General features: G+C 56.8%; 49 protein-coding genes and 5 tRNA genes (1 of these 54 running past the window's edge). 18 read left to right on the top strand and 36 right to left on the bottom strand.

Annotated features, from left to right (window positions below; all coding sequences use genetic code 11):
- The 11 genes in view from nuoG to R2A130_RS00995 are tightly spaced (at most 49 nt apart) and all read right to left on the bottom strand, a layout consistent with a single transcriptional unit that may run on beyond the window.
- A protein-coding gene (gene nuoG, locus R2A130_RS01045; RefSeq protein WP_009462958.1) for an NADH-quinone oxidoreductase subunit NuoG crosses the window boundary here: on the bottom strand, positions 1-333 show its start. The gene continues 1,740 nt to the left of window position 1, outside the view; 333 of the gene's 2,073 nt are visible here — the first part of the coding sequence; the start codon lies at positions 331-333; the stop codon falls past the left edge of the window.
- Positions 334-351: 18 nt separating this feature from the next.
- Positions 352-813 carry a DUF3291 domain-containing protein gene (locus R2A130_RS01040; RefSeq protein ID WP_009462957.1) on the bottom strand — a complete coding sequence of 154 codons (462 nt, stop codon included), beginning with the start codon at positions 811-813 and terminating at the stop codon, positions 352-354.
- Positions 814-817: 4 nt separating this feature from the next.
- Entirely contained in the window at positions 818-1,447 is a 630-nt protein-coding gene (locus R2A130_RS01035) for a hypothetical protein (protein WP_156798350.1), read from the bottom strand.
- The gene (gene nuoF, locus R2A130_RS01030) at positions 1,444-2,748 is read right to left on the bottom strand and encodes an NADH-quinone oxidoreductase subunit NuoF (protein ID WP_009462955.1); all 1,305 of its coding nucleotides are present in this window, start codon (positions 2,746-2,748) and stop codon (positions 1,444-1,446) included. Before nuoF ends, R2A130_RS01035 begins: the two co-directional genes overlap by 4 nt.
- Complete coding sequence (locus R2A130_RS01025) at positions 2,748-4,016, bottom strand: NADH-quinone oxidoreductase subunit E (RefSeq protein ID WP_009462954.1); 1,269 nt, start codon at positions 4,014-4,016, stop codon at positions 2,748-2,750. Before R2A130_RS01025 ends, nuoF begins: the two co-directional genes overlap by 1 nt.
- A 24-nt stretch (positions 4,017-4,040) precedes the next feature.
- Positions 4,041-5,003, bottom strand: a complete 963-nt coding sequence (locus R2A130_RS01020; RefSeq protein ID WP_009462953.1) for an FkbM family methyltransferase — start codon at positions 5,001-5,003, stop codon at positions 4,041-4,043.
- 49 nt (positions 5,004-5,052) lie between these two features.
- Entirely contained in the window at positions 5,053-6,243 is a 1,191-nt protein-coding gene (locus R2A130_RS01015; protein WP_009462952.1) for an NADH-quinone oxidoreductase subunit D, read from the bottom strand.
- Positions 6,236-6,667, bottom strand: coding sequence for a GFA family protein (locus R2A130_RS01010; protein ID WP_009462951.1), 432 nt, complete (start codon positions 6,665-6,667; stop codon positions 6,236-6,238). The genes R2A130_RS01015 and R2A130_RS01010 overlap by 8 nt, the downstream gene beginning before the upstream one ends.
- Positions 6,667-7,281, bottom strand: a complete 615-nt coding sequence (locus tag R2A130_RS01005) for an NADH-quinone oxidoreductase subunit C (protein ID WP_009462950.1) — start codon at positions 7,279-7,281, stop codon at positions 6,667-6,669. Before R2A130_RS01005 ends, R2A130_RS01010 begins: the two co-directional genes overlap by 1 nt.
- Before the next feature lie 3 nt (positions 7,282-7,284).
- Positions 7,285-7,860: an NADH-quinone oxidoreductase subunit B family protein gene (locus R2A130_RS01000; RefSeq protein ID WP_009462949.1), complete on the bottom strand. Its 576-nt coding sequence runs from the start codon at positions 7,858-7,860 to the stop codon at positions 7,285-7,287.
- Between the two features lie 45 nt (positions 7,861-7,905).
- Positions 7,906-8,271, bottom strand: coding sequence for an NADH-quinone oxidoreductase subunit A (locus R2A130_RS00995; protein ID WP_009462948.1), 366 nt, complete (start codon positions 8,269-8,271; stop codon positions 7,906-7,908).
- Between the two features lie 241 nt (positions 8,272-8,512).
- Between R2A130_RS00995 and R2A130_RS00990 the strand changes: the two genes are divergently transcribed.
- Together R2A130_RS00990 and R2A130_RS00985 are read left to right on the top strand one after the other, a co-directional pair.
- Positions 8,513-8,589, top strand: a tRNA-Asp gene (locus R2A130_RS00990).
- 47 nt (positions 8,590-8,636) lie between these two features.
- Positions 8,637-8,712: transfer RNA gene (locus tag R2A130_RS00985), tRNA-Val, on the top strand.
- Positions 8,713-9,046: 334 nt separating this feature from the next.
- Here the strand turns inward: R2A130_RS00985 and R2A130_RS00980 are convergent.
- From R2A130_RS00980 to R2A130_RS00925, 12 genes are all read right to left on the bottom strand, one after another.
- On the bottom strand, positions 9,047-10,039 hold the full coding sequence (locus R2A130_RS00980; protein WP_009462947.1) for a 3-hydroxyacyl-CoA dehydrogenase NAD-binding domain-containing protein: 993 nt from the start codon (positions 10,037-10,039) through the stop codon (positions 9,047-9,049).
- 107 nt (positions 10,040-10,146) lie between these two features.
- Positions 10,147-10,710 carry an HD family hydrolase gene (locus R2A130_RS00975; protein WP_211098021.1) on the bottom strand — a complete coding sequence of 188 codons (564 nt, stop codon included), beginning with the start codon at positions 10,708-10,710 and terminating at the stop codon, positions 10,147-10,149.
- 104 nt (positions 10,711-10,814) lie between these two features.
- Positions 10,815-11,090: an HU family DNA-binding protein gene (locus R2A130_RS00970; protein ID WP_009462945.1), complete on the bottom strand. Its 276-nt coding sequence runs from the start codon at positions 11,088-11,090 to the stop codon at positions 10,815-10,817.
- Between the two features lie 200 nt (positions 11,091-11,290).
- Entirely contained in the window at positions 11,291-13,819 is a 2,529-nt protein-coding gene (lon, locus tag R2A130_RS00965; protein ID WP_009462943.1) for an endopeptidase La, read from the bottom strand.
- 279 nt (positions 13,820-14,098) lie between these two features.
- Positions 14,099-15,382, bottom strand: coding sequence for an ATP-dependent Clp protease ATP-binding subunit ClpX (gene clpX / locus R2A130_RS00960; protein ID WP_009462942.1), 1,284 nt, complete (start codon positions 15,380-15,382; stop codon positions 14,099-14,101).
- 180 nt (positions 15,383-15,562) lie between these two features.
- Entirely contained in the window at positions 15,563-16,201 is a 639-nt protein-coding gene (locus R2A130_RS00955) for an ATP-dependent Clp protease proteolytic subunit (protein WP_009462941.1), read from the bottom strand.
- A gap of 311 nt (positions 16,202-16,512) precedes the next feature.
- On the bottom strand, positions 16,513-17,922 hold the full coding sequence (locus tag R2A130_RS00950; protein WP_009462940.1) for a membrane protein involved in aromatic hydrocarbon degradation: 1,410 nt from the start codon (positions 17,920-17,922) through the stop codon (positions 16,513-16,515).
- 185 nt (positions 17,923-18,107) lie between these two features.
- The gene (locus R2A130_RS00945; protein WP_009462938.1) at positions 18,108-21,260 is read right to left on the bottom strand and encodes a valine--tRNA ligase; all 3,153 of its coding nucleotides are present in this window, start codon (positions 21,258-21,260) and stop codon (positions 18,108-18,110) included.
- 214 nt (positions 21,261-21,474) lie between these two features.
- On the bottom strand, positions 21,475-22,311 hold the full coding sequence (locus tag R2A130_RS00940) for a DUF2497 domain-containing protein (protein ID WP_009462937.1): 837 nt from the start codon (positions 22,309-22,311) through the stop codon (positions 21,475-21,477).
- 156 nt (positions 22,312-22,467) lie between these two features.
- On the bottom strand, positions 22,468-23,784 hold the full coding sequence (locus tag R2A130_RS00935) for a TolC family outer membrane protein (RefSeq protein ID WP_040304468.1): 1,317 nt from the start codon (positions 23,782-23,784) through the stop codon (positions 22,468-22,470).
- Between the two features lie 252 nt (positions 23,785-24,036).
- Complete coding sequence (locus tag R2A130_RS00930) at positions 24,037-24,675, bottom strand: protein-L-isoaspartate O-methyltransferase (RefSeq protein WP_040304681.1); 639 nt, start codon at positions 24,673-24,675, stop codon at positions 24,037-24,039.
- A gap of 105 nt (positions 24,676-24,780) precedes the next feature.
- Positions 24,781-24,854: transfer RNA gene (locus tag R2A130_RS00925), tRNA-Cys, on the bottom strand.
- A 523-nt stretch (positions 24,855-25,377) separates the two neighbouring features.
- On the opposite strand from R2A130_RS00925, the gene R2A130_RS00920 reads away from it, so the two are divergent.
- Positions 25,378-25,452: transfer RNA gene (locus tag R2A130_RS00920), tRNA-Asn, on the top strand.
- A 73-nt stretch (positions 25,453-25,525) separates the two neighbouring features.
- Here the strand turns inward: R2A130_RS00920 and R2A130_RS00915 are convergent.
- Positions 25,526-26,185, bottom strand: coding sequence for an OmpA family protein (locus R2A130_RS00915; protein ID WP_009462933.1), 660 nt, complete (start codon positions 26,183-26,185; stop codon positions 25,526-25,528).
- A 210-nt stretch (positions 26,186-26,395) separates the two neighbouring features.
- Here R2A130_RS00915 and R2A130_RS00910 point away from each other — a divergent pair, with 210 nt between their 5' ends.
- The 6 genes from R2A130_RS00910 (at position 26,396) to sseA (ending at position 33,288) form a co-directional block, all read left to right on the top strand.
- Positions 26,396-27,838 carry a deoxyribodipyrimidine photo-lyase gene (locus R2A130_RS00910; protein WP_009462932.1) on the top strand — a complete coding sequence of 481 codons (1,443 nt, stop codon included), beginning with the start codon at positions 26,396-26,398 and terminating at the stop codon, positions 27,836-27,838.
- Between the two features lie 123 nt (positions 27,839-27,961).
- Entirely contained in the window at positions 27,962-29,224 is a 1,263-nt protein-coding gene (locus R2A130_RS00905) for a cyclopropane-fatty-acyl-phospholipid synthase family protein (RefSeq protein ID WP_009462931.1), read from the top strand.
- 3 nt (positions 29,225-29,227) lie between these two features.
- Complete coding sequence (locus R2A130_RS00900) at positions 29,228-30,556, top strand: MFS transporter (protein WP_009462930.1); 1,329 nt, start codon at positions 29,228-29,230, stop codon at positions 30,554-30,556.
- A gap of 101 nt (positions 30,557-30,657) precedes the next feature.
- On the top strand, positions 30,658-31,698 hold the full coding sequence (locus tag R2A130_RS00895; RefSeq protein WP_040304678.1) for a cysteine synthase A: 1,041 nt from the start codon (positions 30,658-30,660) through the stop codon (positions 31,696-31,698).
- Positions 31,698-32,426 (top strand): alanyl-tRNA editing protein, encoded by a 729-nt coding sequence (locus tag R2A130_RS00890; RefSeq protein WP_009462928.1) that lies wholly within the window; start codon positions 31,698-31,700, stop codon positions 32,424-32,426. The genes R2A130_RS00895 and R2A130_RS00890 overlap by 1 nt, the downstream gene beginning before the upstream one ends.
- A gap of 13 nt (positions 32,427-32,439) precedes the next feature.
- The gene (gene sseA, locus R2A130_RS00885) at positions 32,440-33,288 is read left to right on the top strand and encodes a 3-mercaptopyruvate sulfurtransferase (protein ID WP_009462927.1); all 849 of its coding nucleotides are present in this window, start codon (positions 32,440-32,442) and stop codon (positions 33,286-33,288) included.
- A gap of 42 nt (positions 33,289-33,330) precedes the next feature.
- Here sseA and R2A130_RS00880 read toward each other — a convergent pair whose 3' ends face one another.
- From R2A130_RS00880 to rpoB, 3 genes are all read right to left on the bottom strand, one after another.
- Positions 33,331-34,116 (bottom strand): L,D-transpeptidase, encoded by a 786-nt coding sequence (locus R2A130_RS00880; RefSeq protein WP_009462926.1) that lies wholly within the window; start codon positions 34,114-34,116, stop codon positions 33,331-33,333.
- Between the two features lie 209 nt (positions 34,117-34,325).
- Complete coding sequence (rpoC, locus tag R2A130_RS00875) at positions 34,326-38,528, bottom strand: DNA-directed RNA polymerase subunit beta' (RefSeq protein ID WP_009462925.1); 4,203 nt, start codon at positions 38,526-38,528, stop codon at positions 34,326-34,328.
- A gap of 105 nt (positions 38,529-38,633) precedes the next feature.
- Positions 38,634-42,851, bottom strand: a complete 4,218-nt coding sequence (rpoB, locus tag R2A130_RS00870; protein WP_009462923.1) for a DNA-directed RNA polymerase subunit beta — start codon at positions 42,849-42,851, stop codon at positions 38,634-38,636.
- Between the two features lie 397 nt (positions 42,852-43,248).
- Here rpoB and R2A130_RS00865 point away from each other — a divergent pair, with 397 nt between their 5' ends.
- From R2A130_RS00865 to R2A130_RS00845, 5 genes are all read left to right on the top strand, one after another.
- A complete protein-coding gene (locus R2A130_RS00865; protein ID WP_009462921.1) occupies positions 43,249-44,316 on the top strand; it encodes a pyridoxal-phosphate dependent enzyme in 1,068 nt (355 codons plus the stop codon).
- Positions 44,316-45,464 carry a Xaa-Pro peptidase family protein gene (locus tag R2A130_RS00860; RefSeq protein ID WP_009462920.1) on the top strand — a complete coding sequence of 383 codons (1,149 nt, stop codon included), beginning with the start codon at positions 44,316-44,318 and terminating at the stop codon, positions 45,462-45,464. Before R2A130_RS00865 ends, R2A130_RS00860 begins: the two co-directional genes overlap by 1 nt.
- Before the next feature lie 3 nt (positions 45,465-45,467).
- Positions 45,468-46,163, top strand: coding sequence for an Asp/Glu racemase (locus tag R2A130_RS00855; protein WP_009462919.1), 696 nt, complete (start codon positions 45,468-45,470; stop codon positions 46,161-46,163).
- A 188-nt stretch (positions 46,164-46,351) separates the two neighbouring features.
- Complete coding sequence (locus R2A130_RS00850) at positions 46,352-46,927, top strand: hypothetical protein (RefSeq protein WP_009462918.1); 576 nt, start codon at positions 46,352-46,354, stop codon at positions 46,925-46,927.
- A 780-nt stretch (positions 46,928-47,707) separates the two neighbouring features.
- The gene (locus R2A130_RS00845) at positions 47,708-48,388 is read left to right on the top strand and encodes a cupin domain-containing protein (protein WP_009462917.1); all 681 of its coding nucleotides are present in this window, start codon (positions 47,708-47,710) and stop codon (positions 48,386-48,388) included.
- An 81-nt stretch (positions 48,389-48,469) separates the two neighbouring features.
- On the opposite strand, the gene rplL is transcribed toward R2A130_RS00845, so the two are convergent.
- On the bottom strand, positions 48,470-48,838 hold the full coding sequence (gene rplL, locus R2A130_RS00840; RefSeq protein WP_009462916.1) for a 50S ribosomal protein L7/L12: 369 nt from the start codon (positions 48,836-48,838) through the stop codon (positions 48,470-48,472).
- 84 nt (positions 48,839-48,922) lie between these two features.
- On the bottom strand, positions 48,923-49,438 hold the full coding sequence (rplJ, locus tag R2A130_RS00835; protein WP_009462915.1) for a 50S ribosomal protein L10: 516 nt from the start codon (positions 49,436-49,438) through the stop codon (positions 48,923-48,925).
- A gap of 556 nt (positions 49,439-49,994) precedes the next feature.
- On the opposite strand from rplJ, the gene R2A130_RS17315 reads away from it, so the two are divergent.
- Together R2A130_RS17315 and R2A130_RS00825 are read left to right on the top strand one after the other, a co-directional pair.
- The gene (locus tag R2A130_RS17315; protein WP_009462913.1) at positions 49,995-50,588 is read left to right on the top strand and encodes a Panacea domain-containing protein; all 594 of its coding nucleotides are present in this window, start codon (positions 49,995-49,997) and stop codon (positions 50,586-50,588) included.
- Entirely contained in the window at positions 50,589-50,960 is a 372-nt protein-coding gene (locus R2A130_RS00825; protein WP_040304465.1) for a hypothetical protein, read from the top strand.
- 140 nt (positions 50,961-51,100) lie between these two features.
- Here the strand turns inward: R2A130_RS00825 and rplA are convergent, their stop codons facing one another.
- From rplA to R2A130_RS00800, 5 genes are all read right to left on the bottom strand, one after another.
- Positions 51,101-51,802 (bottom strand): 50S ribosomal protein L1, encoded by a 702-nt coding sequence (gene rplA / locus R2A130_RS00820; RefSeq protein ID WP_009462912.1) that lies wholly within the window; start codon positions 51,800-51,802, stop codon positions 51,101-51,103.
- Between the two features lie 4 nt (positions 51,803-51,806).
- On the bottom strand, positions 51,807-52,235 hold the full coding sequence (rplK, locus tag R2A130_RS00815; RefSeq protein WP_009462911.1) for a 50S ribosomal protein L11: 429 nt from the start codon (positions 52,233-52,235) through the stop codon (positions 51,807-51,809).
- A gap of 247 nt (positions 52,236-52,482) precedes the next feature.
- Entirely contained in the window at positions 52,483-53,013 is a 531-nt protein-coding gene (gene nusG / locus R2A130_RS00810; RefSeq protein WP_009462909.1) for a transcription termination/antitermination protein NusG, read from the bottom strand.
- A gap of 41 nt (positions 53,014-53,054) precedes the next feature.
- Entirely contained in the window at positions 53,055-53,246 is a 192-nt protein-coding gene (gene secE, locus R2A130_RS00805) for a preprotein translocase subunit SecE (protein WP_009462908.1), read from the bottom strand.
- A gap of 334 nt (positions 53,247-53,580) precedes the next feature.
- Positions 53,581-53,772, bottom strand: coding sequence for a hypothetical protein (locus tag R2A130_RS00800; RefSeq protein WP_156798349.1), 192 nt, complete (start codon positions 53,770-53,772; stop codon positions 53,581-53,583).
- A gap of 506 nt (positions 53,773-54,278) precedes the next feature.
- Here R2A130_RS00800 and R2A130_RS00795 point away from each other — a divergent pair.
- On the top strand, positions 54,279-56,369 hold the full coding sequence (locus tag R2A130_RS00795; protein WP_009462905.1) for a BTAD domain-containing putative transcriptional regulator: 2,091 nt from the start codon (positions 54,279-54,281) through the stop codon (positions 56,367-56,369).
- A gap of 89 nt (positions 56,370-56,458) precedes the next feature.
- A tRNA-Arg gene (locus R2A130_RS00790) sits at positions 56,459-56,535 on the top strand.
- 29 nt (positions 56,536-56,564) lie between these two features.
- Here R2A130_RS00790 and R2A130_RS00785 read toward each other — a convergent pair.
- On the bottom strand, positions 56,565-57,242 hold the full coding sequence (locus R2A130_RS00785) for a hypothetical protein (protein ID WP_040304457.1): 678 nt from the start codon (positions 57,240-57,242) through the stop codon (positions 56,565-56,567).
- Between the two features lie 60 nt (positions 57,243-57,302).
- Positions 57,303-57,608 (bottom strand): ETC complex I subunit, encoded by a 306-nt coding sequence (locus tag R2A130_RS00780; protein ID WP_009462903.1) that lies wholly within the window; start codon positions 57,606-57,608, stop codon positions 57,303-57,305.
- Positions 57,609-57,671 lie beyond the last annotated feature (63 nt).

The raw sequence follows: 57,671 nt of genomic DNA, 5'->3' as shown, positions 1-57,671 counted from the left end.
ATCGCAAATCGGGCAATCGAGCGGGTGGTTGATGAGCAGGAACTCCATCACCCCTTCGCGGGCCTTTTTGACCATTGGCGTGTTGGTGAAAATCTCCGGCGCTTGGCCTTCCGGACCGGGGCGTAAATCTTTCACGCCCATGGCGCAGGATGCGGCGGGCTTTGGCGGACCGCCCTTCACTTCGACAAGGCACATGCGGCAGTTGCCGGCGACCGACAGCCGCTCGTGAAAACAGAAACGCGGAATTTCAGCGCCCGCAGCCTCAGCCGCCTGGAGCAGCGTGTAGTGATCGGGAACCTCGACTTCGGTGCCGTCGACTTTGATTATTGCCATCGTTTTATCCTTCGCCCCTCACCCGCATTGCTTCTGTTGCCAGAGCTTTACGTGGGGCAGATGCGACCAGCCGAATGCGTGGTCGCTGTTGCCGTGGGCATTCAAATGATCGAGCCGATCCTTGGCTTCGTGTAGCGTAGGGCGGTGCCCCACTTCTACCCACCACATGACGAAATGATTGCTTTTCATTTCATCGAACCATTCGGCCTTCCGGTTGTAGAATTTCTTATGCACCGTGTTCCAGACAAAATGCTCCAACGCCTTGGCGCTTTCCCAGACAGTCAGGTTTGCAGCCTCATCCGGCCAAGGCGTTGGCAGATCCATCGCGTGGCCGGAATCATCCGCATTGATCCATACAAAACCGGGCATGGAAGCGCCCAGATTGTTGATACGGTTCAGGTTATCCATGAAACCCGCAAAACGCGGATCATCATTGGCGTAGCGCGGCTTAGCGATGTTGAGCTGGGCGATAAACGACAAGAGATTACTTATCCTTCCGCTCGCTCTTCATTTTTTCGACTTCCTCGAAAAAATCCCCCAATATGCTTCTGATATTTCCATTTACGTTCAATGGATGACCATTAGTATTCCTAATTTCATCCATTCTTTTCTTTTCTTGTTGAATCGCTATATTTATTCCCAAACTTTCTTCGTTTACGATATCTGGATTGAAAATCCAATTCGGGCCTTTTTCATCAATTGATCCGACAAGATCCGATTGTTTCTCTTGAATGTAAAATTTCAATACACGTTGTAGAGTGCCTGCCATCTCAATACTTGCGGGAAATTCATTTGTAAAAGCATGAATTTCATTGTTGTTGATGCGACAAACAAGCCAGTCGAGAAATTCATATTGAGCTTGATAACTGCTTGAAAATTTCCCGTCACGAAAATATGAGGGTTGTCCAAGGGAGAAAATGTAGACCGCGGTGCTGAGTGCACACTTCGGGTGCCTACATACCTCTTTCAAAAATTTCGTTGGATCGAAATCCCAGTTAAAATTCCGGCCGAGAAAGTTGATTTGCTCTCCGGAAGCCTGCGCCATGGCGCTTCTCGCCTCTTCGGTGAAACCCGTTTCCCATGTTAGTTCGTGAAATTTGTCGCTATCCATCACTCCGCAGCCTCCAACACCTGATTGTCCTTGTCTGAACGATACGTGTACTCGTCGATCCGCTTTTCCATCTCCGGGCGGAAGTGAGTGATCAGGCCCTGAATTGGCCAAGCCGCAGCATCGCCCAGCGCACAAATGGTGTGGCCTTCGATCTGTTTGGTCACGTCGAACAGCATGTCGATTTCGCGCTTTTGGGCGCGGCCCTCGACCATGCGTTCCATCACGCGCCACATCCAGCCGGTGCCTTCGCGGCACGGCGTGCACTGGCCGCAGGATTCGTGTTTGTAGAACGCCGCCAGGCGCGCGATGGCGCGGATGATATCGGTTTCCTTGTCCATCACGATGACGGCTGCGGTGCCGAGGCCGGATTTCAACTTCGACAGCGAATCGAAATCCATCGGCGTATCGATCATCTGCTCGGCAGGCACCATGCGGACGGATGAACCGCCGGGAATGACGGCCAGCAGATTGTCCCAGCCGCCGCGAATGCCACCGCAATGCTTTTCGATCAACTCGCGGAAGGGAATGCTCATAGCCTCTTCCACCGTGCAAGGGCGCTCAACGTGGCCGGAGATGCAGAACAGTTTCGTGCCGCGATTGTTTTCAGCACCAAAGCCCGCGAACCATTCCGGCCCGCGACGTAGTATGGTTGGCACAACGGCGACGGACTCCACGTTGTTCACCGTGGTGGGGCAACCGTAGAGACCGACGTTCGCAGGAAAGGGTGGCTTCAGGCGCGGCTGGCCTTTTTTGCCTTCCAGCGATTCCAGCAGTGCGGTTTCTTCGCCGCAGATGTAAGCACCGGCACCGTGGGTGACGTAGATGTCGTAGTCCCAACCATTCTTGTTGTTTTTACCGAGAAGACCGGCTTCGTAGCACTCGTCGATGGCCGCCTCTAGCGCCTCGCGCTCGCGCATGTATTCGCCGCGCACATAGATGTAGCAAGTGTGGGCGCCCATGGCGAAACCGGCCAGCACGCAGCCTTCGATCAGCGTGTGCGGATCGTGGCGCATGATGTCGCGATCTTTGCAGGTGCCGGGCTCGGATTCGTCCGCATTGATGACAAGATAATGCGGGCGCTCGCTCTCTTCTTTCGGCATGAACGACCATTTCAGGCCTGTCGGGAACCCTGCCCCACCGCGGCCACGCAGGCCGGAAGCCTTCGTCTGGTTGATGACCCAATCGCGGCCATTGGCGATGAACTGTTTCGTTTCCGACCAATGCCCACGGGACATTGCGCCCTTCAGCGACTTGTCGTGAAGGCCGTAGATATTGGTGAAAATGCGGTCTTTATCTTGCAGCATTAGCGAGGCTCCTTACCGAATACGCGCACATATTCATCACGGCCACCCTTGGCGAGTGCCTTGGCCTGTTTGACCCAGTCTTCCCGCTCGATGCGGCCCTTGAAGGCGAGGTAACCGTTCACCCAATCGCGCTCGGCTTTTTTCCAATTGGCCACCTGCGCGAAGGTCCAAACGCCAAGTTCGTTCAACTGGCCTTCGATTTTTGGACCGATGCCGGACACCATTTTCAGATCATCCGGTGTCTTGGGCTTGCGAACCTTAGCGGGGGCGTTGCCTGTTCCCGCGTTTGCAGCTGGTTTCGCTTTGGTCTTTGCAGTCGCGGTGCCAGCGCCGACGAGACTGGAAGATTTCGGTGCTATCTTCTTCGCCTGTGCCTTTTTAATTTCTGACGGCTTCGGCTGACGCAGATCAGCGGGTTCAACCTCGCCTTTCACATTTTCAGCGAGCTTCTTGGCGCGGGTTTTGGGCGACGGGGTGCCTGCCTTCTTGCGTGCCTCTTTCATGTCTTCCGCAGCCGCTTTAGCGGTTGACGGTTTCATGTTCGACTTGATGGCCGCGCCGTTATGGCTGGCATGGCTTGCAGGACGCCCAGCGTTTGTTGCGGCCTGCTTCTCGGCTTTCTTGCCTTTGCCGGTTTTGCGCGCGCCCTTCAGCGTCGGGTCTTCGGTCAGCGACGTGAGGCCACCGATGGGCGCGGAATAGATGCGGTCGATCTGTGGGCCCGGGGGGATGCTGTCGCCGTTGCCTGCGTCGAACGCGTCGATGATTTCTTCCATCCGCTCTGCGGTCAGGTCTTCGTAGCTGTCCTTGAACACCATCACCATGGGGGCGTTCACACAGGCACCCTGGCACTCCACCTCTTCCCAGGACAGGTTGCCATCTTCGGAAAGCTCGAACGGTTTCGGCGCAATACGCTTCTTGCACACGTCCATAATTTCGCCAGCGCCGCGCAACATGCACGGTGTCGTGCCACACACCTGAACGTGCGCGCGTTTGCCCACAGGAGCGAGTTGGAACTGCGTATAGAAGGTGGCAACTTCCAGAACACGAATGAGCGGCATGCCGAGCATCTCAGCGATGTGCTCAATAGCGGCTTTTGTTACCCAGCCTTCCTGCTCCTGCGCGCGCATGAGCAGCGGGATGACGGCGGATGCCTGTCGACCCTTCGGATAATCTTTGATCTTTTTCTTCGCCCAAGCGCCATTGGCCTTCGAAAACTTGAAGGCATCCGGCTGGACGGTTTCATCTGCTAGGCGGCGAACGGACATGAATCTCGGCTTCTCAGCTGGGTGCTATAGGGCAGCACCGGCGGGGGTGACTTGGGTTTGGGCGATCTGCTCCAGACGTTCAATCCACAAATCGTCTCGTGTGGCGAACATGTCGTAGCCATCGCTCGTGTTGGTCTTCATCGCGGCGATCTCAGCGTCAGACGTGATTTCGCGAAGGTTATTGCCTTCTTTGCCGCCACGCCACAGGCGCATGCCCATCTCGTCGCGCAGATAGGCGGAAACTTCGTGGGTCGGGTCGTTGCCGTGCTCTTCATAGACCACCATCGTGGGGTGGTCGAGCAATGCACCAGCACCTTTCATGGCATCGATTTCAACGCCTTCGACATCCAGCTTGAGGATGACCGGTTGGTTTTTCTTCAGCTTGAGGCGTTCGACAAGATCGCCAAGGGCCAGCGTTTCGACGTCGGCACCGTCATGGTCGCCCAGAATAGTGCGGGCCTCGTGCTTGCCGCCGCCGATGCGAACTGTGTTGCCGCTGGTGTGAAACACAGCGTTGTGCAGCACTTCAAAACGGTTGCCATTCAGCTCCGCATTGCGGCGGGACAGTTCTGCGCTAACCGGGTGGGCTTCGATGGCGACGGTGCGCTTGTTGCCCACAGTTTTGGAGGTAGAAACGACCGACATGTAACCGTAGTTCGCACCACAATCGATGAACACGTAATCGATATCCGCGATCAGCGGCATATAGGGTTCGAATTCCGGGCAATAGTAAGGTTGGCCCGCAAGCATCACGCCCCAATAGGCATCCGCGTAGGGAAACTCAAATTTGCGGCCATCGGCGAAATTCAAACGCACCGAGTTGCTGCTCGGCAGGACTTTGCCCACGACATTCGCGCCCAACGAATAGCCACGAAATTCCATCGGTTTGGAAAGCTTGGCACCAAGCTTCAACAAGGCCATGCCCACACTTTCGGTGAGGCTGGCATTGGAGACCCTGCCCGTTTCGTGATCGATTTCGATCGTCATTTCGTTTCCCTCTACCCAGTCTGCAGTGTGCACTGCTTTGGGCGCGTCGTTAGCGGTCGACTTCCCCGAACACGATATCCATGGAGCCTAGCACGGCCCCGACATCGGCCAGCATGTGGCCTTTGCACATGTAATCCATAGCTTGCAGATGCGAGAAACCCGGTGCGCGCAGCTTCACGCGGTAGGGTTTGTTCGAGCCATCCGACACCAGATAAACGCCGAACTCACCCTTTGGCGCTTCGACGGCGCAATAAACTTCACCTTCCGGCACGTGAAAGCCTTCGGTGTAGAGCTTGAAGTGGTGGATCAGCGCTTCCATCGATTTTTTCATATCGCCGCGCTTGGGTGGAACAGCCTTGCCGTCGGGCGAAGCGATTGGCCCCTGCCCTTCGGGTGCGAGCAATTTCTCGCAGCACTGAGCCATGATCTTGGTCGATTCGCGCATTTCCAGCATGCGGATGACGTAGCGGTCGTAATTATCGCAATTCTTGCCGACAGGAATATCGAATTCCATTTCGTCGTAGCACTCGTAGGGCTGCGCGCGGCGCAAATCCCACGCAGCACCGGACCCGCGCACCATCACGCCGGAGAAACCGCGCGCCCATGCGTCTTCCAGCGAGATGATGCCGATATCTACGTTACGCTGTTTGAAAATGCGGTTGTCGGTCAACAGTGCTTCGATGTCGTCGATGACCTTCGGAAACTGTTCGCACCAGGACTGGATGTCCTCCACCAGCGCTTTCGGGAGGTCCTGATGAACACCACCGGGGCGGAAATATGCGGAGTGCAAACGGGCACCACAGGCGCGTTCGTAAAACACCATCAGCTTTTCGCGCTCCTCAAAGCCCCACAGCGACGGCGTGAACGCGCCAACGTCCAAAGCCTGAGTGGTGACATTGAGAATGTGCGAAAGGATGCGGCCGATTTCGGAATACAAAACGCGGATAAGCTGCGCGCGGCGCGGCACTTCAAGATCGAGCATCTTCTCGATGGCGCGGCACCAGGCGTGCTCCTGATTCATAGGCGCGACGTAATCGAGCCGGTCGAAATAAGGCAGCGCCTGCAGGTAGGTTTTGTGCTCGATCAGCTTTTCCGTGCCGCGATGCAGCAGGCCGATATGCGGATCGACACGCTCGACCACTTCACCGTCCAGCTCCAGCACAAGACGCAAAACGCCATGTGCCGCCGGATGCTGCGGGCCAAAGTTGATATTAAAATTGCGAATGTCGACTTCAGGCATTTGAGCTTTCTTCCGACGCGGCAAAGGCGGCAAACACCTCTGCTCCGGTCATTGTTTCTGTCTGCTCGGCAAAGCTGTAATTGCCGGGCTTTTCATCGATGAAGACCTGAAGGCCAAGAGGGTAGTCCGCAGTCTCTTCAAACAGTTGCGCCGAGGGGTGATATTCACCGCCATCTTGCAAGCGCCAGGCTATCAGCGTGCCGCAATTCTTACAGAATGCGCGTTCGGCCCATTCAGAAGATTTGAAAACACCGAGATTGTCTTCCGCCTCAATGTGGACGTCGGAACCGCAGTCAAGGGCCATGAAAGGACCGGCGGCCCATTTGCGGCACAAATTGCAGTGGCACGAGCCAACCTCTTTGCTGCGCGGCGTGGCCGTTACTTTCACTGAGCCGCAAAGGCATTTTCCCGAAAGTTCGGCCATCAGTTGGCTTTCTCGTCGCCGGGCAGTGCCTCGGGAATGATGTAATCAGTGCCTTCCCATGGCGACTGGAAATCGAAGTCGCGGAATTCCTGACGCAGCAGCACGGGCTCATAGACCACACGCTTTTCAGCATCATCGTAGCGCACCTGCGTGAAGCCGGTGAGCGGGAAATCCTTGCGGAGTGGATGGCCCTCGAAACCGTAGTCGGTCAGCAGGCGACGCATATCCGGGTGACCGGTGAACAGCACGCCGTAGAGATCGTAAGCCTCGCGCTCGAACCAGTCGGCAGCGGGGAAAATATCGTTGATCGAAGGCACGGGCGTTTCGGCATCGGTCGATAATTTGATGCGAACCCGCAGGTTCTGGCGTGGCGATAACAGGTGATAGACAACCTCGAAGCGTTGGCGGCGCTGGGGGTAATCCACGGCGGCCAAATCGATGAAACAGATGAAGCTGGTCTGCACGTCGTCGCGCAGGAAGCGCAGCACGGCGTGGATGTTGCTCGCCGTTGTCGTCAACGTAAGCTCGTTGAACGCGATAACAGCGCCATCCAGTTTGTCGGACAGCGCCTCGTCGAGATAGGCCTTGAGGTCTGGGAGGTCTGCTACAGCCATGATTTAACGCTCGATCGTGCCGGTGCGGCGGATTTTCTTTTGCAACAGCAACACACCGTAGAGCAGCGCTTCAGCAGAAGGCGGACAACCGGGCACATAAATATCGACCGGCACGATACGGTCGCAGCCGCGAACGACGCTGTAGCTGTAGTGGTAATAACCGCCGCCATTAGCGCATGAGCCCATGGAAATCACGTAGCGTGGCTCCGGCATCTGGTCGTAAACCTTACGCAGTGCGGGCGCCATTTTGTTGGTCAACGTACCGGCCACGATCATCACGTCGGACTGGCGTGGGGAGGCGCGCGGGGCGATACCGAAACGCTCGGAATCGTAGCGCGGCATGGACATCTGCATCATCTCGACGGCGCAGCATGCCAAGCCAAATGTCATCCACATCAATGAGCCGGTGCGCGACCAGTTGATGAGATCATCAGTCGTGGTGACGATGAAGCCTTTGTCGGCCAGTTCATTGTTGATCTCACCGAAGAACGGATCATTCTGTCCAACAGGTTTGCCGGTAGCCGGGTCCAACACGCCCTTGGGCGTTGGTGCGATCAATGTAGCGGAAGCGTTGCTCATGCTCTGCTTTCTCTTGTGTGTCGTTTTATGGGCGAACGAGTGGACTTAATCCCACTCAAGCGCGCCCTTTTTCCATTCGTAGATGAAGCCGATGGTAAGTACGCCAAGGAATGTCATCATCGACCAGAAACCAAACCAGCCCAGCGTGCCGAAGCTTACCGCCCACGGAAACAAGAAGGCGACTTCCAGATCGAAGATGATGAACAGGATAGCGACCAGATAGAAGCGCACGTCGAACTTCATGCGCGCATCATCAAAGGCGTTGAAGCCACATTCGTAGGCCGACAGCTTCTCGTCATCCGGCGCACGATGCGCGATGATGAAAGGCGAAATCAGCAGTGCAAGGCCAATGAACAGGGCAACACCCATAAAGATAAGCACTGGCAGATAGGAATAGAGTAGATCGTCCATGCAAACGGCTCCGGAATTTGCTGTAGGCAGCGGTAAACGATGGCTGTTGGACGTGCAAGTCAGCCATCGGTCGCAGATAGGAATTGTCGCCTTTTTCGGCTGATCGAAAATGCTTTGAGAAAACCATCGATTCAAGCACCAAACCCGCTTGACTTGTCACGACCGTATTCGTAATCCCTCACCCGACCTCGGAGGATGTTCGCATCCCCCGGAAGGAGCCGGTTCGCCGGTCCCAGCCCACGCGGGTGTAGCTCAGTTGGTTAGAGTGCCGGCCTGTCACGCCGGAGGTCGCGGGTTCGAGTCCCGTCACTCGCGCCACTTTCCTTTTCTGGAAGGTGAAGCCTGATATAGTCTGTGAGACTACAGGGCGATTAGCTCAGTTGGTAGAGCGTCTCGTTTACACCGAGGATGTCGGCGGTTCGAGCCCGTCATCGCCCACCATTCGCTTTAGCGAATGGTTTGTTTCGCGCTCACGCAGATTGGCTGCGCCAATCGCTCCGCGAGGGCGGCGCATAAGCGCCGGACGGCTCTTCGCCGCCTGATACGGGCACATCTATTCCTCTGAATTCTTGGTCGCACGACGCAGAGATCGCTTTCGAGTTTTTAGCGGAACTCTATCACCCTCACGCTGTCACCCCTGGCTCGACCCGGGACCTAGGGCGGGGAGGTCGATAGAAATTAAGGGGTTCGCGCTCCAAACCGCGAACACAACGCGCCCGACACTGGGTCCCGGGTCGAGCCCGGGATGACAGCATAGTGAGACGACGGTTTAGCGCTACTCCGCAGCCTGCGCCTTCAGCCGCTCGCCGAACGCGTTCAGCGCGGTGCCACTGCCCATATCATGCTTTGCCAGCACCTTCTGAACCGCGACCATGCACTCGTCGCGGATAGCCTCCAGCTCACGAACGCTCTTGCCGTCTGCCTGCTCTGCCGTGCCGTCGACGAATCTGTCGATGATCTCTTCCGTCAGTTCAGGCGCTTTCAAATGCGTCCACGGCCATTCCAGCGCGGGGCCGAATTGTTCCATGAAGTGGCGTGCACCGCCCTTCCCGCCTGCAATCATATAAATCTGGTTCATGCCCATGATCGACCAGCGCAAGCCCGGACCATAAACGATGCTCTCATCCAACTCGCCCGTGGTGGCTATTCCATCGTTCAACGCGTGAAGGATTTCGCGCCACATGGCCTCTTGCAGGCGGTCGGAAATGTGGCCCGGCACCTCGCGCTTCACCATAAGCGCGTGCATCCCGATGGACAGATAGAATTCTTTTGCCGCCGCCTTGGCCTCGTCAGACGTTTCCTTACCGCCGACGATCTCAACCAAGGGGCAAAGATAAACCGGGTTGAACGGGTGGCCCACGAGGAATCGTTCCGGGTGTTTCAGGCCTTCCTGAATTTCGCTCGGCATGAAGCCCGATGTGCTGGTGGCGATGATCACGTCTGGCCCGGTAGCTTCAGCGATCGGTGCGAGCGCGCTGCGCTTGATGGCGAGGTCTTCCGGCACGTTTTCCTGAATCAGATCGGAGGCCTGCGCCATTTCCATGGCATCCAACGTGAAGTGCAGCTTGCCCCGTTCCGGCAGAGGCAGGCCTTCCGTCAGATCATCGAGCGGACCACGAGCGTTTTGTACCGCCTCGCGTATCCACTCTTCCATGGCGGGGTTGGTGTCGGCAGCGATGACATCGACACCGGCATGCAACGCGCGGGCGGCCCAGCCGCCACCGATGACGCCGGTGCCCAGAAGGCCGAGAGTTTTGACTGTGCGCATATCCGCGTCTCCGAAAACAGAATTGAGGGACGTTCTGTTCTGAGGCTTGGTCTGTCCAGCCACAAAGAATCGCTACCCGCAGTTTTCAACCGCGATTCGCGTGTTGGTTACGCCATTCCAAATGACGTCTTGATACGGCTTTGCAGGATGCGCCAGAGAGCTGGATCGGCATTCTCGATCTCGGCGTTCTTGGCCAGAACACGATCGCCTGAAATGTTATTTTCCAGCCAACTGTTCGGTTCTGATTCGAGATTCTGCAACACCGGGCAAACGCGATCCATCGCCTTTGCAAAAACAGCTTCCGGAGAAGAGCGGTTCTCGAATTCGTGCCAAAGGGCCAGCAGTTCTGCACCGAGCGGGTCCGGTAGCGAACCAAAAATGCGTTCAGCCGCTTTGGCCTCTTCATCTGCAATCTCAGTACGGGCTGCCTCATCATAAACGAAGGTGTCGCCCGTATCGATTTCCACGATGTCATGGATCAGCAGCATCTTCAGCACCCGCAATTCATCCAGGTCTTCGGGCATGAACAGCAGCGCAGCCATTGCTGTCTGCCATGAATGTTCGGCCGAGTTTTCAAGCCGCGCCTCACCCACCGGCCGTGTCCGGCGCAATACAGCTTTCAGCTTTTCCATCTCCAACAAAAAACCCAGTTTAGCTTCGGTGTCGCTCATCGCCATTTCCTCAAAACGCATTCTTCAAAAACAAAAAACCCCGCACCGTTTCCAGAGCGGGGTTTTGGATGTCACGACGCGCAAGTTGCGCGCCAGATCAGCGCTTAGCTGTTGATCTTGTCTTTGAGGCCTTTACCGACCTTGAAGCGAGCAACGTTGGCAGCTGCGATCTCAGTTGCTGCACCGGTCTGTGGGTTGCGGCCCATGCGTGCTTCGCGACGGGTGACAACGAAGTTGCCGAAACCGAGGAGACGAACTTCTTCGCCGGATTTCAGCGCATCGGTCACGGAGTCGATGAACGCTTCGAGAGCGGCACCGGCCTGGTCTTTGTTCATGTCGGCCTTACCGGCCATCGCGGAAATGAGTTCCTGCTTGTTCATGGGTCTTATCCTTCTAGGCGGTGCTGTCTTCAGCTTGGCCGCAAACTGTGAGGGTCACTATGTGACATTTTCCAAGGCTCGCCGCGAGAGCAAAACCCAATGAAACAAGGGTTTTGAAGCGATATTCCAACAAAAAACCCGCCGATCTGCTGCTAGAGCGGACCGGCGGGTCATAGGGTGCGACAAAACTGCCGAATAGGTCAGTGCGCGACGTGCGCCGATTCGTCCGTGGCCTTGGCAGCAAGAGCGGCTGCTTCAGCTGCCGCCTCGTCCCATTCCACCGCTTCAGGCATTGTGACCAGCGCATGAGGCAGGACTTCATCAAGATGACCAACCGGAATGATCTCCAGCGCGTCCTTCACGTTATCTGGGATGTCCGCCAAGTCCTTCTCATTGTCTTCTGGAATAAGAACCTTGGTGATGCCACCGCGCAGGGCAGCTAGCAATTTTTCCTTCAAACCACCTATTGGCAAAACACGACCACGCAGGGTGATTTCACCCGTCATGGCGATGTCTTTGCGAACTTTGATGCCCGTCAACATGGACACAATAGCCGTGGCCATCGCGGTACCGGCAGACGGTCCGTCCTTCGGGGTCGCCCCCTCCGGAACGTGGACGTGGATGTCGCGCTTTTCGAACAGTGGTGGCTCAATGCCGAAATCGATGGAACGCGACCGCACATAAGATGCGGCTGCGGAAATCGATTCCTTCATGACGTCACGCAGGTTACCGGTGACGGTCATCTTTCCTTTGCCCGGCATCATGACGCCTTCGATGGTGAGCAATTCGCCGCCGACTTCCGTCCAAGCGAGGCCCGTGACCACGCCAACCTGATCGTCTTTGTCGATCTGACCGAAACGGAAACGTTTCACGCCGAGATAGTCATCAAGATTGTCCTCGGTCACCTTCACCGTCTTGACCTTGGTTTTCAAAATCTCTGTCACGGCCTTACGTGCAATCGTTGCCAACTCGCGCTCAAGATTACGAACGCCAGCTTCACGGGTGTAAAGACGGATGACGTTGAGCAGCGCGTCGTCTGCGATTTCCAGCTCTTTGTCTTCCAAAGCGTGGTTCTTGATCGCCTTTGGAATGAGGTGACGGCGCGCAATTTCAACCTTCTCATCTTCCGTGTAACCGGCAATGCGAATGATCTCCATACGGTCCAACAGCGGGCCGGGAATGTTCAGCGAGTTCGCGGTGGTGACGAACATGACCTGCGACAGATCATAGTCGACCTCCAGATAGTGGTCGCCGAACGCGTTGTTCTGTTCCGGATCGAGCACCTCAAGCAGTGCGGACGATGGGTCGCCACGGAAATCCTGTCCCATCTTGTCGATCTCATCGAGCAGGAAGAGCGGGTTGCTCTTCTTTGCCTTCTTCATCGATTGGATGATTTTACCGGGCATGGAGCCGATGTAAGTGCGGCGGTGGCCGCGGATCTCGGATTCATCACGCACACCACCTAGCGACATGCGCACGAACTCACGGCCCGTCGCCTTCGCGATGGACTTGCCGAGTGATGTTTTACCGACGCCGGGAGGACCAACGAGGCACAGAATCGGTCCTTTGATGACCTTCGAGCGCGTCTGCACGGCGAGAAACTCGACGATGCGTTCTTTGACTTTCTCAAGACCGAAGTGGTCGGTATCGAGCACTTCTTCGGCAGCGGCCAAATCAGTTTTCACGCGGCTTTTCTTGCCCCATGGCAAGCTCAACAGCCAATCAAGATAGTTACGCACGACGGTCGCTTCCGCGCTCATCGGGCTCATCTGCTTCAGCTTTTTGAACTCGGCATCAGCCTTGTCTTTGGCTTCCTTGGAGAATTTCGTCTTTTTGATTTTCTCTTCAAGCTCGGCCATCTCGTCGCGGCCATCATCGCCGTCGCCAAGCTCCTTCTGGATCGCCTTCATCTGCTCGTTGAGATAATACTCGCGCTGGGTCTTCTCCATCTGCCGTTTCACGCGGCCGCGAATGCGCTTTTCTACCTGCAGAACAGAGATTTCGCTCTCCATCATGCCCAGCACTTTTTCCAGCCGCTCTCTTACGGAAAGCAGCGAAAGAATGTCCTGCTTGTCGGAGATTTTGACGGCCAGATGGCTCGCGATCGTGTCGGCCAGTTTCGCATAGTCCTCGATCTGCGTGACGGCTGAGACGACCTCTGGCGAGACCTTCTTGTTCAGCTTCACATAGTTCTCGAATTCGGCTGTGACCGAGCGCGACAGCGCTTCGATCTGCACTTCATCCTCATCCATGTCAGGCGCGGCGAGTGCGAAAGCCTCGTGATATTCTTCTTTGTCGGTGAAGCGGGTGACGGCTGCGCGCTCATAGCCTTCGACCAACACCTTCACGGTGCCGTCCGGCAGTTTGAGCAACTGAAGCACCGTCGCCAGCGTGCCGATATCGTACATCGATGCAGGTGATGGATCATCGTCGCCAGCGTTTTTCTGGGTGACGAGCAAAATTTGCTTGTCGTTCGCCATCACTTCTTCAAGCGCGGCAATCGACTTCTCGCGGCCCACAAATAGCGGGACGATCATGTGCGGGAAAACAACGATGTCGCGCAGCGGCAGGACCGGATAAACGGAGCCGTCTTTCGTGGTCACGCGAACCGTCACTTTCTTCTTGGATGCTGCATCTGCAGCAGCTTTCTTCGGTGCAGTTGCACCGTCGTTGGATTTCTTACTGGCCGAAACTTTCGGCACGGCGCTCTTCTTGCTGTCGTCAGCCATGGAAGGTCCTTTCTGGTCGCCCCGCGAACCGCAGCGGCGAATCTTCAACCAACACCCTACCCTGCCGATTCACCCCTTGCCTACGGTTGCGACGCCGCAGCTGAGATTAAGGTGAAAGGGCCAAGCGATGCAGGCTCTTTGTTGATGTCTATGTGGGGTTCGCCGGTGAGCGATCAAGGTGCTTCGCCGCGACACAGCGCACAAGAAGTTGTTCCAGTGCCGGACGTGAAAACGGCCCCGTTCGGGGCCGCTTTAAAACTCGGTACAAAAAGAAAATAACTACGCGCTTTCGGCGGTCGTTTCGTCTTCTTTGTCAGCGTAGATGTAGAGCGGACGGGTGCTACCGTTGCCGTTCACAACTTCTTCGGAAATCACGACTTCCTGAACACCTTCCAGGCTCGGCAATTCGAACATCGTGTCGAGCAAAATGCCTTCGATGATCGAACGCAGGCCACGGGCACCGGTCTTACGGGTGATCGCCTTCTGCGCGATGGCGCGAAGAGCATCCTCCTGGAAGGACAACGTCACTTCTTCCATCTCGAACAAGCGCTGATACTGCTTGATGAGTGCGTTTTTCGGCTCTGACAGGATCTGCACCAGTGAGTCTTCGTCGAGATCCTCCAAGGTGGCGAGGACCGGAATACGACCGACGAATTCCGGGATCAGGCCAAAGCGCAGCAAATCTTCAGGCTCCAGCGCTTTGAAGAGCTCGCCCGTCTTGCGATCTTCCGGGCTTTCCACATTGGCACCGAAACCGATGCCGGTCTGACGACCACGGTCGGAAATGATCTTGTCGAGACCGGCAAAAGCGCCGCCCGCGATGAACAGAATGTTGGTCGTGTCCACCTGCAGGAATTCCTGCTGCGGATGTTTACGACCGCCCTGCGGCGGCACGGATGCGACCGTGCCTTCCATAATTTTCAACAGTGCCTGCTGCACGCCCTCGCCCGAGACATCCCGTGTGATCGACGGATTGTCGGACTTGCGGGTGATCTTATCGACCTCATCAATATAGACGATGCCGCGCTGGGCGCGTTCGACATTGTAGTCGGCGCTTTGCAGCAGCTTGAGGATGATGTTCTCGACATCTTCGCCCACGTAACCGGCTTCGGTCAGAGTGGTGGCGTCGGCCATGGTGAAAGGCACATCGAGGATGCGGGCCAGCGTCTGCGCGAGCAGCGTCTTGCCGCAACCGGTGGGGCCGATCAGCATGATGTTGGATTTTGCCAGTTCCACGTCTTCGTTTTCAGCCGCGTGGTTCAACCGCTTGTAGTGGTTGTGCACCGCAACCGACAGCACACGCTTGGCGTGGGGCTGGCCGATGACATAGTCGTTCAGCACGTCGAGGATTTCCTGCGGCGTGGGTGTGCCATCGGTGGACTTCACCAACGAGGATTTGTTCTCCTCGCGGATGATATCCATGCACAACTCGACGCATTCATCGCAGATGAAGACTGTTGGACCGGCAATCAGCTTGCGAACTTCATGCTGGCTTTTGCCGCAGAAGGAGCAATACAGCGTGTTTTTGCTGTCGCCACCGGTCGTGTTGGAAACCTTGCTCATGGTCCACCTCGTTCGGGCCATTTAGGCCCGCTTTGTATCGACGCACGCAAACACGCACGATGTTATGCCAATCAGGCCATAAAGACCTGCAACTGGCAATCATATTCCCCCATCGCGCTTAACACTAAGGCAATGGGCTGCAACGGGTGGGGCATAAGCAGCACACCCCACGCCGGATCGTTACTTATCGCTGGAAGCTTCGCCTTCGATTTCGTCGCGCGACGCGATGACTTTATCGACAACACCGAATTCGACGGACTCTTCCGCGTTCATGAAATGATCACGGTCCAGGGTGCGCTCGATAGTCTCCAGGTCCTGCCCGGTATGCTTCACATAGATATCGTTCAGGCGCTGCTTCACTTTAATGATATCGGTATAATTGCGCTCGATATCGGAAACCTTACCCTGCATCCCGCCAGAAGGTTGGTGCAGCATAACCCGTGCCTGAGGCAGGATGAAGCGCATATCCTTTTCGCCCGCCGTCAGCAGCAGCGATCCCATCGAGCACGCTTGCCCCATGCAAAGCGTTGCAACAGGCGGCTTGATAAACTGCATGGTGTCATAGATCGCCATGCCGGCTGTCACGACACCGCCGGGCGAGTTGATGTAGAGCGAAATCTCTTTCTTCGGGTTCTCGGCTTCAAGAAACAAAAGCTGCGCGCAGACCAGCACCGACATACCGTCTTCGATAGGACCGGTGATGAAGATGATACGCTCTTTGAGAAGGCGAGAGAAAATGTCGTAGGCGCGTTCGCCACGGTTTGTCTGTTCCACCACCATCGGCACGAGGTTCATGGCGGTCTGGATCGGATCCTGCATCGGATACCTTTCTTTGAATTCGCTTCGAGAATCAGCGCAGTGCGCCGAAAAATGAGGTGCACAAGACAGACGCTGATACGATTAACGAAGTGTTAACACCCGCTCCATGACGCGGCTGCAAATGGGGAAAATCGCAAGTGTCGGCTGCGAATCCGTGTTGTTGATAAGATAGGTGACTGTCTGCGGGGATTAAAGAGGCGAAATGTCTCGAAAGAGCGCTGCAAGACGCCGATGGCAAAATTGAAAAAGGGCGACCCGTGGGCCGCCCTGAATTCATCATTCGGCGGTTGAACCGCCAAGCTAACGTAGCTTTAGAATTTGGCTTTGAAGCTGCCGGACAACGCGTAGACCATGTCGTTGTCGAACGAATAGGTCACGTTGTTGGACTGATCGACCTGAGCAGGGTTCGGGCCGGATGTGCCGCTTGTCAGAACACCGATCAAACCACCAAAGTTGAATTCCATATTTTCAAATGGCTTATACTGAAAACCGCCTGAAAGGGTCCATGTATCAGTCTGCGTACCAGACGTGGTGGACGTACCGCGATCCCAACCGATCGCTGCGAGACCGGAAAGCTCAGTTGTGATGACCTGACCAACACCTGCAGAGATTGTGTAACCGTCCTGATAGAATGGCTCAAATGCGAGGTTGGAACCTGTGTTTCCTGTAGGATCTGCAGGATTTAGACCACCGTTAATGCGAATGGACTGAAGCTGGCTCCAATCCTGCCAACGCATGTTCAAGAACGCCAGAGTGCCTTCGCGAATACCAGACTGCAGGCGAATGTCCAAAGCCTGCGGGATCTCAGTAGAAGCCGTGATCGGAACAACGCCAACTGGCGTCAGGGCCAAGTTGGGATTGAAACCTGTGTTGTTCTGCGTCCCGGTCAGATCGTAATCATATTTAGACGAATAGAGCACGGTCGCACGAAGCGCGATTGTCGGAATTTCGTATGATGCCCCAACACGAAAACCGAATGCCTCATCTGTTACATTGAACAGGCCAAGACCAGTTGCGTCAGCAACACCGCCAAATCCGCCTAGAGGAATGAAGTCACCAAAACTCTGGCGAGACTGAAAGCCCTCAATTTCCTGATACGAACCGCCAACGATGATGCGCCCAAAGGCCTTACCGACGGCGGTTTCACCAGCGGAAAATTGATAAGAACACGTCAGGCCGTAGTCGTTTGTACTAATCTTAAACGACACTGCTGAAAGGGATTGAGCATTGCCGGTACCATAGTCAGCATCAGCGCCATAAGGTTGCGAGTAGTGTCCGAGGCAATCCACGCCCTCACTAACGTTGACCTTGAAACCAAGGCTAAAATTACTGTAGTCCCCCTCGACATCGACGCTTGACGCAGAGGCAGGCGTCAGAGGCGCTAGAGCGGCGTCCACGCCAGCGGTGACCAGGGCCTGAATACCGGCTAACTGCGCGGCATTCGGTGGCGTACCACCGTTTCCAAGCGTGAACGCCGCGACTTGTTGCTGAACGCCTCCGCCTATCAGAGCGGCTCTGTTATCAACAGCTGAGTTTCCAGCGCGCTGATAGTTCTTCAACTCACGCTGCGGCATGACCCATGCAGCACGGGCGCCCATTGTCGTACCAGCATCAAACAACTGGTCGATCTGCACGCCGCCGCGGTCGAAACCACCAGCCATTGCTGTGGTGGACACGAGTGCGGCGCTTACGCCGGCGAGAATTGCGCGTTTCAGAGACATTTAAGCCCCTCCCTGAAGCGTGCCGCCTTTCTTGGCCGCACTTTGTTCTAACTTGGGTCTAAATGTGACGAATTGAACCAAAGTGGCAAGAGCATTTACGTTTGCGTCAATCAACCGTTTTTCCGAAGTGGCAAATCTGCAACGAAACGGGGCTGGAACACCCCGTTTCAACCTCAAATATCCAATTAGAGCGCGCTCAACAGGGTCAAAGCAGCCGAAAGTTTCTGTTTTCGCTCTTCGGCGTCCACCAAACGCTGGCGATTCTCCTCTACGATAGCTTCCGGCGCGTTGGCGACGAACTTCTCGTTTTTCAGCTTTCCGCCGATCTGTTTGATGTCCTTGTCGAGGCCAGCGATTTCTTTGTTCAAGCGCGCGGACTCCGCCGCCACATCCACCAGCCCCTGCAACGGCACAGCGACCGTAGCGCTGCCTGCGATGAGTTGTGCTGAACCTTTCGGCGCGGCATCAGCGTGGGAAACCGCATCGACACGGGCAAGCCTTTCGATAGCTCCTTGATGGCGGGCGATGCGAGCCTTGGTTGCCTCGTCAGCGCCGATCACCACCAGCGGCAGTTGCTGCGATGGCTTGATGTTAATTTCCGACCGCAGCGAGCGAATTTGTGTCACGAGGTCGATCAACCAGTTGATCTCACCCGCAGCTTCCGTGTCGCTCACGCCAGCCTTCGGCCAAGCGGAATGGCAGAGCAGTTCGCCCTCCCCCAGCATGCCGGTTTCAGTCGCCAGCTCTTCGGTGATGAAGGGCATGAACGGGTGCAGCAGGCGGTAGATTTCGCCAAGCACATGGGCTGCCGTCGCGCGGGCCTCGGTTTTAGCCGCCTCGTCATCGCCGTTGAAAACGGGTTTCAGGAGTTCGAGATACCAGTCGCAGAACGTGTTCCACACGAAGCGGTAGGCTGCGGCAGACGCATCGTTGAAGCGGTATTTCTCCAGCGCGTCGTCGATCTCGGTGATGGTGGCTGAAAGCTCCGTCAGCACCCAACGATTGAGCTGGTGGGTGGCGCTGGCCGGATCGAAACCCTGCACCGGCGCGACCTCGTTCATCTGCGCAAAGCGCGTGGCGTTCCACAGCTTGGTTCCGAAATTTCGGTAACCGGCGATGCGCGCAGTATCGAGTTTCACATCCCTGCCCTGCGCGGCCATAATGGCCAGCGTAAAGCGCAGCGCGTCGGTGCCGTACTCGTCCATCAGCTCCAGCGGGTCGATGACGTTGCCCTTGGACTTCGACATTTTCGCCCCCGTCTTGTCGCGCACCAGCGCATGAACATAGACGGTGTGGAAGGGTTCAACGGGCTTGCCGTCCTCGTCTTTCATAAAGTGCAGCCCCATCATCATCATCCGGGCGACCCAGAAGAAGATGATGTCGAAACCGGTGACGAGAACGTCGGTCTGATAGTGGGAGGCGAGTTCCGGCGTTTCATCTGGCCAGCCGAGAGTGGAGAACGGCCAAAGCGCGGAGGAGAACCATGTGTCTAGGACGTCGGGGTCGCGGTAAAGGTCCACATTCCAAAGCACCGTGTCGTCGTCATCATCGAGCCAGCGCCCGCAGCTAGGCATATTAGATTTGCTGCTAGGTTGCACGCTCATATCAGAGGGTGTGTCCTCAGGAACGGACACATGCACTACGCCTAATTCTGAGTAATATTCCGATGCCTTTTCTCGAGCTTCTTCGACAGTTCGCGCGCAGAATGACACGTGGTCAGAAGGGTTAGAAAACATGGAGACTTTCCGATCCCGAGGAATTGTCAGTCCATCTTCCTGATCCCGCTCCCAACAATCTGCATAATACTTTTTTATCGCCTCTTTGGAAACGCCATACCAAACCGGAATCCGGTGTCCCCACCACAGCTGCCGTGAAATGCACCAGGGCTGGATGTTGTCCATCCAGTTGAAATAGGTGTTTTCCCACGTCTTGGGCACGAAATCCGTGCGGCCTTCGCGGACGGCGGCTGTTGCCGGTTTCGCCAGCGTTTCGGCGTCGCAGAACCATTGGTCGGTGAGCATCGGCTCGATGACAACCTTGGAGCGGTCGCCGGTGGGCTGCTGCATCTTGTTCTTTTCCACCAGCGGCACGAGCGCGCGGACCTCACCGCCCTCCTCCGGTGCCAACGGCGCTTTCACCGGGCCGAGGCGCGGGTCGGTTTCCGGCACCATGATGGCGAGGCCCTCCGCCGTGATATCGGCGATGACCTTCTCACGGGCGTCATAGCGGTCGAGGCCGCGATATTCTTCCGGCACCAGATTGATGGCATCGACGAAGTTCTCATCGGGCGTCTCGCCGCTTTCAACTATGGCTGCGGCCTTGGCGGCTTCTTCCGCATAGGGCGCACCGTCGGCCCGCATGGCGGCGACAGTATCCATCAAGCGATACATCGGGATGCCACCACGCTTGGCGACCTGATAGTCGTTGAAATCGTGGGCGCCGGTGATTTTCACCGCGCCGGACCCGAAGTTCTTGTCGGGGTATTCATCGGTGATGATGGGGATCAGGCGGCGGTGCTCTTTCGGCCCGACGGGGATTTCGCACAGCTTGCCGATGATCGGCGCGTAGCGCTCGTCGCTCGGATGAACAGCGACCGCGCCGTCGCCCAACATGGTTTCCGGGCGCGTGGTGGCGATGGAGATGTAGTCGCGGGTTTCGCGCAGGGTCTCGTTGCCGTCCTCGTCCTTCTCGACGTAGTCGTAGGTCTGGCCGCCCGCGAGCGGATATTTGAAATGCCACATGTGGCCGTTGGTTTCGATGTTCTCGACCTCGAGATCGGAAATGGCGGTTTCGAAATGTGGATCCCAATTCACCAATCGCTTGCCGCGATAGATGAGACCTTCATCGTAGAGTTTGACGAAAACTTCGACCACTGCCTTCGACAGGCCTTCGTCCATGGTAAAGCGCTCGCGTGACCAATCACACGATGCGCCAAGGCGTTTCAGCTGGTTGAAGATCGTGCCGCCGGATTCTTCCTTCCACTCCCAGACCTTCTCGATAAAGGTCTCACGGCCCATCTCGCGACGGCTGGGTTGTTGGGTTTCGGCCAGCTTGCGTTCGACGACCATCTGCGTGGCGATGCCCGCGTGGTCCATGCCGGGTTGCCACAGCACGTTGTAGCCGAGCATGCGCTTCCACCGCACCAGAATATCCTGCAGCGTGTTGTTGAGCGCGTGGCCCATATGCAGCGAGCCGGTGACGTTGGGCGGCGGAATGACGATGGTGAAAGCATCCGCTCCATCATCTGCACCCGCACCCATGGCGAAGGCCTTGGCCTCGTCCCAACGGGCCGCGATGCGAGGCTCGACACCGGCGGCATCATAGGTTTTTTCAAGCATGGGTTTCACCTGTCATGGATGAATAGGGGACGGATTGGTGCGCGAAGACATCCATATCGGGGCGATATGGGCTTGCACCTAGTGTGTCTTGGTCTCGCCGGTTTTCAAAGCGGAGGCCCTGCCCCAAGTCAACACGGACTTGCGCTGGAGGGCGTCAGTTGGCGCAAACGGCAGCGATAACGCCTTTGTCGGGCGAAATAACCTGATCGCCGGATCAGTCGCGGCGACGGCGCGTCGCTACGCCTTCGATTTCTTCGCGTACCAGCTTTTCTACCACGCCGGGCAGATTTTCGGTCAGCCATTTGCGGATGGTGGGGCGCATCATATCGGTGAGAAGTGTTTCGATTTCGGCTTTGCGCTCGTCCATCAACTGGCTGGCCATTTGGCGGGCGATGCCATCGGTATCAGCAGCGCCAACGGCAGGCGCTGGTGCTGCAGCGGGTGCTTGTTCGGACAGCGACGGACCAAGGCTGGCGCGGATTGCTGCGGCTGCTGCGGTTACATCGACCGCTTTGCCCACATCGACGTTAGAAGCTTCAGTTGCGGTGCCGGTAGAAAGACCTTGCTGACGCAACTGGTTGCGCACGCGGTAAGCAGCCAAACGTTCATCCGGCGTCATGCCAGCGGTGGTCTGAGCGACTTCATCGCGCAATCGCGCGGCGCGCTGATCCATCGGCGTGGAGAATGGTGCGGCATCTGCAAAAGCAGTGGCCGCCTCAACCGGTGCTACGGTGGGCTCTTCTGCTTCAGTCGCAGAGACTTCCATTTCAGGAGCTTCCGGTACGGTCACTTGCGGAGACAATTCCGCTTCCATGGCGGCCTGAAGATCAGCAATCACGTCTGTATCAACGGCATCCGTATTCGCTTCCAATTCAGCATTGCTGTTGGAGACGTCTGTCGGGTGGCTGTACAAATCACGCGGGTGGATTTCGGCGTCTTCCGGCTCGTCATCGGCGATGATCTGCTTGATCGACGCCAGAATCTCGTCCATCGACGGCTCGGCATCGGTAGATGCAGCTTCATCTTTGAGCACTGTGTTGGAGCTTTTCATTCCCGGCTATCCCGTACCGTTGCCCGCGCGGATGGTGCGCAAGAGCCTGATTCGTTAGCAAAGAGTATATGCAAAGCTGCCCCGCAACCGAAAGTGCAGCGCTTACTGTTCCACCGATGGTTGGGTTAGCCGTTTGAAAGCGGCTGGTGGATCGCCTTAGCGGTTCGAAGGCGTGCGCAGCCCGTACCACTTATCTTTCACAGCTTCGTAGTGCTCTTTCGGCTCGTAATGACGAACCGCAAGGCGCAGCTTGGCGCTGTTGAGATTGCCCACAGAGGCCACCAGCGCATAACCGGCCACGACCTGCGTGCGGCGGGCGGTGAGCAGCTGGATCTGGCTGTCGAGCAACGTGCTTTGTGCGTTCAACACATCAAGCTGTGTGAGCTGTCCGACATTACGCTCTTCAATTGCACCGGAAAGCGCCAGTCTTGCGGCGCGTACGGCGGTGTTGTTGGCCGAAACATTAGAGCGGGCCGCTTCAATGGCTGCCCAAGCGGAAAGAATAGCAGCGCGAACCTGATCGCGTGCCTGATTGACCTGAATGCGGGACTGCGCCAGCAATTCCTTGGCCTCTCGCACATTCGCGCTTGCAGCACCGCCCTGATAGATCGGCACAGACAGGTTCACCGTTGCTGAAGACTGCTGGCTTCGGCTGCCATCGCCGCCACTGTTGAACCGGCTCTGCGCATTGCCACGCAAGCTGACCGTTGGCAGAAATGTGCCTTGTTGAACCTTCACGTTAAACAGGGCCGCATCGACGCCATATTGCGCCTGACGAACTGCCGGATGCTGGCCGATGCCTTGCTCCAACGCCGCGGTAAGGTTGCGTGGATAAAGCCGTGTCGGGCCCTTTGGAAAACGCAAATTGCTTGGCTGACGACCGATGACTTGAAAATAGGTTGCGCGGGCTGCGGCTAGATCTGCCTCGGCGGAAGAGATGAGAGCGCGGGCGCCGGCTTCACGAGCCTGGCTTTGTGCCACGTCAGTGCGGGTACCCTCACCCACTTCAAGTCGAGCGTTTGACGATCGCACCTGTTCGGCGAGGAAAAGTCGGTTCTGGCGGCGGATAGACAGTAATTCCTGCGAGACAAGAACATCGACATATGCACTGGCAGCGTTTTGTAACACGGTCTGCTCAGTGTTGCGAAGCTGCTCGCGCGATGCGCCAACCTGAGCTTTAGCTGCGGCGACGTTGTTCAGTGTTTGGAATCCGTCAAACAGCGGCTGCACGATGGTGATGCCATATCCGTAAGGGTTGAAGTCGTTGCTGCCACCACGATTCGAGCTGCTGCTGATTGCACCAAAATCCGCGTCACCTGTTATCTGTGGGCGGTAACCGGATTTAGCGCGCGCCACACCTTCATCAACGGCGCGTGTGGAAGCGCGCTGGGCGTTCAGCTGTGAATTGGAACGGTAAGCGGAGGCCAGCGCGTTGGTAATAGATTCGGCCTGCACCTGAGGTGCGACGAACATGGGAGCGCAAAGGAACGCGAGAAGGGTTGCAGTCCGCCTCGTCTTTACTCGCTTAAAACCCATGAAATTCCCTAAACTAGCCAATATTCCGCATTTCCAAGGCTGTTGCCCAACACACCGATCAAACACAAATGGCAACCGATTAGAGGTCAGTTGCAAGATGTTGCACAAGCTTGCGCAAAACGGTGAAAATTGAGCGCACTTCGCCCGTCGATTCCCTTAGTGGTTAACGAAACGCTAACGCGGTTGCTATCAGAAAACGAAGCCGGGCTTCGCTTCAAAGCCCGGTAGTGGCTTTACTGCACTATTAAAAGCGCGGCGGCCCGACAGCGTATCGCCGTTACGGGTGTACAAACGAGCGACGCCCGCATTGCCCGTGCCTTCGACAACGACCAGACGACCGCCCTCTTTAAGCTGGCCGGTCAGAACGTCGGGAAGTTCGGATACGGCCCCACCGATATAGATGACATCATAGGGACCTTCTTTTGGAAGGCCCTTTTCGAGCGGTCCGTGTACGACCACGGCATTGTCGAAACCGCCCTCGATCAGGCTTTCACCGGCTCGCTGCGCCAAATGTTCATCGGATTCGACAGCAACCACAGAATTGCACAAGCGGCTGAGGATCGCGGTGGAGTAGCCGGTAGCGCAACCAATATCGAGAACGATGCTGTCCGGCTTGATTTCCGCCAGTTGCACCAGCTTTGCCATGGAAGTGACTTCCATCAGATAGCGGTCATCACCATCGGAGGAGACAGGAATGTCTTCGTCGATATAGGCCAGTGGCTTTTGGGCTGCAGAAACGAACGCCTCACGGGGCACATCCATGAAAGCCTGCAGAATCGTGCGATCCGTCACGTCATTAGGACGGATCTGGCAATCCACCATCGTCATGCGCGCTTTTTCGAAATCGATCACGGTCGGCTCCCCACAGGCACCAAGGCACCGCCGTCGCGGCTAAATGCTGCCGATGGCATTGGCCATAAGCAAAAAATTGTCTGGAGGCCTCGCCCGGAATCGAACCGGGGTGCAAGGATTTGCAGTCCTCTGCGTAACCACTCCGCCACGAGGCCTCATGCCCGATGTATTCGTCTCGGGCGGGTGTTCATTGGGGCTGCAAGCGCGCGGCGTCAAGCCTTTTGGCGCGGTTTAGAAGACGGTTTAGGAAACGCTTTGGGGAACGCCTTGCTTAGGCGTGGTGAAGAGGCCCCAAATCTGGCCCAGCGCCGCCCCATCTTCACTGTCCAACGACGGCGAAAGCGGCGGATTGCCGGAAAGTCCTGCGACAGTATGAGCAGGCCCAACGGAATCATCCAGAAGCCAAGGATTGGCAAGAAGCCCAATATACCGCCGATAACGAGGGCTGTGCCTGCAAGCACACGCCCGAGCCGTGTTGAAGGCATCCCGGATTTTAATTTCAAGGTTCGGTTCCCCGATGGTGGAGCATGACCGAATGCGGTCGGTAGTCGAAGTGAAGATGCCGGAGCGCAAAAGAGTGCGATAATGCTCTCGATTTGCGCTTGCGGTGCGAAGGCATTCGTTGTTAAAGGCCACCCGTGCCGCGCAGATGAGGTAACTCACCAGCGTTGTATGCGTTCCCCGGTAGCTCAGTGGTAGAGCAATCGACTGTTAATCGATTGGTCGTTGGTTCGAATCCGACCCGGGGAGCCACTTTTTCTTCAGCCTTAAAACGAAAAACGGACCGACGCTTTCGCATCGGCCCGCAGATTTTGTTGGCCTGCGCTTATGTCAGCGGCGAGAGGCGGATTTCCACGCGGCGGTTCTGCTCTTTACCGGCAGCCGATGCGTTGGAAGCAATCGGGCGCTCTTCACCGTAACCGACAACATAGTAGCGGCGCGAATCGGTGCCCTGCTGCACGAGGTACTGGGCGACGTTTACGCCACGGCGCTCGGAAAGCTGCTGGTTGAACTGATCGGAACCATCGCTGTCGGTGTGACCGGACACGTTCACCAATGTCTTGTTGTACTCCTTCAGCACCAGCGCGACCGAGTTCAGCACGCGGAAAAATTGCGCCTTCAGATCGGCACTGCCCGAGTTAAACGTGATGTTGGACGGCATATTGAGCACGATGTCGTTGCCCACACGGGAAACGGAAACGCCGGTGTTCTGAAGCTCTGCGCGAAGCTTGGCTTCCTGATTGTCCTGATAAAGACCAACGCCGCCGCCGCCGATGGCACCAATACCGGCACCGATGAGAACGGCCTTGCGGGTGTCTGCGCCGGTTGTTTTGCCGACGATAAGGCCACCAAGCGCGCCGAGAGCAGCACCGCCGCCAACGCCGATTGCAGTGTTGGAAACCTTCTGCTGCCCAGTGTAGGGATCGGTGGTGCAGGCGGAAACGAGGCCTGCGGCGAGCAGGACGGGAAGGATCATGTTTTTCATGGAGGTCGTCTTTCGAAACGTAAACTTGGCTTTCAGACGCAGATATACGTCACTTATGGTTCATATTTCCTAAAAATGCGGCCTAACGGCGGCACGGTGTGTTTCGTTACCGCACGAGAGGCCCTGTGGTGAGAAAGCGCAGGGCTTGCGGCAACGAATGCAACGCTTCATCCGTTACGCCAACGAACATGAACAGAACCTGACTGAAATATGAGCAAGACCTCCCCCATCATCATGTGGTTCCGTCAGGATTTGCGACTGGACGACAATCCGGCGCTCATAGCAGCGGCAGAAAGCGGTAAGCCGGTTGTCGCTGTGTTTGTTTTCGATGAGGCCTCGGAAGGTATTCGCAAACTTGGCGGCGCGATGCGCTGGTGGCTGCATCATTCGCTTAAATCGCTGACCAAAGATCTGGGCGCACTGGGCGTCGACCTGATCTTGCGCCGTGGTCCGGGCGCGGAGGTGATTTTCGATCTGGCAAAAGAGGTCGGCGCAGAAAATGTTGTCTGGAACCGTCGTTACGGCGACGCGGAACAGACTGTCGATGCCACAATCAAAGGCGATTTCGAGGGCGAAGCAAAAAGCTACGGCGGCATCATCATGCATGAGCCGATCAACGTTCGGACCGGCACGGGCAATCCGTACAAGGTCTACACGCCGTTCTGGAAAAAGTTCTGCGAAATGGGCTTGCCCCGCGATGCACACCCTGCCCCGCAAGAAATAGCCGGTTTCGGCGGTGACGTTGCCAGCGACAATCTCGACGAATGGGATTTGCTGCCCACCAAACCGGACTGGTCGGATGGCTGGCTGAAGGTTTGGACGCCCGGCGAAAGCGCTGCGCAAACCCGTGCGCGCGCATTCATGTCGGACGATCTCGATGTCTATGACAGCGCCCGCGACCTACCTGGCGACGACCGCACATCACGGCTTTCTCCCCATCTGCGCTGGGGCGAAATAAGCCCTTATCGGTTGTGGCAGATGGCGCAGGACGGTCGTCTTTCAGCGGGTAGCAAGGCACGCGAAACCTGGGTGAAGGAATTGGTGTGGCGCGAATTTTCCTACCATCTGCTGCAGGAATGGCCGGACCTCGCCAACGAAAATTTCAACACAAAGTACGACTCCTTTCCTTGGCGCAGCGATGATGAGCAACTCCGCGCATGGCAAAAGGGACAGACCGGCTACCCCATCGTGGACGCCGGTATGCGGCAGCTTTGGCAGACCGGCTGGATGCACAACCGTGTCCGCATGATCGTCGGTTCTTTCCTCGTCAAACATCTGCTGCTCGACTGGCGGCATGGCGAAGACTGGTTCTGGGATACGCTGGTGGATGGCGATCCGGCGTCGAACTCCGCGCAGTGGCAATGGGTGGCAGGAACGGGGGCGGATGCTGCGCCCTTCTTCCGCATTTTCAACCCAATCATGCAGGCAGAAAAATTCGACAAGGACGGCGTCTATATTAAAAAATGGGTACCCGAATTGGCAAAGCTGCCCGCCAAGTATCTGCCTTCACCATGGGAAGCGCCGCTGACCGTTTTGCGCGATGCCGGCGTGAAATTGGGCGACACTTATCCACGCCCCATCGTCGACCACAAAGAAGCACGCGAACGTGCGCTTGCAGCGCTGCAAGAGATGCGTGAAGCGGTTGACGGATAAGACTGTCATCTTCACCTTACACATTACTGGTCGAGGAGCCTGACCAGAGGACCTGCGAAACCATTTACCGCAGACCAGCGTAGTTGTTTGGAATGCGCTTTAGGGCGCGAAGGAATTTTTTGCATGGATCAAATGGCCCGCCGATCTGCCACCGACATTATTACTGTGACCGCTGAAACCGTGGACGAAGCTGTTCGTGGATTGCCACGCCGCGCAGCCCTTATTGTTCGCAACATAACGCGACTGCAATTTGGTTCGCTACGAATCACCATCCCCGGCGGTCGCACGATCCAATACGATGCGCCAAAACCCGGCCCGCACGCAGAAGCCACGTTTCACAATTGGGGCGTCGTGCCGCGTTTGCTCGCCAACGGGTCACTGGGCTTGGCCGAAAGCTATATCGAAGGCGAATGGGACAGCCCGGACGTGACCGCGTTTTTGGAAATGTTCCTCATCAACTCCTACGGCGGCGGAGGCGAAACCTTCTTCAATCGCAACCGCTTGATGAACCTTCTTTCCAAATTGATTCACTTCAAGAACCGCAATTCCAAAGCCGGTTCCAAGCGCAACATCTCCGCTCACTACGACCTCGGCAACGCTTTTTACAGCCAGTGGCTCGACCCTTCCATGACGTACTCCTCCGCCCTGTTCGAGGACGGTGCAAACTCGATGGAAGAAGCGCAACGGGCAAAATATGCGGCCCTCGCCCGCGAAACCGACATTCAACCGCACCATCACGTTTTGGAAATCGGCTGCGGCTGGGGCGGTTTCGCCCACTACGTTGCTGGCGAAATCGGCGCAAAAGTCACCTGCCTGACCATCAGCCAAGAGCAATACGACTACGCCGTGAAACGCATGAAAGATGCGGGCCTCGACGATAAGGTCACCATCAAATTTCAGGACTACCGCGACGAGACAGGCACCTACGACCGCATCGGCTCCATCGAAATGTTCGAGGCCGTGGGCGAGAGCTTCTGGCCATCCTATTTCCAGCAACTCCGCGACCGGTTGTTACCGGGTGGCCGCGCCGGGGTTCAGGTCATAACGATCAAAGACGAAGACTACGCGTGGTATCGTGAGAACCCGGATTTCATCCAGAAATACATCTTCCCCGGCGGCATGTTGCCGAGCGCGCAAATCATGACAGAGATGGGCGAAAAATACGGTGTACCGCAGCTTTCCACCCGCGCCTTTGGCCGTGATTACGGTGAGACGCTACGCCAATGGGCGGTGAGTTTCCAAGCCGCGTGGGACACGATCAAACCGCTAGGCTTCGACGATCGCTTCCGCCGCATTTGGGAATTCTACCTCTATTATTGCGAGGCCGGTTTCCGCGCGGGCTCCATCGACGTGCGCCAGATAATCTTCGAAAAACCGACTACCTAAGGCATGGAACGTCTGCCCTCATGGCGGTTGGCAATCTACGCCCTGCCCGCCATCGCGCTGGCTGCGCTAACGCTACCGCTCTACTCGTTCATTCCGGTTTTTTATGCCGAGCGCTTTGGCCTGTCATTGGCGTCTCTCGGCATCGCGCTTTTCGTGGTGCGCCTTTTCGATGCGGTGAACGATCCGCTGATCGGCTGGCTGACGGATCGTATTCGTCCGGGTTTTGGCCGTCGCCGCTTCTGGTTCGCGCTATCCGTACCTATCGTCATGGTGGGTGTGTGGAATCTGTTTTGGCCGCCGATCGATGCCACCGTCTGGCATGTCGCTGGTTGGACCTTCGTTTTGTCCATCGGCTACTCCTTCGCCATCTTGCCCTACACGGCTTGGGGCGCAGAGCTTGAAACCAGCTATTCCGGCCGCGCCCGCGTCGCCGGTTGGCGCGAAGGTTTCACGCTGGTGGGCACGTTGGTTGCTATCGCCGTGCCGTTCACCATCGGTTGGGGGCCGGATGTGGAAAGTTTCCACGGCTTCGCTCTGCTGGCCGTCATCATCGTTATCGCGCTGCCGCTGTTTGCACTGCTCACGTTGTTCACCGTGCCTGAACCTAAAGAGCACAGCCGCGCCCGCGTTAGCTTTATCGAAGGCTGGCGGTTTCTGGGCCAGAACGCGCCGTTCAAGCGACTGCTGCTGGCATTCTTCCTGAACGGATTCGGCAACTCCATCGCCGCCACGCTCTTCCTGCTCTATTGCGCCCAGCGCCTACAATTGGAGGAACTTCGCGGGCCGCTCATCCTCCTCTACTTCTTTGCCGGGATCATCGGCGTGCCGTTCTGGACATGGTTGGCAGGCCGCATCGGCAAGCACCGCACGTGGTGCACGGCCATCATCTTCGCCATGGTCGTTTTCGCCCCCGCCCCTTTCTTGCCAGAAGGCAACGCATGGGCCTTTGGCGCTGTGTGTTTGCTGTCCGGCTTGGCGCTCGGCGCGGACCTGACCCAGCCCGCAGCAATGCAGGCTGACGTAATCGACGTGGACACGGCAGAGTCCGGCGAACAGCGCTCCGGCGTTTATTTTGCGTTGTGGAGTTTAGCGACGAAGATGTCGCTGGCGCTGACCGCGATCACCGTGTTGCCGTTACTGGAATGGTTTGGGTTTTCAGCTTCGGATTCCACGGTATCCACCGCCATCGGCATCACCTTACTGGGCTTCATTTATGGTTGGGGGCCAATCTTGCTGAAAATACCCGCCCTTGCCCTCATCTGGAACTTTCCGCTCACAGAAGATGATGTGAAGAGGCTGCGCGCCCGCATCGATGAAAGCGGAAAAGGGTAAGCCTTTTCGCTTCTCATCCATGACATGAAATCGCTTTGCTGGACGCGGATAAACCGTCACCCTACATGTGGTCCGAACCGAATTTCTGCGAAAGTCAGACCATGACCGTCCATCATTCCGTCATCGACGCCATCGGCAACACGCCTCTCATCCGCCTGAACAAGGTGTCAGACGAAACGGGTTGCGAAATTCTGGGCAAGGCGGAGTTTTTGAACCCCGGCCAAAGCGTGAAAGACCGCGCAGCGCTGTCCATCATCCGCGCTGCCGAAACAGAAGGCAAAATTCGCCCCGGCGGTATCATCGTGGAAGGCACAGCGGGCAACACCGGCATCGGATTGGCGATGGTGGGCAACGCGCTGGGCTACCGCTCGGTCATCGTCATTCCCAACAGCCAGAGCCAGGAAAAGAAAGACGCGATCAAGGCGTTCGGCGCGGAGCTGGTTGAGGTGCCACCGGCGCCTTATTCAAACCCCAACAACTTCGTGCGGCTTTCCGGTCGCTTGGCCGAGCAGTTGGCCGAGAGCCATCCACAGGGCGCGATCTGGGCGAACCAATTCGATAACGTGGCCAACAAACAGGCCCATATCGACACGACCGGCCCAGAAATCTGGAACGATACCGACGGTAAAGTGGACGCTTTCATCTGCGCCTGTGGATCGGGCGGTACACTGGCGGGTGTGGCCGACTATCTGCGCGGCAAGAACGCCGATGTGAAAATTGGACTGGCCGACCCGGGCGGTGCCGCGCTCTATGGCTATTATGCCCATGGCGAATTGAAAGCGGAAGGCACATCGATTTCCGAAGGTATTGGCCAGGGCCGCATCACCGAAAACCTGAAAGGGCTTGAGGTCGATTTTCCCTATCGCATTCCCGATGAGGAAGCCCTGCCTATCGTCTTCGATCTGATGGAAAATGAGGGCCTCGTGCTGGGCGGATCATCCGGCGTGAACATCGCTGGTGCCGTGCGGTTGGCGAAGGAACTTGGCCCGGGCCACACCATTGTTACGATCCTGTGCGACTACGGCACGCGCTATCAGGCCAAACTGTTCAACCCCGAATTCCTGCGGTCCAAAGATCTGCCCGTACCGGAATGGATGGAGCGTGACACCGGTTTCACCGTACCGTTCGAACAGGTCGATTGATGACACGGCAGGTCTTTACCGAAGACGCCTACGCACAAACCTGCGATGCGGTTGTAGTGGCCGTCAGCGCTGACGGTATCGAGTTGGACCAGACGGTTTTTTACGCCACCAGTGGCGGACAACCGGGCGATAGCGGATTTCTCGAGCGTGCTGACGGCTCGCAGATCGTGATCACGGGTGTGCGCTACGCGGACGGCTCCAAGATCACCATTTTGCATGAGATCGAAGACGGCGCAGCGTTACCGGACGTGGGCGAAAAGCTGATCGCTCATATCGACTGGGAGCGCCGCCACCGGTTGATGCGAATGCACACAGCTTGCCATTTATTGTCCGTCGCTTTGCCCCTGCCCATAACTGGCGCGGCTGTAAGCGAAACGGACAGCCGGATCGATTTCGACATGACGGAAACTGCCGACAAGGCCGAGTTGACCGCGAAGCTGATGGAGTTGGTGGAGGGCAACCACTCCGTCTTCACGCGTTGGATCACGCCGGACGAATTGGCCGCCAATCCCGGGTTGGTGAAGTCGAAGAATGTGCGTCCTCCGACCGGTGTCGATCGCATTCGGCTGGTCTGTATCGGTGACGACGCAGTGGTGGACTCGCAGCCTTGCGGCGGAACCCATGTGAGCGAGACTGGCGAAATCGGTGAGATCCATATCGGTAAGATCGAGAAAAAGGGACGCGAGAACCGGCGGATGCGTATCCGCTTCGGCCCACTTCCCCAATAGTAGAGACACGACCATGACGAGTTCTATCAATCCATTCCTCGTCAGCACCGACTGGCTGTTCGACCATCTGGAAGACGATGATGTGAGCATCGTTGATGGCTCTTGGTATCTGCCCGCCATGGGGCGTGATGGTCGCGCTGAATATGACATCGCTCATATTCCCGGCGCTGTGTTTTTCGATATCGATGCGGTTGTGCAAGAAAATTCACCCTTGCCGCATACGCTGGCGACGGCGGATGAATTTGCACGCCACGTTGGCAAGCTCGGCATCAAATCCAGTGATACGATTGTTGTCTATGACGGTGCGGGCCTATTTTCAGCACCCCGTGTTTGGTGGAATTTCCGCCAGATGGGTGCTGCAAAAGCAGTTATTCTGGACGGTGGATTGCCGAAATGGGTGGAGGACCGGCTGCCCGTAGAATCCGGTTCTGCGCCGATCTATCCAACACTTTACGACCATCGCGGCGAAAGCGCTGCCGTGGTTTCGTTCGATGCAATGACAGCTCATGTGAATGCAGGCGATGTGCAGATCGTGGATGCACGCCCCGCCGGACGATTCACAGGTGAAGAACCGGAGCCGCGACCCGGAATGCGCAGCGGGCATATGCCGGGCGCGAAAAGCCTGCCTGCATCGAAGCTCATCAAGGACGGGAGATTGCGGTCCCTGCCTGGTTTGCAGTCGGAGTTTGAGACAGCTGGCGTGAATATCAGCCAACCAGTGGTGACCACATGCGGCTCGGGCGTGACCGCAGCCACGCTCGCGCTCGCACTGGAAAGCCTGAACGCGCCGAGTGTACGAATCTATGACGGGTCATGGAGCGAATGGGGTGGCCGCGAGGACACCCCGATAGAGACGTACTAGCCGTCGAAAGTATTCGAGCAAGCCAACCCGCTTGAAAATACGTTAGCGGCCAGCTTGGTCGGAAGCGGAGAGGGCGGCCTGCTTCACTTCAGGGCGGACCTGCACCTGAACCTTGTTGCCGACACGGCTGTAGAGGTCGATCACGTCCTGATTGATCATGCGGAAGCAACCAGAAGATGCGGCCTTGCCGATGGAATAAGGCTTGTTGGTGCCGTGGATGCGGTAAAGCGTGTCCTTGCCGTTCTTGAACAAATACATGGCGCGGGCACCAAGCGGGTTATCAGAACCGCCGCCCAGACCTTCGGCATACTTGGCCAGTTCCGGTTTGCGCTCGATCATTTCCTTCGGTGGGGTCCAAGTAGGCCATTTCTGCTTCCACTGCAGGATAGAATTACCCGTCCAGCCGTAGCCCTCCTTGCCGACAGCGATGCCGTAGCGGATGGCCGTTTTGTTAGGCTGGATGAGGTAGAGAAACTTACGACGCGCATCTACGAGAATAGTGCCCGGGCGTTCAGCACCGAAATAGGCCACTTCCTGACGCAGATAGCGCTTGTTCATCTTCGTGTAATCGAACGCTTCGACGAAAACTTCGCCGTCCTGACGTCCGGAATATTCCAAAGCATAATCGAAGGTTACAGACTTCTGTACCTGCGACCTGATTTTGCGGGACTGGTAAATGCCCTGCTCGGTCTCTGACAAGCGGCTGACTGACGCCGGACCGGTAAGCGCTGCATACCCAGCAGTTGTGGTGGGCACGCCGGTGCAGCCTTGCAAAACGACTAGGCTCAAAAGCGCTGAACCGGACAAAAGTATACGAGTGGATACCATGATACGAACTCCCTGCTCGGAGCCTACCGACTGACTGAAAGCACCCCATGTGCTTTCAACCCGTGCTGTCAGCAGCTCCCGCGTTCGACCCCCGAACAGCGATAACCTACACCCAAATAACGAAAAAGCCACGCCGGGGTTCCGGCGTGGCTTTGTGATTTATTAAGAGAAGGTTAACGCAACCTTCCCCTGTTGCCGAAAAGGCGCGGTTATTCCGCAGCCTCTCCTTCGACGCCGGACATATCGGCCAGCATCGCAGCTTCGGCTTCTGCCACCTTGCGCTGCTCCTCGATGATGAGGTCGTCGCGCGAGTTGGCGACGCGGCGCACCTGGTTCATCACCCCGCCTGTACCGGCCGGGATGAGGCGACCCACGATGACGTTCTCTTTCAGGCCTTCCAGCGTATCGGACTTACCGGCAACAGCCGCTTCGGTCAGAACGCGGGTCGTTTCCTGGAAGGACGCAGCCGAGATGAACGAACGCGTCTGCAAGGACGCCTTCGTGATGCCCAACAAGATCGGATCACCGGAAGCTGGCGCGCGGCCCTCTTCGGCAAGCTTCTCGTTCATCAGGTCCATCTCGATGCGGTCCATCTGCTCGCCGCGCACAAGGCCCGACTCGCCAGCATCGGTGATTTCCACCTTCTGCAACATCTGGCGCACGATGACTTCGATGTGCTTGTCGTTGATGCCCACGCCCTGAAGACGATAGACCTCCTGCACTTCGTCGACGAGGTAAGACGCCAATGCCTCGACACCCTTGACCGCAAGAATGTCGTGCGGTGCCGGGTTGCCGTCGAGGATGTAGTCGCCCTTCTCGATGGTGTCGCCGTCCTGGTGGTGGAACGGCTTGCCCTTCGCGATGAGATACTCGGTCGGCTCGACGGTGTTGTCGGACGGCTCGATGTGGATCCGACGCTTGTTCTTGTAGTCGCGACCGAAGCGGATGGTGCCGTCGATCTCTGCGATCACAGCGGCATCCTTCGGACGACGGGCTTCGAACAGTTCGGCCACACGTGGCAGACCACCGGTGATGTCCTTCGTCTTGGCACTTTCCAGCGGCACACGGGCGATAACGTCACCCGCTTTCACATCCGCACCGGGCTCGACCGACAAAATCGCTTCGACAGAAAGCGGGAAGCGTGCTTCGCCGCCGAGTTCCGTCTCGATGACGTTGCCCTTCTTGTCCTTAACAACGAGAGCCGGTTTCAGGTTCTCGCCGCGCGGGTTGGTGCGCCAGTCGATGATGGTGCGCTTGGTGATGCCGGTGTTCTCGTCCGCGCTCTCGGAAACGGACACGCCGTCCACGAGGTCTTCGAACTCGACGATACCGGATTCTGGCGTGAGAACGGGACGTGTATAAGGGTCCCATTCGGCAACGCGCTGGCCCTGCTGGACCTTGTCGCCATCATCCACGTGCAAACGTGAACCATAGGTCACGCGGTGCACGGCACGCTCGTTGCCTTGCTCGTCCATGATGAGGATGGCCATGTTGCGGCCCATCGCCATGAGACGACCATCGGAATCGCGCACCACATTGCGGTTACGCAGTTTTACTTCACCTTCGTAGCTGGCTTCGATGAAGGACGAATCCACCACCTGTGCCGTACCGCCGATGTGGAAGGTACGCATGGTCAGCTGCGTGCCAGGTTCACCGATAGACTGTGCCGCGATGACGCCGACCGCTTCACCCATGTTCACGGGTGTACCGCGAGCAAGGTCACGACCGTAGCAAGTGCCACAGATGCCGGTGCGGGTCTCACAGGTGAGAGCCGAGCGGATCTTGACCGACTTGATACCGGCTTCATCGATGAGCTTCACGTCAGGCTCTTCGATGGACTGGCCAGCTTTGACGATGATCTCACCGGTTTCAGGATGTGCGATATCATCAGCCGACGCGCGGCCAACGATACGAGCACCGAGAGACGCCACAACCTGACCGGCATCGACGATGGCTTGCATCGTGAGACCGTTGGTGGTGCCGCAATCGGTTTCGTTGATGATGCAATCCTGCGCCACATCCACCAGGCGGCGGGTGAGGTAACCGGAGTTTGCGGTTTTCAAAGCAGTGTCTGCAAGGCCCTTACGAGCGCCGTGGGTAGAGTTGAAATACTCCATCACGGTCAGACCTTCTTTGAAGTTCGAGATGATCGGCGTCTCGATGATCTCACCAGACGGCTTGGCCATAAGGCCACGCATACCGGCGAGCTGCTTCATCTGCGCTGGCGAACCACGCGCACCGGAGCGGGACATCATGTAGACCGAGTTCATCTGCAACTGGCGACCGTTCTCATCGAACTTGGTGGCCTGAATGCCGTCCATCATTTCGTCGGCAACTTTGTCGCCGCACTTGGCCCAGGCGTCGACAACCTTGTTGTACTTTTCGCCGCGGGTGATGAGGCCGTCATTGTACTGCTGCTCGAATTCCTTGGTCAGCGCAGAGGTCTCGTTGACCATGCCTTCCTTGGTGTCCGGAATGACCATGTCGTCCTTACCGAACGAAATGCCGGCCTTACACGCATTGGTGAAGCCGATTTTCATGATCTGGTCAGCAAAGATGACCGTGTCCTTCTGGCCGCACAGGCGGTACACGCGGTCGATCATCGCGGAGATGTTTTTCTTGGTCATCTCCTGGTTGACGATCTCGTAGGAAACGCCAGGGCGCTTGGGCAGAAGTTCGCCCATGAGCATACGGCCCGGGGTCGTATCAACGATTTCGGAGAACGGATTGCCTTCGATATCGAGGCCTTTGAAACGGCCTTTGATTTTGGTGTGCATGGTGACCACGCCGTTATCGAGCGCGTGCTGCAATTCACCGGCATCGCCGAAGACCATACCCTGACCCGGCTCACCTTCTGCCTCGATGGACAGGTAGTAGAGACCCAAAACGATATCCTGCGACGGCACGATGATCGGCTGACCGTTGGCCGGGTGCAGAATGTTGTTGGTGGACATCATCAGGACGCGGGCTTCCAGCTGCGCTTCCAGCGACAGTGGAACGTGGACAGCCATCTGGTCGCCGTCGAAATCCGCGTTGAACGCAGCACACACGAGCGGGTGCAGGTGGATGGCCTTGCCTTCGATCAGCACAGGCTCGAAAGCCTGAATGCCGAGGCGGTGAAGCGTGGGCGCGCGGTTCAGCAGCACGGGGTGCTCGCGGATAACTTCGTCGAGAATATCCCAGACTTCGGGCTTCTCTTTCTCGACCAGCTTCTTGGCCTGTTTGACAGTGGAGGAATAACCCTTCGCGTCCAAACGGGCGTAGATGAACGGCTTGAACAGTTCGAGTGCCATCTTCTTCGGCAAACCGCACTGGTGCAGTTTCAGCTCTGGACCAACCACGATGACCGAACGGCCCGAGTAGTCGACGCGCTTGCCGAGAAGGTTCTGACGGAAGCGGCCCTGTTTGCCCTTGAGCATGTCGGACAGCGATTTCAGCGGACGCTTGTTGGCACCCGTGATCGTGCGACCGCGACGGCCGTTGTCGAACAGCGCATCGACAGATTCCTGCAGCATGCGCTTTTCGTTGCGGATGATGATGTCCGGCGCGCGGAGCTCCATCAGGCGCTTCAAGCGGTTGTTACGGTTGATGACGCGACGATAAAGATCGTTGAGATCGGACGTTGCGAAACGGCCACCATCCAGCGGGACGAGCGGGCGCAAGTCCGGTGGGATTACGGGGATCGTCTTCATGATCATCCATTCCGGGCGGTTGCCGGAATCGAGGAACGCTTCAGCCGTTTTCAGACGCTTGGAGAGCTTCTTGTATTTCAGCTCCGATGTCGTCGTGGCGATCTCTTCGCGCAGCGTGTTGACCAGCTGCTCGAGGTCTAGCGCCGACAGCATTTCGTGGATCGCTTCAGCGCCGATCATAGCGGTGAAGTTCTCTTCGCCATATTCTTCCTGCGCGATCATGTGCTCTTCTTCGGAGAGAAGCTGCAGATCGGCCAGCGGTGTGAGGCCGGGCTCGGTGACCACGAAGTTTTCGAAGTAAAGAACGCGTTCGAGGTCTTTCAGCGTCAGGTCCAGCAGAAGGCCGATGCGCGATGGCAGAGACTTCAGGAACCAGATGTGAGCGACGGGGGAAGCAAGGTCGATGTGACCCATGCGCTCGCGCCGAACGCGCGACAGCGTGACTTCGACGCCGCATTTTTCGCAGATGATGCCTTTGTATTTCATGCGCTTGTATTTGCCGCACAGGCATTCGTAATCCTTGATCGGGCCAAAGATACGCGCGCAGAACAGGCCGTCTTTTTCAGGCTTGAACGTGCGGTAGTTGATGGTTTCCGGCTTCTTGATCTCACCGAAGGACCACGAGAGAATTTTCTCGGGTGCGGCGATTGAGATGCGGATCGAGTCGAAGCTCTGAGCCTGCACCTGCGGATTGAAGAGATTCATGACCTCATGGTTCATGTGATTTTCTCCTTTGGGCTTTCGCCCTTGCGGTCCGGTGTTCTGCGGACCTGAAAAATTCGGTCGCCGCGCCTCTTCAAAGGCGCGGCATGAAAACGAAGGTGGTTATTCAGCCGCTTCCGGCATGACGTAATCTTCGTCTTCTTCTTCGATTTCGAGTTTGGAATTCTCCAGCTCGACCGACAGACCCAACGAACGCATTTCCTTGACGAGAACGTTGAAGCTCTCGGGAATACCGCTTTCGAAGGTGTCGTCGCCACGGACGATGGACTCGTAAACCTTGGTACGACCGGCGACGTCATCGGATTTCACCGTGAGCATCTCCTGCAGCGTGTAGGCTGCGCCATAAGCTTCCAAAGCCCAGACTTCCATTTCGCCGAAGCGCTGGCCGCCGAACTGCGCCTTACCACCGAGCGGCTGCTGTGTGACCAGCGAGTACGGACCGATGGAACGGGCGTGGATTTTGTCGTCCACAAGGTGGTGCAGTTTGAGCATGTAGATGTAGCCCATGGTGACCGGACGGTCGAAGGCTTCACCGGTACGGCCATCATAGAGCGTGGACTGGCCGGACCCGTCGAGGCCCGCCTGTTCCAGCATGTCAACGATGTCAGGCTCATGCGCGCCGTCGAAAACCGGCGTTGCGATACGCACACCGGATTTCAGCTGGTCGGCAATACGAACGACGGACTCGTCATCGTAATCGCGCACAGGCTCGTTGCGGTCGTTTTCAGGGTAGATCTGTTCGATCTCGGCGCGCAGCGCCTCCTGCTTACCGGTCTTCTGGTATTCTTCCAGAAGGTGGCCGACCTTTTCGCCCATACCGGCACAGGCCCAACCCAGATGGGTTTCGAGGATCTGACCAACGTTCATGCGCGATGGCACGCCGAGCGGGTTCAACACGATATCCGCGTGGACACCGTTTTCGAGGAACGGCATGTCTTCGATGGGCATGATGCGGGACACAACACCCTTGTTGCCGTGACGGCCGGCCATTTTATCGCCCGGCTGCAGCTTGCGCTTGATGGCAACGAAGACCTTGACCATTTTCATGACGCCTGGCGGCAGTTCGTCGCCACGTTGCAGCTTCTCGACCTTGTCCATGAAGCGGTCCTGAAGGAGCTTCTTGGACTCGTCGTACTGGCCGCGCAGCGCTTCGATCTGGCCCTGTGCTTTTTCGTCGTCGATGGCGAACATCCACCACTGGCTTTTCGGGTAGTTGTCCATTTCCTCTTCGGAAAGGGCCGTTCCCTTCTTGTAGCCTTTGGGGCCAGCGATGCCGGACTTGCCGTCCAACATGCCAACCAGACGCGAATAGACGTTGCGATCTAGGATCGCCTGTTCGTCGTCGCGGTCCTTCGCCAGCGTTTCGATTTCTTCACGCTCGATGGCCATGGCGCGTTCATCTTTTTCGATGCCGTGGCGGTTGAACACGCGCACTTCCACCACGGTACCAAAAGCACCGGGGGACATGCGAAGCGAGGTATCGCGAACGTCAGACGCCTTCTCACCAAAGATGGCGCGCAGAAGTTTTTCTTCCGGCGTCATCGGGCTTTCGCCCTTCGGTGTGATCTTACCGCAGAGGATGTCGCCCGGGCCAACTTCGGCACCGATATAGGTGATGCCTGCCTCATCGAGGTTGCGAAGCGCTTCCTCGGAGACGTTGGGAATGTCGCGGGTGATTTCTTCCGGACCCAGCTTCGTGTCACGCGCCATCACTTCGAATTCTTCGAGGTGTATGGAGGTGAACACGTCGTCGCGCACGATGCGCTCGGACAGCAGGATGGAGTCTTCGAAGTTGTAACCGTTCCACGGCATGAACGCGACGAGCACGTTGCGGCCAAGCGCCAAGTCGCCAAGATCGGTCGAAGGACCGTCAGCGATGATGTCGCCTTTGTTCAAAATGTCGCCCACACGAACCAGCGGACGCTGGTTGATACAGGTGGACTGGTTCGAACGCTGGAACTTCTGCAGGCGGTAGATATCGACGCCGGACTTGCCGGGATCGAGGTCTTCCGTAGCGCGCACAACGATACGAGTTGCGTCCACCTGATCGACCACACCGCCGCGCTTGGCGCCGATTGCAGCGCCGGAGTCACGGGCAACGATCGATTCCATACCGGTACCAACGAATGGTGCCTCGGCACGCACCAAAGGCACGGCCTGACGCATCATGTTGGCGCCCATGAGCGCGCGGTTGGCGTCATCGTTTTCAAGGAACGGGATGAGAGCAGCAGCAACGGATACCAGCTGCTTAGGCGACACATCCATGAGGGTGATTTCACCAACGGGCAAACGCTGAACGTCGCCCTTGCGGCGGGCAATCACGGTGTCGTTTTCAAAGGTACCATCAGCACCCAACGGCGCGTTGGCCTGAGCCACCGTGTATTTCGCCTCTTCCATAGCCGACAGATAAACGACTTCCGCCGTCACCTTGCCGTCTTCGACCTTGCGGTACGGGCTCTCGATGAAGCCGTACTTGTTGATGCGCGCAAAGGTCGCCAACGAGTTGATGAGACCGATGTTCGGTCCCTCCGGTGTCTCGATGGGGCAGATGCGGCCGTAGTGGGTCGGGTGAACGTCGCGGACTTCGAAGCCTGCGCGTTCGCGTGTCAGACCGCCCGGGCCAAGCGCCGAAAGACGACGTTTGTGGGTGATTTCCGACAACGGGTTCGTTTGGTCCATGAACTGTGACAGCTGGGAGGAGCCGAAGAATTCACGCACCGCAGCAGCAGCAGGTTTCGCGTTGATGAGATCCTGCGGCATGACCGTGTCGATCTCGATGGAGGACATACGCTCTTTGATAGCGCGCTCCATGCGGAGCAGGCCGACGCGGTACTGGTTTTCCATCAATTCGCCGACGGAGCGAACACGGCGGTTGCCGAGATTATCGATGTCGTCGATGTCACCGCGACCGTCGCGCAGTTCCACCAGCGTTTTCATCACCGACAGAATGTCTTCTTTGCGAAGAACGCGCACGGTGTCTTCCGCATCGAGGTCGAGACGCATGTTCATTTTCACACGGCCAACGGCGGACAGGTCGTAACGCTCACGGTCGAAGAAGAGCGACTCGAACATGGCTTCCGCAGATTCAAGCGTCGGCGGCTCACCAGGACGCATGACGCGGTAGATGTCGAACAGGGCTTCCTGACGCGACGAGTTTTTGTCGGCTGCCAGCGTGGAGCGCATGTAAGCGCCGATGTTCACGTGATCGATGTCGAGAACGTCGAACTCGGTGTAGCCGAGTTCCATCATGTCGACCAACGTAGGCTGCGTGCCAGCCTTGCCGTTGTTGGCTACCGGCTCGCCGGTTTTCTCGTCCAGCTCCCAAACCAGCTCGTCGCCGGCTTCGAGGAAAATCTCACCGGTTTCCATGTTGACGATATCTTCAGCAACATAACGGCCGTTGATTTCAGACGGTGCAACGCGGATGCGTTCGACCTTTTCAGCCAGATCGCGGGCGACGCGTGCCGTCACCTTCTTGCCAGCTTCGTGGACGGACTTGCCGGTTTTGGCGTCGATAATGTCTTCGATCGGCGTGGTGCCCTTCAGGCGCTCCACGTCGAGCGGCATGGTCCAGCCTTTTTTGTCACCCTCGAAGGTCACTTTCACATTGTTGTAGAAGTGCTCGAGAATATCCTCGCCCGTCAGGCCAAGCGCCATGAGAACTGAGGTTGCAGGCAGTTTGCGGCGACGGTCGATACGCGCGTAGACGATGTCTTTGGCGTCGAACTCGATGTCCAACCAGGAACCGCGGTAAGGAATGACGCGCGAAGCGAAGAGCAATTTGCCCGACGAATGAGTCTTGCCTTTATCGTGATCGAAGAACACGCCCGGCGAACGGTGCATCTGCGAGACGATCACACGCTCCGTGCCGTTGATGATGAACGTGCCATTGCCGGTCATGAGCGGCATGTCGCCCATGTAAACTTCTTGTTCCTTGATGTCCTTGACGGACTTCGCACCTGTATCTTCGTCGATATCGAACACGATGAGGCGCAGCGTCACTTTAAGTGGCGCGGAATAGGTCATGTCGCGCTGGCGGCATTCCTCGGTGTCGTATTTCGGTGGCTCGAAATCGTAGCGCACGAAATCCAGCTGGGCGGAACCGGAGAAATCACGGATCGGGAAAACGGAGTTGAAGACGGCCTGCAGGCCCTCGTCACCACGGCCACCTTCGGGCTCGGCCACCATGAGGAACGCGTCGTAGGACGACATCTGGACCTCGATGAGGTTTGGCATTTCCGCCACCTCGGTGATGTTGCCATAGACCTTGCGGACGCGGCGGCGGCCGTTGAAAACTTTTGTTTGGGACTTGGAAGCCATGCTGGAAACGTCTCTCCGTATGCAGGATGTCCGGCCACACCATAAAAGGTTGGAAGGCGGACCGGGAAAAATGACGGCCACGCGGCTCGCGATTGGAATCACGAAACAGCGCGTTCACGCTTTCGGGCCGGTGCTGCTCGCGGCATCGTGAACAGGAATATTTCCGGTCCAACATGCTGTAAACGCACAAAAAACGGTCGTCGCCTATCCATTCGGCAACACCGGTTTACGTACTCGATAACGAAAATAACTCCCGATCCCATGCAGCCGGAACGGTGAGCCTTGTCGTTCATATAGCCAATGAAAGCCCAAAAGTGAAGGGGTTCCGGCGTTCTACGGCGTTGAAAAGTCGCAATCGCATCTCGCGGCACGCCGAAAGCGCAGCTAAGAGGATTGAATGAGCATTTTATCCAACCCGTATCGCAGCGACGCCAGCAGCTTTCCGCTGCCTGCCGACGTTCCCTCCCCCTCCACCGCTGTGGAGCTTCCGCAAGCGCTGCTGGCCCATTGCCCTGCCCACGCGGCCACGCCGATGATCGAGGCGCAAGCGCTGGCCGATGATCTGATGATCGGCGCGCTTTACATAAAAGACGAACGCCCACGCATGGGCTTGGGCAGTTTCAAGGCGCTGGGGGCAGCAGCGGTTATCGCAGATGAAGCGGCCCAAGCGGCAGACGACGTGCCGGACGCCGCGACATTGAAAGGCCGCACCTATGTGACGGCCAGCGCGGGAAACCACGGCATGTCGGTCGCCGCAGGTGCCGCGATATTCGGCGCAAATGCAATCATCTACTTGTCGGAAACCGTGCCCGCCGCCTTCGCCGGACGGTTGCGTGATAAGGGCGCCGATGTCCGCATCGTCGGCCACGACTACGAAGCCTCCATGGCTGCTGCCATGCAGTGCGCGAAGTATGAAGGCGCGACGCTGCTATCGGACAGTTCGTGGGACGGTTACACCGCCCTGCCCCATAAATTGATGGAGGGCTACACCGTTCTGGTCGCCGAGGCAGTCGAACAGTTGGACGAAGCGCCGACCCATATCATGTTGCAGGCGGGCGTCGGCGGCATGGCCGCAGCAATCGCCGCTTATGCCCGTAAGGCGTGGGGCGATAATCCGCAGATCATCGTGGTGGAGCCGGACGCAGCGCCCGCGCTTCAAGCAGCTATCGAAGCGGGCGAATTCGTCGCCGCCACCGGACCAGTCTCCAACATGGGTCGTCTGGACTGCAAGGAGGCCTCGCTCATCGCGCTGAAAGGGCTTGCGCATGATGCCGACAGCTTCATGACGATCAGCGACGACCACGCCGCACGCGCCACTGATCTTCTCACCGATGCCGATCTGGCAAGCACACCATCGGGCGCGGCGGGGATAGCTGCGCTGTTCGACCCGGCAACCCGCGAGAAACTGGGCATGGACAAGCAGTCCCGCGTGCTTTGCTTCCTCAGCGAAGGTGCTGATAGCTAATGGAGCGCGGATTTCCGGCGCAAGAATTCGCAGCCCGAAAGGCCATGCTGCAAGCAGGTTTGGATTCCAACGGTCTCGATGCACTGCTGCTCACCACGCCTGCCGATATCGGCTACGTCACAGGTTTCCTGACCCGCTTTTACGAAAGCCCCACGCGGCCCTGGTTCGTGATCGTGCCGCGCCAAGGCGATGTGGTTGCCGTCATTCCCGCCATCGGCGAACCGCTGATGCGGCGTTGTGGCGTGACCGACATCCGCACATGGCCCGCGCCGCGACCGGCGGATGATGGAGTATCGCTGCTTGGTGAAACGCTGCGCGAAATCGCAGGACCGAGTGGCACCATCGCTATCCCAAGTCATCTTGAAACCCACCTGCGGATGCCGATGGCGGATTTCGAAAAACTGCGCGCCGACAGTGGCCTGACCTTCGGCCCGGACCACGGCGTCATGGCAGCAGCGCGGGCGATCAAATCCGATGCGGAAGTCGCAAAGATCGAACATGTCTGCGGCATCGCCGGTCGCGCTTTCGACCGTGTTGGCGAGATCGCCCGCGTCGGTGTCGGGTTGGACGACGTGTTTCGCCGCTTTCAAATGCTTTGCCTAGAAGAAGGAGCGGAAGCCGTCGAATATCTTGCTGGTGGCGCTGGCCCGTTCGGCTACAGCGACGTCATTTCACCGGCCACGGATACCCCGCTCGCATCCGGCGATGTATTGATGCTGGATACCGGCTGCGTGGTCGACGGCTACTTTTGCGACTACGACCGCAACTTCGCTATCGGGCAGCCCGACCCGTTGATGCGTGACGCCCACGCCCGCTTGCTGGAAGCAACGCAAGCCGGATTCGAAGCCGCCAAGCCGGGCGCGACCGCAGCCGATCTATTTCACGCAATGGACGCGATCGTCACCGGCGGCGCGAACGACCCGGCATCAGGCAGGCTCGGTCACGGGCTTGGCATGCAGCTCACCGAAGGCTGCTCGCTGCTGCCCCACGACCGCACAGAACTGCGGCCCGGCATGGTGCTGACTTTGGAACCCGGCATAGCCACCCGCGACGGCAATATGCTGGTGCATGAAGAAAATATCGTCATCACCGACACAGGCGCGCGCCCGCTAACCCGTTTCGCCACCACCCTGCCCGTGCTGGACTGAACCATGCCAGCGCTCCCCTACAATTTGGACGAATATCGACTGCCCTGCATCGGCGCGATCGTGTTGCAGGCAGACGAAACCCTGGAGGGCGATCTGCGCCGCGCGTTCCCTGCCGAGAAGGTGGACCTCTATATTTCCCGCGTGCCCAGCGGCGCAGAAGTGACGCGCGAAACATTGGCCGCGATGGCCGATGACATGACGGCATCCGCCGCGCTCTTTCCACCCGTACCGCTAGCGGGCGTCGCCTATGGCTGCACGTCCGGCGCGTCCGTCATCGGCCCTGCGCGGGTGGCGGAACTGGTGAAGGCGGGTTGCAGCGCTGAACAGGTGACAGACCCCCTCACCGCGCTCATCATCCGTTGCCAGCGTGATGGCATCACACGGCTCGCGCTGTTGTCGCCCTACATCGCATCCGTCAGCCAAGGGCTGATCGACGCGCTGTCGGAAAGCGGAATCGAGACCGTTTCCTTCGGCTCTTTCGAAGAGGCCGAAGAGGCGAAGGTCGCCCGCATCGACAAGCCATCCCTCATCGAAGCTGCATGTGAGATCGCGAAAACGGGCGACGCGCAAGCCGTGTTCCTGTCCTGCACGAACCTCAAAACACACGACGCCCTGTTGGAAGTCGCCCGTCGCACCGGCATGCCCGCCCTGTCCAGCAATTCAGTGCTGATCGATCATCTACGGCAGATGATTGGCTAGGCCGTCACGCCAAGGCGTCACGAAACCTTTACGTCTGCTCAACCTTGTTTTTTGAGCTCCGCTCAACCTCATATTTTGAGTTTCACTCAACCTAGTTTTTTGAGTTTCACTCAACCGTCTTCCTTGAACCCGCGTTATTCCAAAAGGCGTATTCCTGACTGCATAATTTGCAGGGGAAAGGCCCAATCATGTTTCGTATCGCAGCACTCGCTCTTATGAGCGTCATGTTCCTGTTCACCGCACCGCAAGAGGCGCAAGCAGGCATTCCGTACACATTCGGCAGCCACGTTTCCAAAGTGTCGGACCTGCCCGAGATGGACGCGCTGAAACGCGACGGGGAGATGATGACGCTGGGTTTCGAGCACGACTATTACAGCGTCGCTTTCATTCCGCTGTGGGGTTCGACCGAGGGGCGCTATGTGCTCTACACCTACTCCGGTCGCAGCACGAGCTACGTACCACTGCCTGCTGAAATGGAACCGGCCATCGCGCAACTACTGGGCAAGCAGTCGCTGGAGCCGCAGCCCTTTTCAAAATTGTCGATGATCTGGGGCTCCTTCATTCTAGGCCCACTCGTTCTGATCGGTCTGGCCAAGCAGGCGAACGAAAACCGACGCCAGAAATCAGGCGAGACCGGGGAATATAGCGCCGCAGAAATGGCTGCCTATCGGGCAGCAGCGGCCCACCATCCTGCTACCCAAAACCCGGCAGCCGCGAGCTCTCCACCACGCCCTGCTGGCGGTGGATTTGGAAAACGCCGCTAACCGCCTTCAAACATTTGAGACGACCGGGGTGGGGATTTTTATCCCCGCCCCTTTTCTATGTCCTATCCTGTCCACCTCACCCTGCATGAGCCGGTCGTCCGGACCGACCTGATGATCGTGGGGTGACGATCCTTCCGTCGCGCGCCGTGTAACGAACGGAGACGCGGGCGGAGCTCTATGTCGCACCGGCAGAGCTGCCACAACAGCTTCGGGACCGGACGTCGAACGTCAGTAATGGCGGGCCGAAGGCAAGGCCGATGGGGACTTTCGGGTTCTCATCTTCGGGGAGGTGACGGGAATGGTGTTGAGACACATCCGCAGCAGGATCGAGCGGGGCGAAGGCGTATGCCTTTTCGCCTGAGACTACAGGCTAACGGCAGACTTCTTCGTCCCGCTGGCTCATCTTTTACGGGGTCGCTTACGCTTTGGCGCAGCCAAAGCGGCGACACCTCGCTCCCCGTTCGGACGTCGTGAGGCGGATCGATATTTCTGCACGTCCGCAACCCATCACTCCGCTGTCATTCCCGCGAAGGCGGGGACCCACTTCGCAACGAAACAGAAGGGGAAGAGGCGCGCTTATGCTTCCCTGCATTCATCATCTCGCACCCATCCACTGCCGCGTCTTGCGGATAAGTGAGTCCCCGCCTTCGCGGGGATGACAAAGGAGGAGTCTGGTGCGGTTGGTTCGTTCGAACCTCATAACAACAAGCGGAAGTGTCTTTTCATCACGGCGCAACGACTCCATCTTGTGACCAACGATGAGACAATGCGAACGAACCCATGGACCTGAATTCCGACTTCTCCAAACGCGCCATCGTCCACGCCGGAAGCATGGATTGGAAAGCCTCGCCCATGCCCGGCGTTGACCGACGCATGTTGGACCGCATGGGTGGTGAAGTGGCGCGGGCGACATCCATCGTGCGCTACGCAGCGGGCAGTCATTTTTCCGAGCATACCCATACGGGCGGCGAAGAGTTTCTCGTTCTAGATGGCGTGTTTCAAGATGAGCACGGCGATTTTCCAGCCGGAACCTATGTCCGCAACCCACCCACTACGGCCCACACGCCAGGCTCAAAAGAGGGCTGCACAATATTGGTGAAGCTTTGGCAGTTCGACATGGATGACCGAAACCAGTTCCACATCGACACTACGTCGGCGGAGTTCTCTCCCGTTGCAGGAGCAAACGGCGTCGAACGGCTGACGCTGCACGAAGATGCGCGCGAAACAGTAAGGATGGAGAATTGGGAAGTCGGTGCGGACGTCCCAGTCGATGCGCCCGGCGGCATCGAAATTCTTGTGCTGGACGGCAGCTTCACCATCGATAGTGAAACCTTCGTGCCGCAAAGCTGGCTGCGCCTGCCCAAGGGCGATCAGCTAGTCGCAACAGCAGGATCGGAAGGGGCACGGGTATGGATCAAGAGCGGGCATCTGGCGCAAGCACCGCAGCCGCAGTCTGCGTAACGACCCAAAGAAAAAGGCCCCGCCCGGTTTCCCAAGCGAGGCCTTTTAGCAAAAACGGTGCGGGCTGAGCCCGCGCCAGAATTACTTGAGTTCGACAGAAGCGCCAGCTCCCTCGAGCTGCTTTTTGACTTCTTCAGCTTCACCTTTGGAGATGCCTTCTTTGACGGCCTTCGGTGCGCCTTCGACGAGGTCCTTGGCTTCTTTCAGGCCGAGGCCTGTGATTGCGCGGACTTCTTTGATGACGTTGATTTTCTTGTCGCCGGCACCGGTGAGGATGACGTCGAATTCGTCTTTTTCTTCGACAGCTTCAGCAGCCGGGCCAGCAACGGCAGCAGCAGCAGGAGCAGCAGCAGAAACGCCCCAATGCTCTTCGAGCATCGTGGAAAGTTCAGCAGCTTCCATCACGGTAAGTGCGGAAAGGTCGTCAACGATCTTTTTGAGATCAGCCATGGTCATAGTCCTTGATGTTGGTTGCAGCATTCGTGGTTACGAAATGTCTGCGGATTTGTTCGAAAGTGGGTGTCGGGAAATGCCTTATGCAGCTTCCTTCGAGGAGTATGCGCCGATGACGCGAGCGACCTGTGTCGCAGGCGCTGCGGTGAGCACAGCGATACGCTGTGCCGGCGTTGTGATCATACCGATCAGCTTGCCGCGCAGTTCGTCCAGCGATGGGAGTGATGCCAGCGCCTTGACGCCATTGGCGTCCAGTGCTGTCGATCCCATGGCTCCACCAAGAACGACGAGCTTGTCGTTTTTCTTGGCAAAGTCGCTGGCCGCTTTTGGTGCCGCAACGGGGTCTTCTGCATAAACCAACACGGTTGGTCCCTGCAGATATTCACCCATATGAGCGGCATCGCTACCCTCGAGAGCAAGTTTGACAAGGCGGTTTTTCGCAACGCGTACCGTGCCGCCGGCCTCGCGAGCCGAAGCACGAAGCTCCGTCATCTCTGCGACCGTCAGACCGGTATATTGCGCCACCACGACGGAGCCCGCGCCCGAAAGCACGTCCTTCATCTCGGAGACGAAATCGCGTTTTTCCGCTCTATCCATGTGTCTCTCCAGTTTGCCCAAACAGTACGCAAGCGTATCCGAAGGGGCGGTTCATGTTTGCCGGTGCAAGCACCGACAGTTCAGACCCTGCCCCCTCAGCCAGTCTTGCGAATGGAGAGGTTCGTGTTCGAACAGGCACCGATTAAAACGCCAAATCTGTTCTCACCGTCTGTGCAGGAAATTAAGACGCGCCAAAAAGCAAATCGTCACCAGCAGTCTCGGACAGGAATGCAACTTGCGCTGCGAGGCCGTGTTTAGCGGATGTGGGGTGGAATGCAAGCATCGCTAACTCTGATAGCACTCGATTTATTTTGTCCCCGACGAGAAAAAGTTAGGCAAGATAGCGCTCCTATTTCCTAATCGCGCTCGTTGCATGTTTGGATTGGCTCGCAACGTTTTAGACACATGAGTATTCCAAATTACGAGAATCGCGTTACATTACGAGAATAACGGCTTACAGCCGAAGGATGCTCGGCTAGTCCAACGTGACACGACGTGTGGCTAGCTAAGACTGCTAAAAAAATAGGGATAAGGTCGCTTAGAAAAGGTATATGAATTGAAATTTCCGCCATCTCAAAACAGGCACCTCACGGTCGATCAGGATACGTTGCGCGAAGCTCTGCTTTACGTAATGCAGAGCCTGATGAAATTGAAAGGTGAGAAACCATCTCAATATGAGATCGTAAAATCGCTATTCATCGCCGATCGAGTTCACTTGTTAGAATACGGCAGACCAATCACTTTTGACAATTATGTTGCAATGAAAGACGGTCCTGTAGGTTCATTTGCATACGATCTTTTGAAACCAGAGCGTTCTGCTTTGCGCGTAAATACATTCGGCTCTGATGACTTGTACGAAATTATTGATGCTGGCAGTTACAACCTGTTCCAGCCTACCCGTAAATCCGACCTGTCTTATTTTTCTGAAACTGATATTGAATCAATGGAACAAGCAGTTACTTTCGTGGCTGAGAACGGCTTCAATGGCGTGTGGGAGCATACTCACGCTCTCCCAGAATATGAGACAGCATGGAATTCACGGGGCAGCACGGCTGCTCCGGAAATGAATATGTCAATCGCACTTCCCAATAAGAGAAAATCTCAAACTGCAACTATCGCTGAGCTCTCGAAGAACTTAAGCGATATGTAAGTGTACGACGCTGGAACGGTAATTTTCGCTGCTACTGATGATGTTCTCGGGCAAGAACGTGCCATTAAATATCATCTGATAGTCTGCAAAAGCACCTTGAGAGCACTTTATATCTGCGGAGATGGTTATCCTGGTGATTTCGAGATTTTGAAAACTGATTGTAATGGCCTTGAATACGAACGTAGCTACATTTCTCTTAGTCGAGTTGTGAATGCGAATAACGTCCTGAACAATCCAAAACCTAAAGAAATTTGCGTTCTTGAGGATGAATTTCTCTGCCGCCTATTGGACGCTGTGACATCTTCAAGGACTCTGCCTCTTCGCGACAAGAAAAATATTGAATATGGGCTAGGCAAGAAACTGCAATTCTAGCGCGCATTAAAGCTGTGGAGTGCGGTAATCCAGTGATTGTTATTGCGTCAAAAAAGAGTTCGCAAAGATCATAGAACACCAACAAAAAAGGCCCCGACGTTTCCGCCGAGGCCTTTTTCAAATCGTATAGCGTCGCCAGCTTAAGCAGCGGGCATTGCGCTGGACACGTCGACTTTTACGCCGGGGCCCATTGTGGAGGTGACCGCAATGCGTTTGACGAAGGTGCCTTTGGCGCCTGCGGGCTTGGCTTTCAGCACAGCTTCGATGAGAGCACGGACGTTCTCCTCGATTGCGGATGCTTCAAAGCTGGCCTTGCCGATACCGGCGTGGATGACGCCGGCTTTTTCAACGCGGAATTCCACGGAGCCGCCTTTGGCGTCTTTCACAGCCTGCGTCACGTCCGGGGTAACCGTACCAACGCGGGGGTTTGGCATCAGACCACGGGGGCCAAGAACCTTACCGAGACGACCGACGAGGGCCATCATGTCCGGTGTTGCGATGATGCGGTCAAACGGGATGTCGCCACCCTGAATGCGCTCCATGAGGTCTTCAGCGCCGACAACGTCAGCACCAGCAGCGGTTGCTTCATCAGCCTTGGCGTCACGAGCGAAGACTGCAACGCGCATGTCTTTACCGGTGCCGTTGGGCATGGTGATGACGCCGCGGACCATCTGGTCAGCGTGGCGCGGGTCGACACCGAGGTTCATGGAGACTTCGATGGTCTCGTCGAACTTTGCGGTGGCGGCTTTCTTCACGATCGCGATTGCGTCGGTCAGCGGGTAAAGCGCTTTGCGGTCGATCGACTCACGGGCTTCGGCGGTGCGTTTTCCAAATTTAGCCATCGGTTCAGCCCTTCACTTCCAGGCCCATGGACCGTGCGGAACCCGCAATGATCTTCATGGCCTGATCGATATCGTTGGCATTCAAGTCTTTCATCTTGGCTTCGGCGATTTCACGCACCTGAGCCGAGGTTACAGAACCAGCGACCGTACGGCCGGGCTCTTTGGAACCGGATTTCAGACTGGCAGCCTTTTTCAGCAGGAAGGACGCCGGTGGCGTCTTCATTTTGAAGGAGAAGGACTTGTCTGCAAAAATGGTGATGGTCACGGGCACGGGTGCGCCTTTTTCCATCTCCTGCGAGGCAGCGTTGAACGCCTTGCAGAATTCCATGATGTTGAGACCGCGTTGACCCAATGCTGGACCGATTGGCGGGGATGGCGAGGCGGAGCCTGCCGGCACCTGAAGCTTCAGGTAGCCATCAATTTTCTTGGCCATTGTGTTGCCTTTGGTTGTGGTTCGCGGGGTGCGAACCGGTTCAAGGTTGCGTGGTTAGGTTTGATCCACCGGCCAGGTGAATGTCGCCTCCCACGCTGTTGTTTGCGCTCACGCTGTCGGCCACAAGTGGCCTTCGCTGCGTGGGCGCGGCGAGATTCTCGCCGGATGGCTCTTCGCCATCTTTCGGTTTCCGCTAATGCGGATACCTCACAGCCCGATCAAAAGATCGGATTGCAATTCAGTTGGCTCAGACCTTTTCGACCTGAGCGTATTCGAGATCGACGGGCGTTGCGCGTCCGAAGATGGAAACTTCGACTTTGAGGCGGGCGCGTTCTTCGTCCACTTCTTCCACCGTACCGGAGAAGGATGCGAACGGACCGTCGGAAACGCGAACGCTTTCGCCGATTTCGAACGTGACGGAGGGCTTGGGTCTCTCCACGCCTTCCTGCACCTGGTTTAGAATGCGGTCGGCCTCGCGGTCAGGGATCGGCATAGGTTTGTTGTCGGAGCCCAGAAAGCCGGTCACTTTCGGTGTGTTCTTAATGAGGTGGAACGCCTGATCGGTCATGTTCATCCGCGCCAGCACATAGCCGGGGAAGAACTTGCGTTCGGCATCGACCTTTTTGCCTTTGCGGACCTCGACGACCTTTTCAGTCGGCACGAGGATCTGCTCGAACAGGTCTTCAAGACCCTTCTGACGGGCCTGTTCCAGAATGCTATCCACCACCTTCTTTTCGAAGTTGGAATAGGCGTGAATGATATACCACCGCATGGCCATAAGGGTGCCGCGCTCCGTTTGAATGATTGTTGTTTTAGGCTTTAGCCGAACAGGAAGCCCGTGCCGTAGCTGAGAAGCTGATCGACAACGAAGAAGAAGATTGCGGTGAGGAACACCAAAATGAGGGTCATTATGGTCGTGACCACAGTTTCCTTGCGGGTGGGCCAAACGACCTTTGATACTTCTGCACGAACCTGCTGAAGGAAAGTGAAGGGATTGGTACGAGACGCCACGCGGAAATCCTTGCGATAAGTTGGTCGAGCACGCCTTACGGCGATGTTGCTCCACTATATAAACGGTTTAACGGCGGTTTCGAGGCCCAACGGCTGAAAGCTGCAAAGCCCACAAGCCCATCGGCCCGCACCTACCGGTTAAGCCGAGGTCGTGTTTAGATGTGTGGGGGTAATTTAGCAACCGTTCAAACGGCTGGAATGTGGGGCGGTGGACGTGATCTGCACTGAGGGGATAAAACGGTCAATCATCGCTGTGAAGAATGTGCGGTCTTGTGAGCTTCGCAACTGGATCATCCTGGCGATAGCTTCACAATGTTATAAAAGGGCTGCTGGTTTAATAAGGGTATTTCTTACCGGAGCCACCAGCGTTTTTGATTTTTCTAGCGCGATTGGCGTCTTCCAACGTTGAGATAGTTTCGTCCTCGGTGTCAGCGTCCAACCCGTGTTCCATCATGAGTTCTAAGACTCTAGAACCGGTGCTGTTGGAATTTCCCCTGATGGCATCTCTGCACTGTGTCATTGTCATCGTCCGCACTCCCGTCGCGGTTGCAAGTTTGAAGTCTGGCATCACTGCCCAACACTGAGACGGCTACCCCTGCCCTTTCAGTGCTGCTGGGTGTTTGTGCAGAGGCCATGTGAAAGCAGCGCAACAGAAACGTCGTAAAAACGTGAAAAATGCATCTGTCCGAAATTTTACGCATTTGGGGGAGCGCAAAATTTACGCTAGAAGAAACACCTCATAGGTCGTCGTATGCAAGTTTAAAAATGCAGGGGTTGAACGCACAAACGGCACAGTACGAAATCAATAAAACTGACTTCAAGTTATTGAATTAAATAATATTTTTGAAAATTTTACGCATCGCATAAAACACCTTTCAGAAGAAAATCAATATGAATACCCATCAAGCACAAACGTAATTTCAGCGTAAAATTACTTGATTTTTGTATTTCTGAATTCCTAGAATAATTTTTGGAAAGCATAGCGTAAAAAATTCAAACCACGCTTGTGGCCGCCTTTGAGGGAATCAAAACATGGCAGATTGCCGATTGAGACTGCTAGGCGGCACCGATGTTGGTGATTCTGGAAATCTGCCAGGCCGCAAATCACTGGCACTGCTGGCCTATATTGCCGACCCGCGAAATGCTGGCGTTAGCCGTGAAGAGGCAGCCGAGTTGCTTTGGGATCGCAGTGGAGAAGCGCAGGCACGGGCGAGCTTGAGGCAGGAACTTGCCAGTTTACGCCGGAGCCTTGCTGCAAGCGATTGGGAACCGGTTTCCGGCGAAAAGGATCATCTGCGGTTTATCGGGGAAGACAGCTCGGTCGACACCCGGCTTTTCCATGTGCTTGTGGCCGACGGCAGCACCGAGTCTTTGACCGCCGCCGCCCAGCTTTATCGCGGGCCGTTCATGAAGGGCTTCAGCATTCGCTCAGCGCCCTTTGAAGATTGGTTGAGAGATAGTCGCGTCCATTACGAAGCCACGGCCATTAGCGCGATGACGACGTTGCTTGACCGTGCGAACGAAGACGATTCGATTGATGTGGAAGACATTGCACGCAGCATTTTGACAATCGACGCGACCCAAGAGCGGGCCCACCGCGTTTTGATGTCAGCGAGCATAAAGGCAGGCAGACAGGCGGAGGCTCTTCGCCAATACGACAGATGCGCCGAAGCCCTTAAGCGTGATCTCGACGCACGTCCGTCTGCAGAAACGGAACAGTTGGCGAAATTGGCCCGCAGTGGTGGTTCCGCTGCGATGCCTACCGGCACCGGTTCTTCGTTTGATGAAACACAGGGTGCATCAGGCAGCGCAACAAGCGTCGATCCTGATCTATCTCAAGCTTCGCAAAGCACCCAATTGACCGCGACTGCTGAGCCCACGGCATCTACCAACGAACGGAAAAAACGCAGCTGGGTTCTGCCGGTAGTTGCTGTTGCAGCCATGATCGGCCTACCGGCTGCCGGTGCAGCAGCACAGTATTGGGCAGCTGGAAGCCGTATCGCACCGGATAATCTCTTGTGCCGGATGAACCTGATCGCAGAGGATGATACGCCGATAAAACTGGCGGGAATTATGCCGTTTGATCAAAACCACGGCAAACGGCAGCGCTGGGGTATCCTGCGGTACTTGCGCGACCATCGAGCCAATTACCCGTTCGAAGTCACAATCGACATTCACGACAGCAAGGGCGATCTGGAAGAGGTCAACAGGATTTTGGCTGAAATGGAGGGCGACAAGCCAGCCGTCGTCCTCGGCCCGGGCCAGTCGCGCATCGCATGGGACGCTAAAAACTGGGGCAACAAGCACCAAGTGCCCATGGTGTCGTCATCAGCATCAGCCGGATATCTCGCGCAGCCGGGAGAGCGTGACTATTTCTTCCGCGTTGGCATGTCCGACCGCACACGCGCAAAGTCGCTGGTGGATTGGATGCAAAATCTGGGCATGAACCGCAACCCGTATGTGGTCCATGAATACGCGCCAAAGACGCCGGGCACGAACGAACCGAACATCTACGGAGCTTCGCAGGCGGCTGTTGCAAAGGATCACTTGGGCCGCGTGACCACGCTGCGCTTTCTGCGTGGCGATGAAGAGAGCCAGATGGCGGCAATTGACCAGATCGAAAATGACGGACGTCCTATCGCCATGTTCGGCTACACGTCGAACCTGACGTTCATGATCATGGAAATGCAGCGCCGCGGCATCACAAACCCGATTTTTCTGACGGGTGTGGTGACCGCCGCGCTTGAGGAAGCCGGCTTCCCCTACCCAGATAAATTGCATGTCGTGACCGGCATCGTTTCAGAAGCCCGCAATCTCGCAACCTCCGCCCGGCTACGCCGCATCTTCGAAGATGACAACCCTGACCTAGATTACGATTTGGCCGCCTGGTATTCCTACGATGCGACGGAAATGGTGATGGATGCGGTATCGCGCGCCCGTAACGAAACCTGCTCGGGCACCGTCACAGGCGAAGCAATGGCACGTCAGCTGCGCCTTACACCGACAAAAAAACGTGAGGTTCTATCGACGAGTTTCCTCGCCGATACGCAGGAAATCTTCATCGAAAATGACGGGTTGAAGATTGTGAATGGAAAATTCCGTCACGTTGGGCTTGGCAACTAAAAATCTACACTGCAAGAGCTTGTTTGTGAGGTCACATTGGTCGAAAAGCGGGCATGCCGTCCGTCATTGATTACGGGGGCTTGAAATGCGGACCCTTAGCTCAGCTGGATAGAGCAACTGCCTTCTAAGCAGTAGGTCACAGGTTCGAATCCTGTAGGGTTCGCCACTTAAAGAAACCTAACTACCAAGAATTACTCATTCCCAATCTTCATAGGGAAATCGAAGGTACCCTCTCGAACGCTCTAGACGTACTTCTCGCCAATCTAGGCCCCGGTTGATGAACTCGCGTTTATGATGGAGTGCCATAAATCCAATCCACTCTTCAAAAACTTCCAATTCTTTCTGAAATTCACCCAATTCTAGACCACCCATAAGAACTTTATCAGCTGTAATCAGAAAGGCACCATCACCAATTAAACATCCATTATGATTGTGCACTTCAGGCTTTGCTGACGTGCCAGTCTTGGTATCGCGGCCATGTTCAAGAAAATCCCTCACATTTTTGAGGCTTTCAAGTTTCTTGATAATGACCTTGCGTTGCTCTGGAAGTAGCAACCAGTCCTGCCCCTTGAACCGTAAAGCTCGGTACAATCTCCAGCTATCCGCTATGGCTTGATAGGCCAACGCCCGTGAAAGATCGCTGGAATACCCTCCTAAACGCATCTCCATCGCTCTCTCGGCGTAAGGGGACGGAAGCGAACCGGGCCACTGAGGTTCTCCAGGCGCCTCTCCCGCCACCTGTAGAGTTCCGAAAGCAAAACCTTGCGAAAGCCGAATGCAATTTAGAGCGGATTCTAATAATAGAGCTGCGTCTTCGTTGTGGTCATAATTAGCAGACAGCAACTTTATACGTGTCTCATTTTCTCCTGTCATAACTGCTCTTTCTACGGCAGGAATAATTTGTCCGCCGCATAGGATTAGAAACGTAGGGAGTTAGTGTGTCCACGGAACCTTGCGGTCGTATTTGAAATTGTCGGAATAGGAAACGGCGCTGCGGCGGGCTTCCTTTGGTTCCTGAACGCGGTACGCGATATCGTTGCGCTCTGCGTAGTCGACCGCATCTTCGCGGGTCTCGAAGCGCATGGAAACCTGTGACAGCGTATCGGATGTGGCTGTGTAGCCCATCAGAGGGTCAGTGCCCTTACGGCCTTCGGCTTCGTATTTGAGAACCCAATGCTTCGCTTTGCCCTTGCCGGATTGCATAGCTGTGCGGGCGGGACGGTAGATGCGTGCGATCATCTGCGAGAAGCTCCCCTTTTGCCGCACAATGGCAATTCATTAGGCAAATTATCATTGTGCAAA

The sequence above is a fragment of the Ahrensia sp. R2A130 genome (genome assembly GCF_000179775.1).
Lineage (GTDB): Bacteria > Pseudomonadota > Alphaproteobacteria > Rhizobiales > Rhizobiaceae > Pseudahrensia.
The sequence above is the reverse complement of the archived record's forward strand: the minus strand, read 5'-3'. Positions and strand labels throughout refer to the sequence as shown.

What these genes read in the sequence shown, in the direction of transcription:
- nuoF (WP_009462955.1), bottom strand. Translation starts at nt 2,748, where the DNA reads ATGCTGCAAGATAAAGACCGCATTTTCACCAATATCTACGGCCTTCAC.
- R2A130_RS01025 (WP_009462954.1), bottom strand. Translation starts at nt 4,016, where the DNA reads ATGTCCGTTCGCCGCCTAGCAGATGAAACCGTCCAGCCGGATGCCTTC.
- R2A130_RS01020 (WP_009462953.1), bottom strand. Translation starts at nt 5,003, where the DNA reads ATGACGATCGAAATCGATCACGAAACGGGCAGGGTCTCCAATGCCAGC.
- R2A130_RS01015 (WP_009462952.1), bottom strand. Translation starts at nt 6,243, where the DNA reads ATGCCTGAAGTCGACATTCGCAATTTTAATATCAACTTTGGCCCGCAG.
- R2A130_RS01010 (WP_009462951.1), bottom strand. Translation starts at nt 6,667, where the DNA reads ATGGCCGAACTTTCGGGAAAATGCCTTTGCGGCTCAGTGAAAGTAACG.
- R2A130_RS01005 (WP_009462950.1), bottom strand. Translation starts at nt 7,281, where the DNA reads ATGGCTGTAGCAGACCTCCCAGACCTCAAGGCCTATCTCGACGAGGCG.
- R2A130_RS01000 (WP_009462949.1), bottom strand. Translation starts at nt 7,860, where the DNA reads ATGAGCAACGCTTCCGCTACATTGATCGCACCAACGCCCAAGGGCGTG.
- R2A130_RS00995 (WP_009462948.1), bottom strand. Translation starts at nt 8,271, where the DNA reads ATGGACGATCTACTCTATTCCTATCTGCCAGTGCTTATCTTTATGGGT.
- R2A130_RS00980 (WP_009462947.1), bottom strand. Translation starts at nt 10,039, where the DNA reads ATGCGCACAGTCAAAACTCTCGGCCTTCTGGGCACCGGCGTCATCGGT.
- R2A130_RS00975 (WP_211098021.1), bottom strand. Translation starts at nt 10,710, where the DNA reads ATGAGCGACACCGAAGCTAAACTGGGTTTTTTGTTGGAGATGGAAAAG.
- R2A130_RS00970 (WP_009462945.1), bottom strand. Translation starts at nt 11,090, where the DNA reads ATGAACAAGCAGGAACTCATTTCCGCGATGGCCGGTAAGGCCGACATG.
- lon (WP_009462943.1), bottom strand. Translation starts at nt 13,819, where the DNA reads ATGGCTGACGACAGCAAGAAGAGCGCCGTGCCGAAAGTTTCGGCCAGT.
- clpX (WP_009462942.1), bottom strand. Translation starts at nt 15,382, where the DNA reads ATGAGCAAGGTTTCCAACACGACCGGTGGCGACAGCAAAAACACGCTG.
- R2A130_RS00955 (WP_009462941.1), bottom strand. Translation starts at nt 16,201, where the DNA reads ATGCAGGATCCGATCCAGACCGCCATGAACCTCGTGCCGATGGTGGTG.
- R2A130_RS00950 (WP_009462940.1), bottom strand. Translation starts at nt 17,922, where the DNA reads ATGTCTCTGAAACGCGCAATTCTCGCCGGCGTAAGCGCCGCACTCGTG.
- R2A130_RS00945 (WP_009462938.1), bottom strand. Translation starts at nt 21,260, where the DNA reads ATGCTTGAAAAAACCTATGATGCCGCCGGTGTCGAGCCTCGCATCGCG.
- R2A130_RS00940 (WP_009462937.1), bottom strand. Translation starts at nt 22,311, where the DNA reads ATGAAAAGCTCCAACACAGTGCTCAAAGATGAAGCTGCATCTACCGAT.
- R2A130_RS00935 (WP_040304468.1), bottom strand. Translation starts at nt 23,784, where the DNA reads ATGTTCGTCGCACCTCAGGTGCAGGCCGAATCTATTACCAACGCGCTG.
- R2A130_RS00930 (WP_040304681.1), bottom strand. Translation starts at nt 24,675, where the DNA reads ATGACGATGGTGGATTGCCAGATCCGTCCTAATGACGTGACGGATCGC.
- R2A130_RS00915 (WP_009462933.1), bottom strand. Translation starts at nt 26,185, where the DNA reads ATGAAAAACATGATCCTTCCCGTCCTGCTCGCCGCAGGCCTCGTTTCC.
- R2A130_RS00910 (WP_009462932.1), top strand. Translation starts at nt 26,396, where the DNA reads ATGAGCAAGACCTCCCCCATCATCATGTGGTTCCGTCAGGATTTGCGA.
- R2A130_RS00905 (WP_009462931.1), top strand. Translation starts at nt 27,962, where the DNA reads ATGGATCAAATGGCCCGCCGATCTGCCACCGACATTATTACTGTGACC.
- R2A130_RS00900 (WP_009462930.1), top strand. Translation starts at nt 29,228, where the DNA reads ATGGAACGTCTGCCCTCATGGCGGTTGGCAATCTACGCCCTGCCCGCC.
- R2A130_RS00895 (WP_040304678.1), top strand. Translation starts at nt 30,658, where the DNA reads ATGACCGTCCATCATTCCGTCATCGACGCCATCGGCAACACGCCTCTC.
- R2A130_RS00890 (WP_009462928.1), top strand. Translation starts at nt 31,698, where the DNA reads ATGACACGGCAGGTCTTTACCGAAGACGCCTACGCACAAACCTGCGAT.
- sseA (WP_009462927.1), top strand. Translation starts at nt 32,440, where the DNA reads ATGACGAGTTCTATCAATCCATTCCTCGTCAGCACCGACTGGCTGTTC.
- R2A130_RS00880 (WP_009462926.1), bottom strand. Translation starts at nt 34,116, where the DNA reads ATGGTATCCACTCGTATACTTTTGTCCGGTTCAGCGCTTTTGAGCCTA.
- rpoC (WP_009462925.1), bottom strand. Translation starts at nt 38,528, where the DNA reads ATGAACCATGAGGTCATGAATCTCTTCAATCCGCAGGTGCAGGCTCAG.
- rpoB (WP_009462923.1), bottom strand. Translation starts at nt 42,851, where the DNA reads ATGGCTTCCAAGTCCCAAACAAAAGTTTTCAACGGCCGCCGCCGCGTC.
- R2A130_RS00865 (WP_009462921.1), top strand. Translation starts at nt 43,249, where the DNA reads ATGAGCATTTTATCCAACCCGTATCGCAGCGACGCCAGCAGCTTTCCG.
- R2A130_RS00860 (WP_009462920.1), top strand. Translation starts at nt 44,316, where the DNA reads ATGGAGCGCGGATTTCCGGCGCAAGAATTCGCAGCCCGAAAGGCCATG.
- R2A130_RS00855 (WP_009462919.1), top strand. Translation starts at nt 45,468, where the DNA reads ATGCCAGCGCTCCCCTACAATTTGGACGAATATCGACTGCCCTGCATC.
- R2A130_RS00850 (WP_009462918.1), top strand. Translation starts at nt 46,352, where the DNA reads ATGTTTCGTATCGCAGCACTCGCTCTTATGAGCGTCATGTTCCTGTTC.
- R2A130_RS00845 (WP_009462917.1), top strand. Translation starts at nt 47,708, where the DNA reads ATGGACCTGAATTCCGACTTCTCCAAACGCGCCATCGTCCACGCCGGA.
- rplL (WP_009462916.1), bottom strand. Translation starts at nt 48,838, where the DNA reads ATGGCTGATCTCAAAAAGATCGTTGACGACCTTTCCGCACTTACCGTG.
- rplJ (WP_009462915.1), bottom strand. Translation starts at nt 49,438, where the DNA reads ATGGATAGAGCGGAAAAACGCGATTTCGTCTCCGAGATGAAGGACGTG.
- rplA (WP_009462912.1), bottom strand. Translation starts at nt 51,802, where the DNA reads ATGGCTAAATTTGGAAAACGCACCGCCGAAGCCCGTGAGTCGATCGAC.
- rplK (WP_009462911.1), bottom strand. Translation starts at nt 52,235, where the DNA reads ATGGCCAAGAAAATTGATGGCTACCTGAAGCTTCAGGTGCCGGCAGGC.
- nusG (WP_009462909.1), bottom strand. Translation starts at nt 53,013, where the DNA reads ATGGCCATGCGGTGGTATATCATTCACGCCTATTCCAACTTCGAAAAG.
- R2A130_RS00800 (WP_156798349.1), bottom strand. Translation starts at nt 53,772, where the DNA reads ATGACAATGACACAGTGCAGAGATGCCATCAGGGGAAATTCCAACAGC.
- R2A130_RS00795 (WP_009462905.1), top strand. Translation starts at nt 54,279, where the DNA reads ATGGCAGATTGCCGATTGAGACTGCTAGGCGGCACCGATGTTGGTGAT.
- R2A130_RS00785 (WP_040304457.1), bottom strand. Translation starts at nt 57,242, where the DNA reads ATGACAGGAGAAAATGAGACACGTATAAAGTTGCTGTCTGCTAATTAT.
- R2A130_RS00780 (WP_009462903.1), bottom strand. Translation starts at nt 57,608, where the DNA reads ATGATCGCACGCATCTACCGTCCCGCCCGCACAGCTATGCAATCCGGC.